Origin of the sequence: Paenibacillus sp. FSL R5-0887 (assembly GCF_038002305.1) — a bacterium.
GTDB classification, from domain to species: domain Bacteria; phylum Bacillota; class Bacilli; order Paenibacillales; family Paenibacillaceae; genus Paenibacillus_AQ; species Paenibacillus_AQ odorifer.
In genome coordinates this window covers 3,401,141-3,458,811 of sequence record NZ_JBBOCE010000001.1, presented here as the reverse complement: position 1 = coordinate 3,458,811, position 57,671 = coordinate 3,401,141, and the positions used below count along the sequence as shown (strand labels likewise).

Here is a 57,671-nt window from a genome sequence, read left to right as displayed (position 1 = left end):
CAAGAGTGATTAAAGATATTGATGAATTAAAGAGAATTTCAGATGTGATTGTCGCAAATAGAATGTCAGATGAATTAGAGGATGTAGAAGAAAAAGTATTTACGAGAGATTTGTTTAATAGGGATTAAAAGAGGAAATAAGATCAACTTTTTGTAAGATTCTGTTAGAACTTAGATTTAAAATGAGGATTTTTTTCGTGATAATGACATGAATGAAGGGGAAATACTGGTCTGATTTTTAAATATATCCAATTTTATTAAAGGGAGAAAGTCTCAGGAGTTAGAGGGGAGTAGAAAAATGGGATTGCAAGTATTAGTTTCTACTATGGGGCAATATGATTATAGCTTAATTGACAAGATGAATATCCAATCAGATGTTGTTGTAATTAATCAAAGTGATGAAAATGCTGAACATATCCTTGAAAAGGATGGAAAAAACATAAAATGGATCAGTTCAACACAGAGGGGACTAAGTCGTAGTAGGAATATGGCATTGGAAAATTCGAAAAGTGAAATATGTCTATTAGCAGATGATGATCTAGAATATTTGATGGATTATGAGAAGACAATTCTTTCTCAGTTTGAATTATATGAAGAGGCAGATATCATTGCTTTTCAAGTAGAAGGTATAGAAGGTTCTTTTAAACAATACTCAAATAAATCTTATAATGTAAATTATTTAACATCAATGAAAATATCGTCTGTAGAGGTTGCATTTAGATTAGATAGTATTAAAAAAAACGGTCTTAATTTCAATGAACTGTTTGGTGCAGGGTCAAAGTACTTTATGGGTGAAGAAAATATTTTTTTAATGAATTGTTTAAAATGTGGTTTGAAGATTAGATATGTACCTATTAAAATAGCAAACTTACATATTGGTCAGTCTACATGGTTTAAAGGATTTAATAAAGAATACTTATTAAATAGAGGAGCTGCATTTACAGCGATGTCACAAAGGTTGTCTTTATTTTTTATTATACAATTTGCGATTAGAAAAATAGACTTATTTGATAATGAGATAACTAAGTGCCAAGCTGTAAAGTATATGTTAGAGGGGAAAAGAGAGTATCTAAAAGATAAAAGGAAGATGCATTCTAATTTCATCCAAACATAATCATTACAAATTAAAGAGAAAATACTAAATGTTTAGTAACTCAATGAATATAAAAGGAGGTTTGAATGGACACTTGGATACTTTAATAATATTTGTCACATTTAACCCGGGTTCGTATATAGATTATTTAAATAAAAATATCAATTTAATTCTAAATAATAGCGAACACACGCAAGTAATAGTTATTGATAATAGTACAGACAGAGCTGGAATTATGGAATTAATTGATAATTATAAGTATTCGAAGAGATTTAATTATATTCTTAATGAAGTGAATAATGGACCCGGAAGTGGCTTTAATCAAGGTATAAGATACGCGATAACAAATCAATATAAGTATTGTTATTTGGTTGATCAAGACTCACTAATCGATGTGGAGTCTTTAGAGTCGTTGATAATATTTGCAAATACATCTAATATTGATTTTTCATTTCTTTCATCAAAAGTATTGTGTGAAAAAAATCTAACTGAGTTATATTATTTTAGAGCAAATTTCAATAAGAATATGTCCATTTTTTTTTCGAAAAAGAAAAATTATAAAGAAAAATATTTTAAAGTAAATGCTGCAGGATATACTGGGTTATTTTTGGATTTAGATACGATAAAAAGGAACAACATATTTATCAATGAAGATTTGTTTATTGCATTCGATGATTATGATTTTACTTATAGGCTTTCCAAGGTAAACGAAGGGTATGTAGTTACTGATAGTTATATAACTCATCCAAATAAAAGACTTAAATACAACTCATATTTTGGACAGTTTATTCTAAATTATTTAAGACAAATTCCCTTTAGTGAAGATTTCAGAAAATTAAAGTCCTCAAGAAATTATATGTATTTAATTGATGAATATGGATCTCAAAAATCGAAGTTTATAAAATTAAACCTAATAATTTATTTATTTAAATATATAGATAGAGATGTTTACAATAGAGCAGATAACTTGAAAAAGACTGTTACATTAATGAGAAGTATTAATATATAGCTTGAAATATTGTCATTTTATTATTGTTGAGATAAATTTGGAATAAATACTATATACTGCGTTAATATATTCGTTTTTACTTTTACTAATAGTTTGATATTAAGGTTTATATTTTTAAACTTCTAAGCTCATATCTGAAGCACAAAAAAGAAATCTCAAATGCTGACATAAACATTATCAAGGTAATAAGAATGATGAGGTTACTATAGTGAATAGCAAAGCAGCAAGTTTTATAAAAAATTTTTCTTACACAATAGCTTCAAATTTGATTTCTCTCGTTGTCTCAACAGTAGTTATTCTAATCGTTCCTAAATTGATAGGTATTGATGATTACGGTTATTGGCAACTTTATTTATTTTATATTTCATATGTTGGTTTTTTACACTTTGGCTGGAACGATGGTATTTATTTAAGATATGGTGGAAAGCAATACAGTGAGCTTAATGAAAAGCTTTTTTTCTCACAGTTTTATATGTTGTTTTTTTTTCAGATATTTGTTGCAATAATCTTATTTACTTCAGCTAGATTTATCATTAAAGATGATAATAAATTGTTTATAATCGAAATGGTTGCTTGTGGGTTAATACTACTTAATACCAGATATATGTTACTTTATATTTTACAAGCTACGAATAGAATTAAGGATTATTCTCAAATTATTATAATGGATAGATTAGTATATATTCTTCTTTTACTATCATTTTTGGCATTTGGTATTCGAGATTATAAGCTAATGATAATAGCAGATTTAATTGGAAAATTAGTTGCTTTAATTTATTCTATTTATTGTTGTAAAAATATTATATTTTTAAAAATTTCCTCATTCTTTTTAAGCTTTAGTGAAACGAAAGAGAATATTAATGTTGGAATAAAGCTAATGTTCTCTAATATGGCTAGTATTTTAATTATTGGCGTGGTTAGATTTGGAATAGAACAAAATTGGGATGTAGAAACTTTTGGAAAGTTAGCTCTCACATTAAGTATATCTAATCTTATGATGCTATTTATTAATGCTGTAGGTATTATATTGTTTCCCATATTAAGAAGAACAGATGTGGGGAAATTGTCAAATATATATTGTGTTATGAGAGATGTTTTAATGGTGATGTTACTAGGCGTATTAATAATTAATTTCCCCCTTAAATTTGTTATGACTGCATGGTTACCGGAATATTCAGATAGTTTGATTTATATGACTTTGGTATTTCCAATGTTTATTTATGAGGGCAAGATGGCACTTTTAATAAATACGTTTTTAAAGACAATGAGAAAAGAAAAGCAAATGTTGAGAATTAATATTATATCCTTGATGTTAAGTATTTTAGTAACTATATTAACTTCACTAGTATTTAAAAATTTAGACTTAGCTATTCTATCTATAGTCATGATCCTAGCTTTTCGATGTGTTCTTGCTGAGATTTTTATATCTAAATTATTGGGTATTTCTTTAACTAAAGATATTTTACTAGAGATAATGTTGACACTGATTTTTGTGCTAGCTGGTTGGTTTATAAATTCATGGATTGCAGTATTAATTTATACATTCGCATATTTAATTTATTTAATTATTAAAAGAAATGACATATCTATCACAATGAAAAATTTTAAACTCCTTATGAAATAATATTTGGATTGCAAGAAAGGATGAACTTGTTTTATGCAGATATTGGTAACTGGCGGTGCGGGTTATATAGGATCACATACTTGTTTTGCATTGCTTGAGGCAGGACACAGAGTTATTGTGTTAGATAATCTATGCAACAGTAAGGTTTCTACTCTTGACAAAATTAAGCTACTAACGAATAAAGAGATAATATTTTATCCTCTAGATGTCACAAATGAATCTAGTGTAGATAGTATATTTTTAAATCACAGAATCGATGCAGTTTTTCACTTTGCTGGACTAAAGTCAGTAAGTGAGTCGGTGAAAAAACCGTTAGAATACTACTATAACAACGTTGTAAGTACATTGATATTAGCTAAAGCGTGTCAGAAATACAATATAAATAAATTTATTTTTAGTTCTTCAGCTACAGTATATGGGAGGAATAAAGTTCCGTTTTTAGAAGATTCAGAGTTGATGTCTGCGACGACTCCCTATGGTGAAACAAAAGTTATAAGTGAACGTATATTAACTGACGTAGCAAAAGCTAATTCTGAATTCTCAGTTTCTCTATTAAGGTATTTTAACCCTGTTGGAGCTCATAAAAGTGGATTGATCGGAGAAGCACCTAATAACATCCCAAACAACTTAATGCCCTATATTACGCAGGTGGCTAAAGGGAAAATGAGGAAATTAAAGATATTTGGTGATGATTATCCAACCGTAGATGGAAGTGGTGTAAGAGATTATATTCATGTTGTGGATTTAGCTCTAGGCCATGTTGCTGCGTTGAATAATCTATTACCTGGTGTAAATGTATATAATCTTGGAACTGGAAAGGGGACAAGTGTATTTCAATTGGTGAAAGCTTTTGAAGAAGTTAATAATGTACATGTTCCTTATGAAATAACAAACCGTAGATCTGGAGACATCGCTGAGTGTTATGCTGATGTAAGTAAAGCAGAAAAAGAACTAAAGTGGAAGGCTAAACTAGGAATTATAGACATATGTAGGGATGCCTGGCGTTTTGAAAAGAAATATGAGGTATAATAAAAAAGGTTAATTCAAAGATTGTTTTAGAATACATCTGTGCATTATCTGAAATAATAGATTATAATCTTATTTTATTCCATGGCATGTTGTAAACAACAATTTATACTTGATAATGAGGATGCTATTGATGTCAATCATGTTCAATCAAGATCTCATGGTACTATCATTATAAGAATTGAAATTACATATAAATTGCATTGGTAGTCGATTCATTACATTAATTTTTGCTTAAGAGGAGGAATTTAATTGAAAGGCATTATCCTAGCAGGTGGCAGCGGTACACGCCTATACCCATTAACAATGGTCACAAGTAAGCAGCTTTTACCTATTTACGACAAACCAATGATCTACTATCCACTATCCACATTAATGCTAGCGGGCATTAAAGAGATTCTTATTATTTCCACTCCAGAGGACACGCCTAGATTTGAAAGCTTATTAGGTGACGGTTCTCAATTTGGAATATCACTACAATATATAGTCCAACCTACTCCTGACGGTTTAGCTCAGGCATTTATACTGGGTGAGGATTTTATAGGTAGTGATTCAGTTGCCATGATCCTTGGAGATAATATCTACTATGGCAATGGAATGCGGAAAATGTTGCAACGTGCTTCTTCTAAACAACAAGGAGCAACGGTATTCGGATATCATGTACAAGATCCAGAGCGCTTCGGCGTGGTAGAGTTTAATGAAGAAGGTAAAGTATTAAGCGTGGAAGAAAAACCAACTCAACCAAAATCTAACTATGCAATTACTGGTCTATATTTTTATGATAACAGAGTTATTGAGATTGCTAAGAACGTTGAGGTCTCTTCACGTGGAGAATTGGAGATTACCTCCATTAATGAAGCTTACTTAAATCTTGGTGAGCTTGATGTGGAACTCCTAGGTCGGGGATTCACCTGGTTAGATACAGGAACTCATCAAAGTCTTGTTGACGCAACTAACTTTGTACGGACTATTGAAGATCATCAAGGAATCAAGATCGCCGCTCCGGAGGAAATTGCATATATTAATGGATGGATTACTAAAGAACACTTGTGGAAATGCGGGGAGAAGTTGAGTAAGACAGGGTATGGTCAGTATTTGATGAAAGTAGCAACAGGTAAAATACAATACTAATAACTGAAAGTGTGGCAGAGATGAAAATTACAGAAACCTTTTTGCAAGGCGTATTAGTCGTTGAACCAGCTGTTTTTGGGGATCACCGCGGTTGGTTTATGGAGACGTATAGCGGAGCTAAGTTTAAAGACCATGGAATAGATATGGAGTTTGTACAAGATAACCAATCCTACTCTGCAACTAAAGGAACATTACGTGGTTTGCATTTTCAATTACATCCCAAGGCACAGACGAAGCTGATTCGGTGTACACGTGGTGCTATTTTTGATGTAGCCGTAGATATCAGAAAAGGTAGTCCTACCTATAGTAAATGGTTCGGCATTGAACTGAATGCTGAGAACAAGAAGCAACTGCTGATCCCAAAAGGATTCGCACATGGATTCATGACACTAACAGAAGACGTAGAGGTTCAGTATAAGTGCGATGAGCTTTATGCCCCGGAATGTGATGGGGGTATTCTGTGGAATGATCCTTCTATTGGCATTGAATGGCCTCTTCATATTACACCTGTATTATCTGCCAAGGATGAGAAGGCGCCTTTATTAAAAGATGCTAATTTGAATTTTTTTTACAATAACTAATAAAGCTAATAGATCGGGAGTGCGTTCATTGAGTAAGCAAAAGATGCTGGTTACGGGTGGTGCCGGATTTATTGGAGGCAACTTCGTACAGTATATGATAGATAAATATCCGCATTATGATATTGTGAATTTGGATTTGCTAACTTATGCGGGTGATCTAACGAAACATAAGGATATTGAGTCCAAATCCAATTATCGGTTTGTTCAAGCTGACATTGCTGACCGAGAGGCAATATTGTCTCTTTTTGAGTTGGAAAAATTCGATTATGTTGTTCATTTCGCTGCGGAGAGTCATGTGGATCGCTCAATTACTGATCCTGCGATATTCGTTCGTACGAATGTTATGGGGACACAGGTACTACTGGATGCAGCTAAAAAATTCGGCATTACTAAATTCCTCCATGTCTCTACGGATGAAGTGTATGGCGAACTCGATTTTGATCCTACTGTATTTTTTACCGAAGAAACACCTTTGCAGCCTAACAGTCCTTATAGTGCTAGTAAAACAGCGTCTGATTTGCTAGTCCGTGCGTATTATGAGACCTTTGGTTTACCAATGAACATAACACGCTGCTCGAATAATTACGGTCCCTATCATTTTCCTGAAAAACTGATTCCACTGACCATCTCAAGAGTATTAAATGAAGAGAAGGTTCCTGTATACGGAGACGGGAAAAATATTCGCGACTGGCTCCATGTCTGGGATCACTGTGCGGCCATTGACCTTGTTGTGCACGAAGGAGTAAGTGGTGAAGTTTATAATGTGGGTGGTCATAATGAGAGAACTAATCTTGAAGTAGTTAAGACGATTATCAGTACCTTGGGGAAATCTGAAGATTTGATTGAATTTGTAACAGATAGATTAGGACATGATAAACGCTACGCCATTGATCCAACGAAACTTGAGAATTTAGGTTGGAAGCCAACTTATACTTTTGAGACCGGAATTGCGCAGACGATCCAATGGTATATTGATAATGCTGAATGGTGGCAACAAATCCTTAGTAACGAATCGCATAAGTGATTTATGCACGACTTAACGGTTAAGAAAAGAAAAGGTAATTTAATGAATAAAAGATTTGTCCTTTTCGTATGCTTGCTATTGTTAATTACTGGTTTATTCAGTGCAGGCCGTTTCTTAGCTCTATCTGAACCTCCCAAGCAAGCCGATGTCATCATCGTCCTAAGCGGAGGCCAAGGCCGTGTGGAAAAGGCAGCTGAGTTATATAAAGCAGGCTATGCTCCTTATGTAATTCTTTCCAATGCAAAAGAGGCAACGAGTAAATCGGGTGACATGGTCCAAACCGCCCTAGCTTTAGGCATACCCCAGGACGTTATCTATACCGAGAACGCGGCGGATAGCACTTATCAGAATGCCGAGTACACTCTTCCTATAATGAAGGAATACGGTTTTAAATCTGCGATTGTTGTTTCCTCTGACTTTCACATGCGGAGGGTGAAATTTCTTTTTGGTCGTGTGTACAAAAAATCGGAGATTGAGCTGACGTTTGTGGGTTCTGCATCAGGATATAACGCTAAACACTGGTGGAGTGACCGAAAGAGTAGAGAAACAACGTTCAACGAGTATGTGAAAATGATCGGCAACACCTTTGGTTACAATGGTCCAGAGGCAAAAAGTACCCTTGATCAGATTAAGAACTGGTTTCGCTAAAGGATTTCATATAAGATTAACATCTTAACCCGGCGATTATATTCGACGGGTATTTCTATATAAGTAGGGTTTATCTCAAGTGGATATTTCTATTTGGATTTTATCTATTCGTTTATTCGAGGAGAAAAATAATGAAATAACTAATAGACTACATTCTCATGAGTATAAGATTGTATTTGTGACAAGAATATATTTTAAATATAAATTTATACAGCGCATAAATAAGATATTTTTCATAAATCGCTATTCATGACATGGCGAATATTGGAGCATACTAAGTTTCAGCAGAGAGTAGATTAGATATATCATTCTAATTGCAATGACTCAATTATCAATGTAAATCAATGTAAATCAATGTAACGTATAAAAGAATTAAATTTTTGTCTCTCATTTTCCTGCAACTTTGTATCTTTGGGATAATTTCTTAGACTGTATTCGATTGTCGGAATAAATAGTTTTTAGTTGGAAATTATTGTGGTATTTTTACGTTACATTTTACTGTTAATGCGTTATGGTCTAACGGAGAAGCAAAAAAAGGACTAAGAATCAGTCCTTTTGAATTCATAATCGTCTTCATTTTTCACATTTAATGCTAATGATGTTAGGAAGAATGTAATTGGTGCATATCGAATGTGTTCCATAATATCTATTAGTAATGCACTCGAAAGTAGAACGACCCAGAACAACAAAACAAAAACTGGGGCAACCTTATTTGCTTGATACTTAATAGTTTTAAATGTCTTTTTTAGTATGGTAAATGTTAGAAAAAGCCAAAGCGCCAGCCCGATAAACCCATATTTATATACAATAAAAACATAGTTATTGTCTGCTACATTTGGCGCTCCAAGTTCACCCTTCATAGGGCCCGAACCTATCAATGGGTGAGACTTAATGTAAACCCCAATGTTTGCCCAGTATAAGGTTCTGCCTTGAAAGCTGCTTTGATAAACCAAATCTCCAGAAAGCACTTTGCTGATTCCACTTACCAAATAGCCAAACTGACCAGAATTATGCTGTCCGTTAATTAGGACGTAGTGGTATGCAGTATATACTACCAGGATACTCATGATCAATATTACAAAGCTTCTAATTTTATGTTTTCGTGCTAATAGTATATTGGCCACCAACACTAGTAGGCATGTGGAAAGACCGATTATCGTGGCTGTTCTTGATTGAGTAATTAACACAGTTCCAAAGCTAATTAGAAACATAAAAATGTTCCTTTTGTTCACAAATAACAATTTGTAAAAGTACCATACAGCACATGATGCCATGAATACAGCTAGGAAGTTTGGATTTCCAAAAGTTCCAATAGCGCGGTTAGAGAACTCGTTAGCGATTGTGGTCATGTCTCGACCTGAGAAAAGCCCCAAGCTAAAACCACCAAAACGCATTTGAATTATGCATAGAAAGAACTGGAATATCACAAAGAATTTGATTGCTTTTTCGAAAAACAAAGGTGAAACACTAAGTAATGAGCCTAGAAAAAACGCTGAGAACATTATTAACGGTTTATACATATCTACTAAATCCTCTAGAACAACTACGCCTCCAAATAATGCATTGTATCCCATAGATATTAGCTGCCACAGAAAAATGGCTGCAATTATAAGAAGTGTTCTACCAGCGGAAAGTGATATTTTAACTTCAAATCTCGTCATGTAAATCAGAAATAATATTGCTCCAATCAAAATGATAGAGCTAAAGTCCATGATTCTTAGGAAGTTCTCGCCCATAAATCCCGGATATGGTTTCATGATCAAATAGGCGAGAATAATGACCATTAATAACTGCTGCGTCCTATTTAACTCTTTAGTTTGCATATAATACCCTCCTGCCGGTAGCTATTATAGCAAGATATTCCAAGAATTGATAGACATAATTATACATTGTTCTACCATTTTCAAAACTTAAGTTATTAGTGTCAGTAGCAACTGTTTAGAACTATTTTATTTGTTGGCTTGGTTCGTTACATATCTCAGCAGTATCTCACCCAAGCTACTAATCACTGAAACTCTTTTGAACCTTAACATCTTTAGATGCAAAACGATGTTTTTTTACTCTCCCAAGATTCAATTCAACTAATCCGTCAAAACTATTCTTTTTAACTTACTTTTTTACCAAAAGCCCCCCAAGTAAACCAAAAGGATACCATTAGTAAAAAGAGTCCGATATTAAAAATCGAATAGATTAGGGTTATGCCTAAAAAGGTAATTTTTTTCAATATGATCGATTATCTATATAGACTCTTCTATAAACTAATAATTAATCAAAAAATAACTCATCCTAACCGTAGCGAACCTACGGTTTTTTATTTATAATAATTATTATCTGGATTTCATAAAGCGTTCAAAAAATCTGTAAAAAGTCTTATTTTCGTGTGATATACTTAACACAGTGTTTTGAGATGTTGTGAAAGTGAACGGTATGTAAGATATTAATTTATATAATTGGATTTCAGCAACTTATAGAGACTAGGATGGTGAACTATCGATGCACATCGTCGTCGTTGGCCTGAATTATCGTACGGCTCCCGTGGAGGTTCGGGAACAGTTTGCTTTTGCGGAAAGTGATCTTCCGGCAGCGCTCCATCAACTGATGAAGACGAAGGGTGTGCTAGAAGGGGTCTTAGTAGCTACCTGCAACCGTACGGAAATTTATGTGGTGATGGACCGCCTTCATATGGCTGGTTATTTCATCCGCGGCTTTATGGAGCAATGGTTTGGTGTGAAAAGCGAGCAATTTGCTCAGCATATGTATATTTATGAAGACGAACAGGCGATTGCGCATTTGTTCCGCGTGACTTGCGGCCTGGATTCCATGGTGATTGGGGAGACGCAGATCCTGGGACAGGTGCGGAGTTCTTTTCTCACAGCTCAGGCAGAGGGTGTAACTGGAACTTGGTTCAATCGGTTGTTCAAGCAAGCGGTGACGCTGGGCAAAAGAGCACATAGTGAAACGTCAATCGGCGAGAGCGCAGTATCGGTCAGTTATGCGGCTGTGGAGCTGGGCAAGCGGATTTTTGGCATGTTCACTGGGAAAAAAGTGCTGATTCTCGGCGCCGGCAAAATGAGCGAGCTTACCGTGAAGCATCTATACAGTAGTGGTGCTGCAGAAGTGATTGTCGCTAACCGTACGCTGTCGCGTGCGATTGAATTGGCGGAGAAGTTCTCGGGTAAGCCAAGCACGATTGAAGATGCGTTAACAACTCTAAATGAAGTAGATATCGTGATCAGCTCAACAGGAGCAGACGGGTATGTGCTTACGGCTGATAAGGTAGCGCATGCTATGAAACGCCGCCCTTCGCGGCCGCTTTTTATGATTGATATTGCTGTACCACGTGATATTGATCCTGCGGCGGCAAGTGTGCCGGATGTTTTTTTGTATGATATTGACGATCTGGAGGGCATTGTGGAGAATAATCTGGAAATGCGCCGAAGTGAAGCTGCGAAGATTGAAGTGATGATCAGCGAAGAAATGGATGAGTTCCAACTGTGGCTCAAGACGCTTGGGGTAAGACCGGTGATCCGGGCGCTCCAGGATAAATCGAATACGATTCATGAAGAAACGATGGAGAGTCTGTTCAACAAGCTGCCCGAGCTGGACGAGCATCAGCGGAAAGTGATCCGCCGTCTGACTAAAAGTATCGTGAACCAGATGATGCATGATCCGATCAATGTAATTAAAGAGCTGTCCGGCGGTAAGCAAGGGAATGAAGCTCTTGATTATTTTTCCAAAATCTTTGCGTTGCAGGAACAGCTCAAATCCGATTCAGATGATGGAGACATTGCCCCGGTGAAGCAGTCTAATTCTGGAGAACGTACGGCTGGCAGCGCTGATTTCTCTGTGCCTAAAACGGCGCTTGCTCCGGCAGGCTTGCTGGGTGGGTGAATAATATGCAACTGCTGAACGGAATATATGATGCCGCTCTGCTGGTCTATGCCCTGAGCCTGCTGTTTGTTTTCTCGGATTGCCTTAAAAGGAGTCCGGGTGGGAAGCGGTTAGGCACGGGGCTTCTTGTTGTTGTGGGTCTTTTGCAAGTTGCAGGACTTGGAATTCGTTTCTCTCAGGAGAAAGGCCTGCCTATTTTTACTCCTTATGATTTCTTGTTTTGGTTTGCGTTTAGTATTGTGCTGACTTCGCTTGCGGTGGCTTTTACACGTGGAGGCGAGTTTACGATTTTGCTGCTCAGTATGGCTGGTTTTAGTGTTTTTCTGCTTAATCGGGTCTGGCTGACGGCGGGTGGGCATACGCTTGAGACTTGGAGTGCGGTGTATGGCTGGCTGACGATGCATGTGATTTTGGCAAATTTGAGTTTTGCAGCACTGACGTTAGGGACGGTTTTTGCAATATTGTACTTGTTCCTGCACACCAGACTCAAAAGCAAGAAATGGAGCGACCGGATCCGTCGTTTGCCGAACCTGGAGACTACAGATAAATACTCTTACACCGCTATTTTGGTGGGCACTCCTTTGCTGGGAATATCGCTGGTGGTGGCGGGTTTGTCTATAGTATCTGAGGGACGGACGCTTTTATTGAAGGATTTAAAAGTATTAACGACTCTTATCGGTCTTGGGATTTACATATTTTATATTATCTTTAAGAAGTCCGGGCGGAAAAGTGGAGTAAGTATGGCTCGCTGGGCGATTTTAGGATATGCTTTTATTATCTTGAACTTTCTGTTGAATTCTTGGTCTGATTTTCACGGTTGGAGCGGGGAGTGAAGGGCATGACGCGTTATTTACCCATAATGCTGGATTGTGAAGGGCAGCACTGTGTGGTTATTGGCGGTGGTGTCGTGGCTGAACGTAAGGTGAGCGGGCTGTTGGAAGCTGGAGCGGCGGTTAAGGTGATTAGTCCTTCTTTGACAGATCCGCTTGATTCTCTAGCTGAAAAAGGTCTTCTGATCTGGATGGACCGTACTTATGCTCCCGGAGATCTCCGTGGGGCCTTTCTCGTATATGCAGCCACTAACGATAGGGCGGTTAATGAAGAGGTTGCGCGGGAGTCTAGACGGCTTGGAATTCATGTGAATGTGGCCAGCCATGCGGAAGCGGGAAACTTTATCACGCCCGGAGTGGTTCGGAGGGGACGTTTGACGGTAGCTGTATCTACTTCAGGTGCTGGCCCGCTTGCGGCAACGAAGATCAAAAATGTGCTTGAAAAAGCGCTGGATGCGGCGTATGAGCCATATTTAGATTTTGTGCATGCCATGCGAACCCGGATTAAGGAAAAAGAACCTTCTGCTGAAGTTCGTGGAAGGCTTTTGCGGAAGCTAGGCGCGCTGGATGTGTTGAACGAGATGAGTAAGGGTACCTTCATAGCGTGGAGCCCGGAGGATATGGACGCTTGGATTGCTGAGCAACGGGTGGAGTAAAAGTGCGCGTGGACACTGTAAAGATTAGAAAATTGGGTTAGATTAAGATATGAAGTGATGAGCGGTTTTGAGTAATTATAATGAATGGCTGAGTTGGCTCGTAGTGGCTGGGATGGCGGAATGTACGGTAAAAATACTGTTGAATCGAGCTTAAGTAGCTTGGATGGCGGAATGTACGGTAACAATGCCCTCTAAATGAGCAATAGTCGTCGAAGGAGCTAAAAGAAAGGCAAAAATGCCTTTAAATTGAGCAATAACCACCATGTTAGTTAAAAGAGAAGCAATAATGCCCTTAAAATAAGCAACAGTCGCCGAATGAGCTAAATAAAAGGCAATAATGCCTTTAAATTGAGCATTAACCACCATGTTAGTTAAAAGAGAAGCAAAAATGCCCTCTAAACGAGCCACAATCGCCGAAGGAGCTTATAAAAGGCAATAATGCCTCAAATTTGGCGGGAATTATCCGAAGTAGCGAATTCAAAGGCAATAATGCCTTTTTTAGAGTGAGAGTAGTTAATTGGTTAGTTTGGGTTTGGATTTCTAGTGCAAGGTTCTGCGGTGAAGAGTAAGAGGCGAACGTTACCAGGAGGAATGGACAAATGCGTAAGGTTATAGTGGGGAGTAGACAAAGCGCGCTTGCGTTGACGCAAACGGGACATGTGATTGCTGATCTGGAGCGACTTAGCGAGGAGCATGGTTTTGGATTTACTTTTGAAGTGAAAAAGATCGTCACCAAAGGTGACCGCATTCTTGACGTTACTTTATCCAAGGTAGGCGGCAAAGGGTTGTTCGTGAAAGAAATCGAGCAAGCGATGCTGGAAAAAGAAATTGACATGGCGGTGCACAGCATGAAAGATATGCCATCTGAGCTACCGGATGGGTTGATCAATGGTGCTGTGCCGAAGCGAGTCGATCCGCGTGATGTTTTGATCTCTAACGGAGGCGTCTCGCTAGACGAGCTGCCTCAGGGTGCACGCGTAGGCACAAGCAGCCTACGCCGATCCAGCCAGCTCGCTGCGCTGCGGCCTGATCTGGTCATTGAGCCCGTGCGCGGCAACATTGACTCGCGGCTGCGCAAGCTGGAGAGCGGCGAATACGACGCAATCCTGCTGGCAGCGGCGGGGCTGTCGCGCATGGGCTGGCAGGATCGCGTGAGCGCCTACCTGCCGCCGGAGGTTTGCCTGCCCGCTGTAGGGCAGGGCGCACTCGGCATCGAGTGCCGCGCAGATGACGCTGACCTGCGGAAGCTGCTGGCATTATACAACGATGCCGATACGGCATTGACGGTAGCGGCGGAGCGCACGTTCCTTGGCGTGCTGAATGGCGGCTGCCAAGTGCCGATTGGTGCTCATGCGGTGCTTGACACAGCCGCCAAAGCTGCTACCGCTGAGCACAAAGTAATCTCGTTAACGGGGATGGTGGGAACACCGGACGGTTCAACGATTTTGAAAGAAACTTGCACGGGGATTGACCCGGTACAGCTCGGCGAAGAAGTCGCTAAAAAGCTGATTGCAAGAGGAGCGGAGAAGATACTGTCAGACGTTAGGGGATGAGTGGATTGACGGGGAAGGTTTATTTGGTAGGTGCAGGTCCCGGGGACGCAAAGCTGATTACTGTGAAAGGCCTCGAGTGTATCCAAAAAAGCGACGTGCTGGTGTATGATCGCTTGGCAAGTCCTAGATTGCTGAAATGCATGAAACCCGGCGGGGAGAAGATCTATGTAGGCAAGCTGCCGGATCGCCACACGATGAAGCAGGAAGAGATTAATCAATTGTTAGTTGATTTGGCTTTACAGGGGAAAACAGTGGTGCGGCTTAAGGGTGGGGACCCTACGATTTTTGGCCGGGTGGGTGAAGAAGCGGAGCTGCTGCGCAAAAATGGGATCTATTACGAAATCGTACCGGGCATCACGTCAGCGATCAGTGTACCTGCCTATGCGGGTATACCTGTTACGCACCGCGATCATGCCTCTTCCCTATCGATTATCACCGGGCATGAGAGTCCGGATAAACTGGATCATTCCATTCATTGGGATAAAGTAACGAACGCCACGGGAACGTTAGTGTTTCTAATGGGCGTAGCTAAAATAGGTTATATCAGCGCTCAGCTGATCAAGCACGGGCGGCCGCCAGAAACACCAGTGGCACTTGTGCGCTGGGGCACCCGCGCGGATCAGGAGACGCTGACGGGAACCCTCGCCGATATTGAGGCGAAGGTGAAGGCGGCGGATTTTCAGCCGCCGGCAGTCATCGTCGTCGGCGACGTGGTGCTGCAGCGTGAGCAGCTGAAGTGGGTCGAGGCGATGCCGTTATTCGGCAAACGCATCGTGGTGACACGGGCTCGCAGCCAAGCAAGCGAGCTGGTGGATAGAATTGAAGAACTCGGCGGGGAACCCTATGAGTTCCCGGTGATCGAGACGATCATGCCGGAAGGGGCAGAGAAGAAGGCGAAGATTGCTGCGGCGTTTGGCGCGCTGGAATCGTACGACTGGGTATTCTTCACTAGCCCGAACGGCGTGGATTTTTTTTGGCGCCACTTGGCGGAGCTGGGGGCGGACATTCGCGGGCTACACCGCGCGCGTATTGCAGCGGTGGGGCCAGGCACAGCCGCCGCGCTGGCGCAGCGCGGGGTGATTGCTGAAGAACTTCCGGCAAAGTTTCAGGCGGAAGGTCTGATTGAGACGTTCGGTCCCCAGCTGCTGCCGGGGCAGAACGTGCTATTGCCGCGCGGCGATCTGGCGCGGGACTGGCTGCCGGACAAGCTGAGAGAGCTTGGCCTTCAGGTGACAGACGTGGATACTTATGAAACGGTTGTCACGGGTGAGGATGACGACGAGCTGCTGAAGCTGCTAGAGGAAGGTCGCGTTCACGCGGTAACCTTCACCAGCTCGTCAACCGTGCGTAATTTCATACACATCCTGAAACGGATGGGGCTTGAAGATCCGCTCCCGCTGCTTGCAAATGTGAAAATCGCCTGCATCGGCCCGTTAACGGAGCAGACTGCGGTAGACGCGGGACTGACACCGGGACTCTTGCCTGAAGAGGCAACCATAGATAGTTTGGTGCAGGAGCTCTGCCGCTGGAATGCGGAGACTCAGCTGCAGTAGCGCTCGGATCGAGGATAGAACGAAGCAATAGTTTACTGGTGAGCTTAACTTACGTAGCTTGCTTTCTGGTGGGAAGGTAAAAGCTGATTACTCCGCGGGGAGAGTAGTAGCTGTTCTACGGAGAAAGGCAGTGCCTGCTTAGAAATATAGCGCTCAGCTTATAATTAGTTACATTACAGGCTAGAGTTTTGTTCGTGGTTACTAAATAGTTCGTAGTTACATGTGAGTTCGTGGTTATTAAATAGTTCGTGGTTACATGTGAGTTTAGAGTTTGTTCGTAGTTACTAAATAGTTCGTGGTTACATGTGAGTTGGTAGTTATTAATGAGTTCGCGGTTACTTTTACTAACTAACATTTGTTGGTTTACTCGCCGTTATATCTACGCTCAAAAGTGCCACATCGCTACCTTCAAGTAACATATAAATTGAACTCCGAACGTAGTGACTTATGGAGTCCGGAGGATAATATTTGGTTGTAAACTAACTGGTATGTAGAGAATATGCAGTAGGTTAATGTGAGCAGATCTGCTTGAGGTTTAGGTTTAGTTGTACTTTATACAATTAAATTTCCTATATATCAGCTAAAGCCGAGTTTAGTTGTAGTATGTGCAATTAAATATCCGCTAAATGAGGAATCTTCGCACTTTTGTAATAAATAACTGTAGAGAATGCAACTAAAGCTTACAATTAGGACAAAACATCGAGATAGTTGCACAAACTACAACTATACGCAGTTAGCTAGTGGTCGGCGGTTTGGTTGTAGCTAATTTAGACTTGGCTGCGGCTAGTTGTAGTTTGCTGCCAGACACATAATTTGGTTTTATATTTTATTTTTCAGGAGGATGAACAAATGAGCTTTCCAATTACACGTCACCGCCGTTTGCGCGGCTCTGCTGGAATTCGTGGCATGGTGCGGGAGACGATACTGAATGTGCTGGATATGGTACAGCCTATTTTTGTGACTTATGGAACAGGTGTGAAGAATGAGATTAGCTCGATGCCGGGTGTGTATCATTTTTCGCTGGATACGTTAAAAGCAGAGGTGGACGAGATTGCCGCACTAGGCATCCCGGCTGTATTGTTGTTCGGGATTCCTGAGACGAAGGATGCTATCGGTTCTTCCGGTTTTGCAGAGGATGGAATTGTGCAAGAGGCTACTCGCTTGATCAAGCAGTGGTACCCAGAGCTGTTGGTCGTTGCAGATACCTGCCTTTGTGAATTTACGGATCACGGACATTGTGGAATGGTGCATACGCATACGGTGAATGGTGTGGTCCATGGCGATGTTATCAACGATGCCTCGCTGGAGCTTTTGACTCGTACGGCGGTATCCCAAGCAAAAGCTGGAGCAGATATTATCGCCCCTTCCAACATGATGGATGGATTCGTTCACGCAATTCGTGCGGGACTTGATGAGAACGGCTTTGAGCATGTGCCGATTATGTCGTATTCGGTCAAATATGCTTCGGCATTTTATGGCCCTTTCCGCGAAGCAGCGGATTCAGCACCACAGTTCGGGAATCGCAAAACATATCAAATGGACCCTGCCAATCTGCGCGAAGCACTCCGTGAAGCAGAATCCGATGTGCTGGAAGGCGCGGATATGTTAATGGTGAAGCCAGCTCTGGCTTACCTAGATGTGATTCGTACGATTCGTGATCAGTTTGATCTTCCTTTGGTGGCTTATAATGTGAGTGGAGAATATTCCATGGTAAAAGCAGCGGCATTGCAAGGCTGGATCGACGAGCAAGCCGTTGTGCTGGAAATGCTGACGGGCATGAAACGTGCTGGTGCGGACATTATTATTACTTATTTTGCAAAAGATGCAGCCCGCTGGCTGCGCGGCTAATCTTCATCACACCGACATCGCGGCAGCTAATATATGTTTGTACAAGCTTGTGTAACCAAGAAGAGAATAGGAGTGAAGATACATGAGTAATGTGCCAATGGCGCGTAAAGAGGAAGCGTCCCGGAAGGCTTTTGATGAAGCAAAACAATATATTCCCGGCGGGGTGAACAGCCCTGTACGGGCGTTTAAATCCGTAGGTCTGACTCCGATTTATGTGGATCATGGGATAGGTTCGCGTATTTTTGATATCGACGGCAACAGCTTTATCGACTATGTGCTCTCATGGGGTCCGCTGATTATGGGTCATGCGCATCCCGAGGTTGTGAAGGCATTGCAGGAGACGGCGGTAAAAGGGACAAGCTTTGGCGCTCCAACGCTACTCGAAACGGAAATGGCAAAAACCGTTGTTGAACGAGTGGCATCTGTAGATATCGTACGCATGGTTAACTCTGGAACGGAAGCTACGATGAGCGCGATTCGTTTGGCACGTGGTTACACTGGACGCAGCAAAATCTTGAAATTTGAAGGCTCCTACCACGGTCACGCGGATAGTCTGCTTATTAAGGCTGGCTCTGGTGTAGCTACATTGGGCTTGCCGGATAGCCCGGGTGTCCCAGAAGGCGTTGCAATGAATACCATTACGGTTCCTTACAATGATTTGGAGTCCACTCAGATTGCTTTCGAACGTTTTGGCAATGAGATTGCCGCAGTGATCGTAGAGCCGATTGCCGGCAACATGGGCGTGGTTCCACCGCTTCCAGGCTTCCTGGAAGGGCTTCGTAAATTAACTTCTGACAATGGTTCGCTGCTTATTTTTGATGAGGTTATGACAGGCTTCCGTGTTAATCGTGGCTGTGCTCAAGGCTTGTTCGGGATTACTCCGGATATTACTTGTTTTGGCAAAGTTATCGGCGGCGGACTTCCAGTGGGTGCTTATGGCGGCAAAAGAGAGATCATGGAGCAAATCGCTCCTACTGGACCGATTTATCAGGCGGGCACACTTAGTGGTAATCCATTGGCGATGGCAGCCGGATATACTACGCTCAAGCTGTTGACCCCGGAAGTATATGATCGTCTGGAACAATTGGGTGCACGTCTGGAAGCGGGTTTGAAAAAGAATTCAATTGAGACTGGCATTCCGCTCACTATCAACCGGGTTGGATCGATGGTTTGCCCATTCTTTACTGAAGGACCTGTAATCAATTTTGAAACGGCTAAGTCCAGTGACACGGATCTTTTCCGTCGTTATTTTGGTCATATGGTAAACCAAGGCATCAGTGTGCCACCTTCACAGTTTGAGGGGATGTTCATATCGGCTGCACATAGTGAGCAAGATATTGATGATACCATTGAGGGCCATTATAATGCCCTGAAGGCCCTTTGAGCATCGGAGCCGGAGAAAGAACCGGTGGTGGCGCTTGGACCCGGCGTGGAGAGTGGCTGGAGGTAACACCCGGCAAAATCATTACTGGAGCCGAGGATACGCAGGCAACGATTGACAAGTGGCTGTTAGAAACTGTAGGCATGCCCGAGAAACTTCATCTGCGGTTACGCCGCGAGGGAGGCATTCAGTGGAAAGGCGACCGGCTTCGGCTGGCGCTTTTTCCCGATCGTGAAGCGGGGCTTGAACCGATATGGGAAGAGCTTGAGGTGCTGTATGAGGATGATTTTTGCCTGGTAGCTCATAAACCAGCTGGGCTGGCGGTACATCCAGATGGCAGTGGAACAGGTGTAACTCTGGATCACCTCGTAGCTGCGCATTATATCACTTCCGGCGAAAATGTGGCTGTGCGCCATATTCACCGCTTGGACAAAGATACAACGGGTCCGGTGATGTATGCGAAAAATGAGTTCGCACAGTTAGTCCTGGACGAGAATATGCGTGAAAAAAGCATCTCGCGGCACTACGCCGCGATCGTTGAAGGCATCGTGCCGCCTGCGCTTAAGGTGATCGATGCCCCGATTGGGCGCGATCGGCATCACGCTGCGCGCAGACGGGTCTCGCCCGGCGGACAATCTGCCGTGACGCGAATCATCGAGCGCGAGGCACTGCATGGCGGAAGCCTGGTGCATGTGCAGCTGGAGACTGGACGGACGCATCAGATTCGCGTTCATCTCAGCCATATGGGTCATCCCTTGTATGGGGATGAACTATATGGCGGTCCGGTTTGGGCTTCCAGCGCTGCCGGCCGCCATGCCCTGCATGGCGAGGCATTGTCCTTCCGCCATCCTTGGAGCGGAGAACAGCTGGAAGTCAGCGATCCGTGGCCGGAGGATATGCTGCAGCTGCGAGAGCTGCTGTCTGAAGCACCCTGACAGATACGTAAGTGGCTAAGGAACAGTAGAATCAGCAAAAGCTGGTTCTGCTGTTCTTTTTCTATTTTTTCAGAAAAAAAACATCTATCCATGTCTTATTAATAAAAGCAGCATATAATACTTTGTTCTTACGAAGTAGTGCATCTATCAGCAGGCTGAAGGTTTGGTGAGCTCTTAAATTCATGAAATTTATTAGCATCCTGTCCGGTTAGTACTACCAAAGTTGTCATGCCTCTCTGTTTGAAGCATATACATGTGGGGAGTAACATTTTGGGCTTATGCTCTGGGCCTGTCTCAGGGTTAGATTATGCCAAGAAGGAGGACATATCCCGTGTTTGATCAGTCCCACGGCTTGCGGTTTGATATTTACGAACGCATTCACCTTTCGGAAGAGCTTCCGGGAATAGCTGAGCTGGAGGAGGTTGAACTACTTCCGGAAATTCAGGTGATTCAGCGGGAGGATCGTGCCGAGTTATATGGTCAGCTGTTGCTTACCGGGCTTTACCGGAGTGAAGATGACCGAACACAACGTCTGGAGCATGCCATTCCCGTGGAAATCACTGTTCCGCTTACACGCGTCAGCTCGATTGAAGATATTGGGGTAGAGATTGAGAATTTTGATATCGATCTGCTCACGATGCGCACTGTGAATATAACAGGCGTATTATCGCTGCGGGGGATCGGTGGTGCGGACCCTCAACCTCAACCAGCCTGGCAGCAAGAGGAGTATACAGTCGCCTATTCTCCTGTGAATGATGACAGGGTAGAAGCTACTGCGGAGCTACAAGAACAGGAAAATGATGCGCTTTATGAAAATTCTCAGTGGACCTTTGGTGAGGATGCCTCACAGGTTGCTGTAGAAGAACATGAGCATGCCGAAGCGAATGAACAGGAAGCAGAAGAATCATTAGTCTCAAGTGGAGCCGCTCATACGTCCCCTGTAGTCAATTTCTCATCCGGTCAGGAGAAGGACAAGGGAGCTAAGGCACGGACACATAGTCTGGAGTCCCAAGTTGAGGATGCTAAAGCGGGTTTATCCGATTACTGGTTTAAAGCCGAGGCCCAGAACAAAGAGGTTGAGGTGTCTCAGCTGAATCAAGCAAGCTATGTGAGCGAAGAGAACCAACAGTCGGCAGAGGAATATTTTACTCCTAGAGAGACCGCTGTTCCAGCCGTTAGTGCAGATGCAATTCAGGATATCCCTGTGTTCGTTTCTGAAAATGAGGCTAATAATGCGCTTCCTAAGCAAGAAGAGAATACTGCGCCGATTAATGAGAATGCGAACGAAGTTTTTGTTTCACAAGAGAGTGTGGCTTCTCATGAGGAGAAACAAGATCTTAAGATCGCCTTGGGCAGTAAAAAAGAAGCAGAAATTCCGGAAAAAGAACATCTCACCTTCTCCTCTTTACTAAGCTCCAGTCGTGTCCGTAAAGAGCAGGAAGCTCTGCAGTCGGATGCAAACACATCTGCAGCAGTGGACGTTCCAGAGGTTGGCAATAATACGGAATGGAAGAGCAGATTCATTGCCAGCGCGGATGGAGCTAACATGTTCCGCAAAGTTCGGCTGTGTATTGTGCAGCGTGAAGAAACACTGGATACCATAGCAGAGAAGTATCAGCTAAGTGCGCGGGAGCTGGTAATGTATAATCGCTTATCCGGGCAGAGTGTAGAGGAAGGTCAAGTGTTGTACATCCCGTAATCGAATCGTGATGCGTACACACATGAATAGGTGAATCCCGATCAGGTATTAGGATCGGGATTTTTGCTGTTTCATTGTTGGAAGGGATGCTTCAGAAGAAATAAGTCGAAATTCAGCCTAAAGTCCCGCTGCAAAGGCGTATCCAGGTTGACTAGGGGGGGCTCAAAATGTATTATGGAGTAAGCAATATCTAAGTAAAGACTGGGAACGGGAAGAGTAGGCGGTCAGCCCTTCAGAGAGCGGAATTGCAAGTGCTGTGACATTCCGTAGGAAACAGCCCCCGAAGTCGCCCCGGAGTCGCCCTTCTGAGCTTATCTTCATACCTGTGAAGGATAAGTTAGGTTGTGGCCGGTAGCAGCCGTTATCTGTACGAGTGTCGCGCTAAGCTTCTGAATCCGTAGGGTAAGAAGTGTAGTTTTATTTTTCATTGGCGCGAAACAAAGGTGGTACCGCGAAAGAATGACCTTTCGTCCTTTGAGACGAGGGGTCTTTTTGTTTTTTTCAGAGACCTGTGTGCTCTATACAGCAACTTATTAACAACTATAAGCAACTACAAGTAAACTAGTGGAGGTATCAGAGAATGGCTGACCAAAACCATCTAACAGCGGCAGATGCTGCTGCTACGAATGAATCTAAAAACGAGATGCCAACAACGTATGATCCGAAGGCAGCAGAACAGAAATGGTATTCCTACTGGACAGAGGGCGGATATTTCCGTGCAGGCCAGCGTCCGGATGCTCAGGCCTATAGCATTGTGATCCCGCCGCCAAACGTAACGGGAATGCTGCACATCGGGCATGCGCTCGATTTCACATTACAGGATATCCTGATTCGTACTAAACGGATGCAGGGCTTCGATACGCTTTGGTTGCCAGGTACGGACCACGCAGGTATTGCAACACAAACGAAGGTAGAGCAGAAGCTGCGCGAGCAGGGGATTTCCAGACATGACCTCGGACGTGAGAAGTTCCTGGAGCAGGTGTGGGATTGGAAAGACAAATACGCGAACACCATTCATGAGCAGTGGGCAAAAATGGGACTTTCCCTTGACTACTCCCGCGAGCGTTTTACCCTCGATGAGGGTTTGTCGAAGGGAGTTCGCGAGGTATTTGTTAAGCTTTATAATAAAGGCTTGATCTATCGCGGTAAACGTATCATCAACTGGGACCCGGCGGCTCGTACGGCGTTGTCGGATATCGAGGTTGAATATAAGGAAGTTAACGGTCATCTGTACCACCTGCGTTACCCCCTTAAAGATGGCAGCGGACATATCACTGTAGCGACCACACGTCCGGAGACGATGTTGGGTGATACGGCAGTTGCTGTTCATCCTGAGGATGATCGTTATAAAGATCTGATTGGTAAAACGCTGATCCTGCCGATTATCGGCCGGGAGATTCCAATTATCGCTGACGAGTATGTAGATAAAGAGTTTGGCAGCGGTGCGGTTAAGATCACGCCAGCTCATGATCCAAATGACTTCGAGGTAGGTCAACGGCACAATTTGCCGCAGATCAACGTAATGGATGAGAGCGGTACGATGAACGAAGAAGCAGGACCTTACCAAGGTCAAGACCGGAGTGAATGCCGTAAGGCCATCACGGCGGATCTGAAGGAGCAAGGCGTTCTGATCTCTATTGAAGATCATGTGCATCAAGTTGGACACAGTGAACGTTCAGGAGCGGTTGTTGAGCCTTACCTGTCCACACAATGGTTCGTGAAGATGCAGCCGCTCGCCGAAGCTGCCATCAATGCACAGAAGGATGGTAATGGGGTTAACTTTGTACCTGAACGGTTCGAGAGAACCTACCTGAACTGGATTGAAAACGTACGCGACTGGTGTATTTCCCGTCAGCTTTGGTGGGGACATCGTATTCCGGCTTGGTATTCTGAATCTACCGGTGAGCTGGTTGTGGCGAATGACGAGGAAGAAGCGCGCCGGATCAGCGGCTTAACCGACCTGAAACAGGACGAGGATGTGCTGGATACTTGGTTTAGCTCCAACCTCTGGCCGTTTGCAACCCTAGGCTGGCCGAATGAAGACAGTGCAGATTTCAAACGTTACTATCCGAACGATGTGCTTGTAACAGGCTACGATATTATTTATTTCTGGGTAGCGCGGATGATCTTCTCGGCACTGGAATTCACCGGAGAGAAACCATTCTCGGACGTATTGATGCATGGTTTGGTACGGGATGCTGAAGGACAAAAAATGTCCAAATCACTCGGCAACGGTGTAGATCCGCTTGAGGTTATCGAGAAGTATGGCGCAGATGCTATGCGTTATATGATTTCTACCGGCAGCACAGCGGGTCAGGATTTACGCTTCCGCTGGGAAAAGGTAGAGCAGGCGCGTAATTTCGCTAATAAGATCTGGAATGCGTCACGCTTCGCCCTCATGAATCTTGAAGGAGTTAGCTTCGAGAATATTGACATTACTGGGGAGCTAACTACGGCTGACCGTTGGATTTTACACCGCCTGAACGAAACTTCTCGTGAAATTACGCGTCTAATTGACTCGTACGAGTTCGGCGAGACCGGCCGCCAGCTGTACAACTTCATTTGGGACGATTTGTGTGACTGGTATATTGAGTTCGCGAAGCTGTCGCTTTACGGAACGGATGCCGCAGCCAAAGCGAAGACACAGTCCGTACTTGCTTATGTACTCGACCGCACGATGCGCTTGATCCATCCGTTTATGCCGTTTATTTCGGAGGAAATCTGGCAGCATCTGCCGCATGAAGGAGAGACAATTACTTTGGCTGCTTGGCCTGAGTATGATGCTGCTCTGGAGAACCCGCAAGCGGTAGCGGAAATGAACCTGCTGATGGATGTAATCCGGGCAGTTCGTAATATCCGTGCTGAAGTAAATGTACCGATGAGCAAAAAGGTTGATTTGATTATTAAAGCGAGCAATGAGGAAACGCTGAGCATCATTACTCGTAACGACAACTACATCGGACGTTTCTGCAATACCTCTTCTTTCGAAGCTGGCCTGAATCCGGAAACGCCAGACAAGGTAATGTCCGCTGTAGTAACGGGAGCGGAACTGCTTCTGCCTTTGTCGGGGCTGATTGATATTGAACAAGAAATCGCTCGTCTGGAAAAAGAAGTGCAGACGCTGAACAGCGAAGTAGAACGCGTAGAGAAAAAATTGAGCAATCAGGGCTTCGTGGCCAAAGCTCCCGCAAAAGTTATCGAAGAGGAGCAGGCGAAGCAGGCGGATTATTCCGCCAAACGTGAGAAAGTACTTGCCCGCATAGCAGAGCTGAGAGGATAAGAGACATGGATGACCTAAATCGGGGCGGGAGCACCGCCCCTCTTGCGACATATACCGAAGCGGTTAACTGGATCAAGGGCCTGATTCCTTTTGGAATCCGGCCAGGTTTAGACAGAATTGAGATGTTGATGGACAAGCTGGGAAACCCGCACCGTCGGCTGAAATTTATTCATGTGGCGGGTACGAACGGCAAAGGCTCCACCTGTGCTTTTTTGACAAGCGCACTTTTGCAAAGCGGCTATTCCGTCGGCACCTTCACGTCTCCGTATATTACGAAGTTCACGAACAGGTTCCAATATAATAATACGGACATTCCTGAAGAAACTCTTCTTGAGCTAGTGAATACCCTTCGTCCTTTGGTAGATGAGATTGCAGAAACGGAATTTGGCTCACCAACGATGTTTGAGGTAACTACAGCTGTGGCCATTCTATTTTTTGCGGGTGTTTCTTGTCCGGATGTTGTCGTATGGGAGACTGGGCTTGGGGGAAGGCTGGATGTAACGAACATCGTTACTCCGATCGTGTCGGTGATTACAAATGTCGGCCATGACCATATGGATATTCTGGGAGATACGCTTGAGAAGGTTGCAATGGAGAAAGCCGGGATTATCAAACCCGGTGTACCAGTTGTTAGCTGCGTAAATCAACCGGAAGTCGTGGCTGTACTCAAGGAGAAAGCGGCGGCTTGCCGCTCTACTCTTTATCTTGCCGGAGAAGATTTTAGCTATGAAGCTACTGGAATCCATGGGGATGTGCAGACCTTTAACTTTAAGGGTCCCTTCCGTTCGCTTGAACTTGGGATTGTGATGAAAGGCGAACACCAGATTAGCAATGCGGCGGGAGCCATGATGGTTCTTGAAGTTTTGCGCCAGTATATGGCGTTCATGCTAGAGGATGAAGATGTTCTGGAAGGATTGCGTCATGCATTTTGGGCTGGAAGGCTGGAAGAGGTAAGTAAATCTCCGAGGATCGTACTGGATGGAGCACATAATCCGGAAGGCGCGGAGAGCCTTGCCAAAAGCCTGCCACAGCTCTATAAATACGGTAAATTAAATTTACTTATGGGAATGATGGCAAATAAGCATCATGAATCCTACTTTAAGCATATACTGCCTATAGTGGATACGCTCATCCTGACCGAACCGGATTTCCAGAACAAAATGGACGCGGAGCATCTGCAGGTTATCGCAGAAAGTCTGCGGGATAAATATGCCAAGGAAAACTTGGTAATCATAGTAGAACATAATTGGGGAAAAGCGCTGCAACAACTGAAGTCGATTACAGCGGAGGATGACCTTGCCGTCGTATCTGGTACGCTGTATTTGATTTCTGACGTGCGCGGTACACTTTTGCAGCAACCCGATACTGAAAAAGGCTGGTGACGACTGTTGGATACTACTGAACGTGTGCATTTTATAGGGATCGGCGGCTACGGTATGAGCGCGATTGCCCGAGTAATGCTAGAAATGGGATATACGGTTACGGGCTCCGATGTGGCTGCCCAAGAATTGACGGATAAATTGATTGCTAAAGGTGCCAAGATTTATATTGGGCATACAGCAGAACAAGTAAAAGGTGCGGATCTGGTCGTGTACTCTACGGCTTTGTCCAGCGATAATGTGGAATGGGTGGAAGCAGAGCGTCTTAAGATTCCAATTCTGCACCGCTCACAAATGTTAGCCCGTTTATTGAACGAACGTAAAGGGGTAGCTGTTGCCGGAGCGCATGGTAAAACAACTACATCCTCTATGATCGCACTTGTAATGGAAGAGTGTGAAGTTGATCCTACGTATATTATCGGCGGAGAGATTATGAACGTCGGTACGAATGCAAAGGCAGGACAAGGCGATTATGTAGTGGCGGAAGCGGATGAGAGTGATGGCTCTTTCTTGCACTATCACCCTTGGCTTGGAATTGTCACGAATGTGGAAGCAGATCACTTGGAGAATTACGGCGGAGATTTTAACCGTCTCAAGGCTGCTTATGTACAGTTTATGAACCAGACCCGTGAAGACGGCACTGCGATTGTGTGTGCAGATGACGAGAACGTGATTTCTTTATTGCCTGAAGTGTCAGGTAAGGTGATTACTTACGGCATCAAGTCGAAGACTGCAGATTATATTGCCACAGACATCGTTCTTGGCGACCGTCAGGTTTCGTATACGATGAACCATAATGGCGTAGTATTGGGACAAATTGAACTATCCGTGCCAGGCCAGTACAATCTGTATAATTCAATGGCTGCGGTTATCGCTTGTTTGAAGTCAGGAATCTCTTTTGAAAAAATCGCTGAAGCGATCGTGAAATTCCATGGTGCGAAGCGCCGTTTTCAAGTGCTCGGAGAAGTCGATGACATTCTGGTCATCGATGATTATGCGCATCACCCAACTGAAATTCAGGCGACAATCAGTGCTGCTAAGGCAACGGGGAAACGGATTATTGCCGTATTCCAGCCTCAGCGGTATACACGTACGTTCTTCCTGCTAGATGCCTTCAGCCGCGCCTTTAGCGAAGCAGATGAGGTGATCATCACCGACATCTACTCTCCGGCAGGTGAGAAGCAGATTGAGGGGGTTACATCTGCGAAGCTGGTTGAGCTTATTGTGCAGAACAGTAACGCTGGTGCAAGACATCTGCCAACCAAAGAAGATGTGCTTGCTGATCTGAAACCTCGTATTGCCCCAGGTGACCTAGTGATTACGATGGGCGCAGGCGATATCTGGAAGGTTGGATACGCATTGGCGGACGGCTTGAAGAAGCGTTAATACAAACACAGGCCTACACGAGAATATTCATATTCTCTTGACCATAGCACTTCCCCCCGAGCTCCGTGCAGGGGGAAGTGCTTTTTTGTATACTTAAGCGGTGTATGTACATTCTAAAAAATGAAATAAATAGGGTATTTGCTGAACCAGCCATTGAGTGCTATAGTGCTGTCAGTAGAGGATCAATTTTTCCGTGTAGGTGGTGACTCATGGACTCCCAGCTTGATATCAAAACGTTAGTGTATTTATTTATTTTTGGAAATCTATTTATATTGCTGCTGATAACCAATTACCGGAGGAGCGCTCCTAAAGACAGGGCATCCACCTTATTCATACGCTCCAAGGCGGTGCAGCTGCTCTTCTGGTGTTCATTATTATTATGGGGTCATATCCCCCGCGCTTTATCCATTCCACTTAGCAACGCTTTGATTCTTTTAGGCTGCTGTCTGGAGATTATTGCTTTATTGCTGATGATGGGAATCCTTGGTCAGCGGATAAAGTTGTATTACATAACGCTTTCCATACTTAGTTCGATTACTTTTAGTATTGTTGCGATCTTCTTTCATCATTCCAGCTGGCGCATAGCCTGTACCTCATTATGGTCAATACTGTTTATTGTCTATCCAGCTTACCACCTCACGGTGAACCCCAAAGGCACCCCTCTTCAGAAGATACTCGGAATATTGTTTTACGCTTTTGCAGGGATTATGCTGCTCCGCGCGATTGTTGCATTGATCTGGGAGCCAGAGATGAACGTGTTCACAACTAATCTTTCGCAGTATTTATATTACCTGGGGATGTATTTATTGTTGATTGTGGGAGCCGCAGGCTTTATTCTACTTTCTAACGAGCATTCCTTTGTAAAACTGAAACGAATCGCTAGCTACGATGATCTGACTGGAATCCTTAACCGTGGAGCATTTCTTGAGGAAGCTGAGGTTCGGCTTGAGAAGGCAGTTGCTGAGCAAGAGTACTTTTCGTTTATGCTGCTGGATTTGGATCATTTCAAAGAAATCAATGATACATACGGCCATGATACCGGCGATGTTGTTCTGGAAGAATTCGCATTGACGATTAAGGACAACCTCGAAAACAGCGATTTATTTGGCAGGCTGGGCGGCGAGGAATTTGCAGTTATCCTTTGCGGGCTGGATGAAGCTAGCTGTGACCGGAAAGCTGAAGTGTTACGAAAGGCAGTAATGAAGACGCCTACACAAAAACTTTTACAAGGCTATACAGTTAGTATAGGTGTAATTACAATCATACCGGATCAGGAGATTTGGATAAATAAGCTGTACAAGCTGAGCGATAAAGCGTTATACCAAGCCAAACAAGAAGGAAGAAACCGAGTGGTCAGATACAATTATATTTATTGAGCTTAGAGAATACAGGGGGTGAAATTCACTAACATGCATCTGGATCTCAAGACACTGCTGGTCTGCCTCTTTATGTGGCAATCCTTTACGGTATTGCTTATTGTCGTCTATCGTTTGCGTTACGCGCAGGAACGGACTTCTACCTTGTTTGTCACGGCAAAATATTTGCAGCTGGCAGCTTTAATTCTCCTTTTGCTGAATGATTTCACAGACTCACGACTTCCCATTCCAATCAGTATGCTGCTTGCTTTAGCTGGAGGTACGCTGGAAAGCTTAGCGCTTCTGATGCTTCTCAGAGTTTTTGGGAGTAGGATTGAACGATATTATACGATCCTGTTCGGAGTATCCATTGTCATCGTAGTGCTACTGCATATAATTATGCCAGATGAGCGGTTGGTTATGGCTGCAACTTGTCTATTTGGGATTATGATCTTAGCGTTGCCAGCTTATATATTAGCTGTGAAGATTAGAGAGACCTCTCTCCAGCGAACCATAGGATTGTTGTACTTTGTTGTAATTTTAGCGCTGGTTAGCAAGGGACTTGAACCGTTTTATTCGATGTTAGGATGGAATGCACAGACCTCTCACTGGCTGCAGATATTTTTTTATCTGGGGATTTATTTGCTTATGTTCTTAGGAACTGCAGGAATCATGCTGCTTTATAGGGAGGATTCCTTTACAGAATTGGAACGGGTGGCCACTTATGATGTGTTGACAGGTATTTTGAATCGCAGATCCTTTGTACAGCGCGCCCGGCCTTTAATAGCTGCCTCAGCAATGAAGAAGCTGCCGTATTCTTTTTTACTGCTGGATGTGGATCACTTTAAACGCATAAACGATACCTACGGCCACAATACCGGCGACCACGTTCTAAAAGATCTGGCTCATAAAATAAAACAGCAGCTTGGCAATGGTGATCTGTTCGGAAGATTCGGTGGTGAGGAGTTCACTGTGCTGCTGCATAGAGCCGATGAACAAAACAGTGATATGATTGCAGAGCGGATGCGCACAGCGGTTACAGGGGCGGTCATTCATGGTGTGCCCTTGCATTACACGATAAGTGTTGGCATCATCACGGTGGATTCAGGTGAACGATACGCATTGAACACTCTTTACAAACTTAGTGACACTGCATTGTATCAGGCTAAGAAAAAGGGCCGGAACTGTGTAGTTAGAAGCTATGACAACTAAAGTGTCTTCCTTTCGACATTAAGCGAGGGAGATGCTTTTTTTGTATGCAAAGAGGCGTAGTACATATTACCTAAAGATTACGATTTCTATCCATAGAGCAATTCATGATTATGTATGGCGTAAAAAAAGGGGTTTTAGTCTATATTTTAGAAAATGTGGCGTTTTATAAGGGTAAATCGTGATAGAATTTTGGAAACTCAGAAAAAAACTTAAAAAATTTTAGACTTCTCCTATAAATCGACAAAACTTTTAATTGAAATGAGTTACTATTGAACTGCATCTAAAGTTTCAGTTAGTAGATGGGGGTTTTTATTACAAAATACAAGGAGCCAGAGTCATGCGAGAAAGAATGCTGTTCCTATCAGCCCAGAATCAAAGCGCAGAGGATCTAGAAGGAGAAATGAGAACAGGGAGTATTCTCGAGATTTTGCTTGGGAAATTTGATATAGATTTGCTGACGTACGGCAGTGCCAACCAAACCGTGTCTATAAATGAGCGGACGGCACTTACGGTTCATAACATTAATGAAGATTATACGACCTGGAGGCCAATGCTGCGCCCCTTACATAAACTGCGGAATTTCTCAAATTTAAGTCATATAGATAAAGATATGAAGAACACTATTTTGGAGCTTTGCCGTTCGAATAATTACAAGCATGTATTTATATCGCATGTCCTATTGGGTAAATGCATTGATATGGTGCGGAACTTGCTTCCAGAAGCCAGTGTGATCACAGATACCTATAGTTTTGCAAACGGAAGCGGAGGATCTGCCGGAGAGGCAGGAAAGTTAAGCAGGAAGAATCCATATAATAAACTCAATGCTGCATGGGATCGTAGGAATAAACGGCGATTAATGAATAAGACGGGACTACTTTTAGCAACCTCGGAATGGGATGCACTAGCGTTCAAATCTCTATCATTTGCCGATGCTCGTAAGGTTCATGTTGTCCCCCATTTCATCAAGATGAATGAGTATGAGACTTTTGCAGAGCCTGTGATTAAAGAAAATTCAATTGTGCTGCACTGGAATATGAATATGAGACTGGGAATAGATGCAGCCCGAGTATTCTTTAAAAAAACCTATCCCATGATTAAAGAACAAGTGCCTGATATCAAAAGTTACATTATCAGCTCAGAGGTTCACCCAGAGGTCATGACTTTGATTAAGGAAGATGAATCGGTCATAGTCACTGGACCAGTAAATTCCTCTACTGAATACATACGACGGTCTAAAGCTGTTCTGGTGCCTATCCTTGAAGGCTGCGAAGTTTCTAGAAATATACTGGAATCCTGGGCGCTAAAAACCCCGGTGGTTACTAGCTCAATCATGTGTGAGAAGCTGAATTGTGAGCATAACCGAAATATTTTGCTGGCTAATACCTCAGTTGAGGTTGTTGGAAGTGTACTGAATTTACTGAAAAATCCTGAGCTTGGCGCCATTATTGCGGATCGTGCGCATGAGACTTTGTTGAAGAATTACGAAATGAATCATGTTAAGAGTAAGATTCTTAGTCTTGTATAGAGGGTTGTCAGACATGATGCTTGCCGCTCTGGACAACAAATAACCCGCGAGGACCCTTAAAAGTCCTACGCGGGTTATTTGTTGACAGGATTTTAGAGTAAGTTGCGGCGCAGTTCTTCTGGTGATTTCGGAGACAACATCCCAAGTGGAATATCGAATACAGTACGCGCTCCGCTTTGACCTTCTTGACTCATACGCTGAGCAGCTCTGGCATAAGCCACAAGCACACTAGCTGTAAATTCAGGATTGCTCTCCAGCTTCAGGCCAAATTCAACAATTTGTTTCGTGCCTTCTCCTGTTACCCCACTGCGAATAACAAACCCGCCGTGCGGAATACCGCTATGCTGAGCTGCCAGTTCTTCTTCAGTGATGAAAGTAACCGTAGTATCATAATCTGCAAAATAGTTCGGCATATTCACAATTTCTTCGCGAATGCGCTCTTGATCTGCACCTGTCTCAGCTACTACAAAACACTCTCTAAGATGTTTTTCACGAGTAGTGAGTTCTGGTGTTTCACCCGCACGGATGGCCTCGATAACCTCTTGTACTGGAACAGTATATTGTACGCCACCTTTAACGCCTTCTACTCTGCGAATGGCATCAGAGTGACCTTGGCTGACGCCTTTACCCCAGAAAGTATATTCTTTACCTTGTGGAAGAATAGCTTCAGCTAGCAGACGGTTCATGGAGAACAGGCCTGGATCCCAGCCCGTAGAAATTACGCTGAGTGTTCCGCCTTGTTTAGCTTCGGCATCAACGGTCGCAAAGAACTCAGGGATTTTGGCATGAGTGTCAAAGCTGTCCACGGTATTAAACATCCGGGCAATAGCTGGTGTCTGTTCTGGCAGATCGGTAGCCGATCCTCCGCACAGAATCATAACATCTACTTTTCCCTTATATTGTTCGACGGCAGAGATATGCTCGAATTTCACACCGGTTTCACCGGCTTCTAGTTGTCCAGGCTCTCTGCGCGTAAAGATCGCAACCAGCTCGATATCTTCACTTTGGTTAATAGCCTTACGTACACCTTTTCCTAAATTACCGTAGCCCACAATTGCTGCTTGAATTTTTTGTTTCAGAAAAAGCCCTCCTAAACTGTAATGAACTAAAATCCTATTTCTAGCTTAACTAGTATAGTGCACACTTTTAGCTCTTTTTATATAGTATATAAAAGTTACATGTAATGTAAACTGAATCCGTATAACTTTCATTATTCATTTGGCTATAAAAATAGCATATCTCTCTATTGTCTATCATATATTTCCATATAGATTAGATGAGGTGAGGTGTTACTGTTGAATAACGGAAGAATGACATTCCGATTTGACGTGAATAAGGACGAGCCTAAGCCAAAACCGCAGGTAGTGGAGCGCTGGTCCAGTGGCGGACTGGGTACAGCTGAAGAATATGCAGAGGAGTTGCGCAAGGAGGTCGGTCCAGCACAGCAGCATACTTGGGTGCAAGAACCTGATCTACGTTCTACGCGTGAGGCACCGCCGGAGGATGCTTACGACTATTACTCAGGAACTGTAGATCCACGCCAGCAAGAATGGGACGAACAGGATAGAGATTTCAGAAATACGCAGCAATCGTATCTGCTCTCAGATTTGGTACTAGATGACAGAGATAAATCAGCAGAGGTTTACACGGGAGGTTATGGGGGCTCATATCATACTCGTCGCCCATCGTATTGGTGGAAATTATCCCTGTCTGTGGTGGGGGCCATCGGCACAGGTCTACTGCTTGGGTATGCGGCGCTTTCCTTTTTTTATGGAGGAAACATGGATAGTAGTTCAGGAACCGGGATAACAGATACATTGGCTACTTCAGGGCAGACTTCCGGAGCTAATGATCCAGCAGGTGTAGGAACCTCGGGATTGCCGGTTACGGGCACAGATGATGCTGGCAAAAACAGTATTCCTGTTCAAGTGGCTGCGCAAAGCTACTACCTGCTGCAGTATGGCGTATTCAGTACGCCGGCAGGCGCGGAACAAGCTAGACAAGAGCTGTTGGACGCTGGCTTGGCTGCGGGCTTGGACCCTGCTGACGGAAATCGTGTATATGCCGGAATGTCCTCTGACCGTGAACAAGCTAAGCTGCTCAGCAGTGGACTGAAGAATCAAGGGATTGAGCTTTATGTAAGAGAGGTGGATCTTCCCGGAGTGGAACGATTAGGATTTGCCGGAAATGCGGAGGCTGTGAATAGTTATTTTGCGGTGAGTGGACAGTTGCTCAGTGAACTAAGCAGTCAATCCGCTTCTTTACTCAGTGGCGGACAAACGGATGCGGCAGCTAATACCTCAGCTGTGAGTGATCTTCATCTCCAATGGAGTGAAGCTGTTAAAGCTCTGGAGCAAGGCATAACGCCTGAAGCCAAAAGCATTTGCGCAGCGCTAGAGAAATCTATGAGCCAAGGAATTTCAGCACTGAGTGAATATAACAAGAACAAGGCGCAAGCCCTGCTTTGGGAAGTGCAGGAATCCATGCTGAGCTTCTTGACCAGCCAAAAACAGCTGCTGTCTGCTATGAATTGAATGCTTGGATTGCGGATTCAAAATAACAACAAGTCTCCGGGGAATTGGGGGCTTGTTGTTTTTTTCGGAGAGGGGTATCGTTCCGCAACTTTTAGGGCAAAAGGTGGTAAACATTACCGTAGGGGATTTTACGTTTGTATTGATCACCGTTTCACCGTATAATAATTAGGGTGTCAAAAAATGGCGAGGGAAGACTGAGATGAAGAAGAAAAATGTAGGAACACTGCTGTTATTTCTAATTCTAGGCTGGCTGGCTGGAGCCTGGATCGCCAAGCTGCTGCAGCCCGTAAAGGCTCTGTCTTTTCTAACAACATCGACTGTGCTCAAATGGTCTCCGCGAGCCGATTTAGACATCATAACCTATGACATCACTATTCATTTGAAATTGTGCATGCTTAGTCTCGCCGGTATTATTACAGCTGTATGGCTGTACCGCAGACTGTAACTCTCGTTACTGAGCAAGAAGGGACGTTTACAACGTGGACAACTCACCACTCATTATTCTAGCCTCAGGTTCACCGCGTCGACGTGAACTGTTATCCTTACTGGGTTTACCCTTTGAGGTCATTACCAGCGAAGCTGATGAGAGCACACCGCCGGATTGGACGCCGGAGAGAATCGTGCGCAGTCTAGCTTTGCGAAAAGCAGAAGCCGTAGTAGCTACAGCCGGAGAGCGTAACGCAGTCATTATAGGAAGCGACACAATTGTTGTACTAGATAATACTGTGCTAGGCAAACCGGTGGACAAGCTGGACAGCAAAGCGATGCTTACCAGACTTCAGGGCCGAACTCATAAGGTATACACGGGTGTAGCCTGCCTCGGACTCCCGAATGGGAAGACTATAGTGGAGCACCGTGTTACTTCCGTAACGATGAGGGCAATGACTGAAGAGGAAATTGCTGCTTATATAGCTACGGGAGAGCCCGCTGATAAGGCTGGCTCTTATGCGATACAAGGGCTTGGGTCCATTTTGGTGGAACGAATTGAAGGCTGTTATTTCAATGTAGTCGGATTGCCTTTGTCGCTTCTTGGCGAAATGCTATCCGAGTTCGGTATAACTGTATTGAGCCGGTAGGAAGCCTGGGGAAAGAGGGATAGGGATGGAGTCGCAACCAATTATGCTGCGGGACCTCCCCCATGAAGAACGACCTAGAGAGCGCATGATGCATTATGGGGCGGAATCATTAAGTCAAGCGGAGTTGTTAGCCATTCTGCTGCGTACGGGAACACGCCGCGAGTCGGCTATTCATATTGCACAGCAGATGCTGGGGAAGATCGGTGGCCTGCGTGGGCTAGTTGACCTTAGCATCGAAGAACTGACCAAAATCAACGGTATCGGTCCTGCCAAGGCCGTACAACTAAAAGCAGGCATCGAACTGGGAAGGCGCCTTGCGAATTCCAGGTTCAATATGCCGGTCATTATCCGCTGTCCTGGGGACGCTGCTGAGATTCTGACTGAGCAATTGCGTTATTTGCAAAAGGAGCATTTTGTCTGTCTGTTTCTGAACACGAAGAATCATGTGATTGGACAAGAAACATTGTCCATGGGCAGCCTGAATGCTTCGATCGTTCATCCTCGTGAGGTATTCAGAGCAGCTATAAAATGCAGTAGCGCCTCTATTATATGCGCGCACAATCATCCTAGTGGTGATCCAACACCTAGTCCAGAAGATATTTCCCTAACTGCTAGATTGCTTCAGGCAGGTGAGATTATCGGAATAGATGTGCTGGACCATCTAATTATCGGAGATAGCAGTTTCGTAAGCTTGAAAGAAAAAGGACATATGTAATATAAATGTAGATTTACTTAGGAAAAGGAGAAATTAGCATGTTGGGTGGTTTCACAAAAGATTTAGGAATTGACTTGGGGACAGCGAATACGCTTGTCTACGTACGCGGTAAGGGCGTTGTTGTAAGAGAGCCTTCCGTTGTAGCCATTAACACTGATACTAAGACGATTGAAGCCGTGGGTGAATCCGCAAAAAAAATGATCGGTCGTACACCTGGAAATATCCGTGCGATCCGTCCGATGAAAGATGGCGTTATCGCTGATTTTGATACAACGGCTACGATGATTAAATATTTTATTCGTCAAGCACAGAAACAGCGTTCTATGTTCCAGCGTCACCCTAATGTAATGGTCTGCGTGCCATCTGGCATTACTGCTGTAGAGCAACGTGCGGTAGAAGATGCTACCAAACAAGCTGGAGCTCGTGAAGCTTACATTATCGAAGAGCCTTTTGCTGCTGCTATCGGCGCGGATCTGCCAGTATGGGAGCCTACAGGTAGTATGGTTGTAGATATCGGTGGAGGTACAACTGAAGTTGCTGTAATCTCGCTCGGCGGTATTGTTACTAGCCGTTCAGTGCGTGTTGCAGGTGATGAAGCGGATGAGTCCATCATTCAATACATCAAACGTCAATACAATCTGATGATCGGTGAACGTACTTCGGAGCAGCTCAAAATGGATGTTGGCTCTGCCCTTCCTCTTGAAAAGGCTGAAACCATGGAAATTCGCGGCCGTGATCTCGTAACAGGTCTGCCAAAAACACTTACAATTACTTCTGATGAAATCTGTGAAGCTTTGTCTGACACAGTGAATGCTATTATTGAAGCTGTTAAAGTAACGTTGGAAAAATGTCCACCGGAGCTTGCAGCAGATATTATGGATCGTGGAATTGTTTTGACAGGTGGGGGAGCCTTGCTTCGCAACTTGGATAAGCTGCTTGCACGTGAGACGGGAATGCCGGTTATTGTTGCTGAGAATCCACTGGACTGTGTAGCTATTGGAACCGGTAAGGCACTTGAGAACATTCATTTGTTCAAGAGCCGCAGCGGATCCAGTCTTCGTTCGAAGAGATAAGATGATGTTCTACCACTTGTGTAAGTCAACCCCTGTTATGGGAGAAATACTGTTGTTAGAGGGTGTTGAAACTGTTTAAACTCTTAAGCAATAAACGTCTGTTTATTCTGTTGATTACACTGGTGCTGTTCATTGTGGTAATGGGCTTCAGCTTGGCAACAAGGAAAGGCTTGTCCTGGCCGGAGAACTTTCTCAGAGATTCGACTGGTTTCGTGCAAAAAATGTTCTACAAGCCCGCTGGATATGTAGCGGGCTTGTTTGAAGATATTGGAAATCTGAGTGATCTTGCTAAAGAAAATGAACAGCTTAAAATTATGGCTGCCCAGTATGCACGTGATAAAGCCCAGTATAATTTCGTCAAGGCGCGGAATGACGAGTTGGAGAAAAATTGGAATTTCACTGAAGAACAGAAGAAATTGTATAAATATGAATATCGTATTGCACAGGTAATTAGCCAGACAACAGAGCCAAGCAATAGTACGATTGTTATCGATTTGGGCTCCAAAGATGGGGTTAGACCTAATATGTCCGTGATTTCAGTGGATGGTCTAGTTGGTGTTATCAGTAAGGTGAGCAATTTCACCTCCACGGTGAAGCTGATGACAATGATGGACACCAATGATCCTAATTCCCAGCCGCCTATTGCGGCAACTGCCTTAAATAAAGAGGGTAAATCCTTTGGGATGATTGAGAGTTATAATCCCGAGACGAACAGACTGCTGATGACTAAGATTCCACCGGGTGATCCTATTGCAGCGAAGGATACTATTCTGTCTTCCGGTATTGGAGGGTTATATCCAAGGGGATTGACAATAGGCACAGTTGAAAGCGTCGATGTTGGTGAATTTGGATTAACCTCCACAGCAGTGATTAAGCCTTCAGCAGAATTTCAGGACTGGAAGCAGTTGATTGTTGTGTTTACGGAGGAGCGTGCTGAATAGTGAATATGCGCAGATCAGTTCTTGTTCTGATACTGTTCCTCTTATTTATTGTGGAGGGAACCATCTTACCTTGGCTGATTCCAGATGTGTGGCAGATGCGAATCATTCCGAATTTGGTTTTTGTAGTGTTATTGTTCGTGACTATATATCATCATCGGCATACAGCACTTATATTGGGATTATGTTTTGGAATGCTGCATGATGTCGTTTTTTACGGCAGAATTCTTGGAGCACACTCTTTTGCGATGGGATTGTCGGCTTATTTAATCGGCCTTTTATTTCAGATTCCACGTGCTCCGCTGCCCCTTATGATGACTGTGGTTCTGCTTGGAAGTCTACTTGAGGATAGTATACTATTTGGTATCTATAGTGTATTTAATCTTAATCAAGAACCTTATAGCTGGGCGATTTTGAATCACATGCTGCCGACGATGCTTTTTCATTTTGCCATCGGGCTACTCTTCTACATACCGGTTCGGCGCCAGCTTGAGCTAATCAAGAAAGAAACGAATAAGGAAGAAGCGGCTTAAAGAGCTTCTATTTTCTTTCTATACAAAGCAGGAATTTAAGGGGCCCGGCACGAATGAATGAGGATAGGGGGCCAGGCATATGACAGTAAAATCCAAGCATGTAAGGATTAAGGGCATCAAGGATGGCCTGATATTCCTGCTAGACGACAAATGTCCCTTTGAAGATCTTCTGAGCGAGCTTCGCTATAAGCTGGAGCACAGCCATCAAAATATTTTAACTGGACCGATTGTACATGTGGACATAAAGCTGGGCAATCGTACCGTAACTGAGGAAGACAAGGAAGCTGTGCTGGAGATTCTTAAGGGACAGGGAAATCTGTTGATTCGATCTATAGAGGCGCTTCCAGCGCCCGGCGGTGAGGATAATGACGCATTGTTTCTGATGAGCGGAATTCTACGTTCCGGTCAGGTGCTGCACCATAACGGAAATCTTCTATATCTGGGGGATGTGAACCCTGGGGGGACCATAACCTGTTCAGGCGATATTTATATACTAGGTTCGCTAAGAGGGATGGCGCATGCTGGAGTAGACGGGAATGAGGAAGCGATTATAGCTGCTTCTTTAATGTCTCCAACGCAGCTGCGAATTGCCGATATTATTAGTCGTCCGCCCGATGAATGGGAAACCCGAGAAAGCAGTATGGAATTTGCATATTTAACAAACGGAGCTATGCAGATCGATAAGATTCATAATTTGGTCAAATTACGTCAGGATTTAAATGTGTTTAAAGGGGTGTAGCCTCCATGGGAGAAGCGATAGTCGTAACCTCGGGCAAAGGCGGAGTTGGCAAAACAACCACAACAGCCAACATTGGAACCGCACTTGCACTGCAGGGCAAAAAAGTATGTCTCGTCGATACCGACATTGGACTGCGTAATCTGGATGTAGTTATGGGGCTTGAGAATCGTATTATTTATGATCTTGTGGATGTAGCGGAAGGACGTTGCCGCCTTAATCAAGCGCTCGTTAAAGACAAGCGCTTTGATGAATTGTATATGCTGCCTGCAGCTCAAACAAAGGATAAAACGGCTGTCTCTCCTGAACAAGTAAGAGATATCATTCTTGAACTAAAGAAGGAATATGAGTATGTTCTGATCGATTGTCCGGCAGGAATCGAGCACGGCTTCCGCAATGCGATTGCCGGTGCGGATAAAGCGATTGTGGTTACCACACCAGAGCATGCCGCTGTGCGGGATGCCGATCGTATTATCGGACTATTAGAACAGTCGAGTGTGGAATCGCCGAAATTGGTGGTAAACCGTATTCGTCCAGGTCTTGTGAAGTCTGGGGATATGCTTGATATTGAGGATATATTACAGGTGCTGAACATTGATCTTATCGGAATTGTTCCGGATGATGAACTAGTCATTAAAGCCGCAAATAACGGAGAACCTACAGTTATGAATCCCGATTCTTCAGCTGCTATTGCCTATCGCAATATTGCACGCCGAATTCTAGGTGATGCTGTACCCCTGATGCAGCTTGACCGCAAACCGGGAGCATTTAAGAAACTTAAGAAATTTTTCGGCATGGCTTAATTTTTACTAAGCAATCCTATGATAAGAAGCATACACGGGTCCCACCAGTAGAGAAATCTATGGTGGGGCTTATTTTTTTTGAATAAATATGAATGTATGGCATTTCCGGGATTTAAATGGTCTGTCTTGGAGGGGCTTGTTCTAAAGAGACTTCCGTGCTTCATAAAATGGAAGTAAAACAAGCCCGTCCGGAGGGATAAATATGGATCAGAAATCAGATATCAAGAATCGCCGCAAGGAGCGTATTCGTAGTTTATTGGAGGAACTCCCGGAAGTCTCAGCAGTCTCAGGAGTTTCGGAAGTCCCGGAACTAGAAATAGCGGAGGCTCCCCCTTTATTTATTATGCCGGATAAGAGTACGAGCTTTAAGGAATGGGGAACAGGATTTAAGAATGCCGATCAATCCTCTGTAGAGCCCGATCCAGAGGTGATGTGGAAAAAGAGTCGTGGAGGCTGGGAGGATAACGGCGGTGGAGGCTCAAATTTTACTGCCGGTTTTATTCGGCGCTTTGTTGCTAGTGTTCTTGTGTTTGGAGCAGTGTGGGGGATTTTTGCGGTACATCAGCCATGGTCCTATAAGATGCAAGCTTTTATTAGTGATGCGTTAAGCAATGACATGGATTTCACGGCTGTGAGAGTCTGGTATGAGGAGAACTTTAACGGAGCTCCAGCGTTCATTCCGATATTTGGGGATAAAGATGAGCCTGCTCAAAAAGTGGCCGCTCATCATCAACTCACTGCCCCGATAGCTGGGAGTATTGTCCAGCCTTTTGCATCTACGCTAAAAGGGGTGGAAATTATGCCTCAAATCGATTCAACCTTAAATGTGACGGTGAAAAGTATAGACATGGGACGTATTCTCTCCATCTCTAAAGAGCTGGAAGGGGGCATTCGAATTGCTGTTCAGCATTCAGGCGGTGTCACTGCAGAATACGGACATTTGAGCGGCACCAAGCTGGAGGTTGATGACTGGGTGCAGAGCGGGGATTCACTCGGTTGGATGATGGAGAAGGATGTATCCTCAGCTTCAACACTATTTTTCGCAGTGATGAAAGACAAGACTTATATTGATCCTACAGAAGTGGTATCGTTTGATTAGGATCTTTGGTATCGAACTGTCACTACATCCACTTTTCGTGATCATTATGTTATTCTCCGTGGTCACGGGACAATTTCTAGAGCTGCTCACCTTATTTACGATTGTCTTCATTCATGAAATGGGACATGTCGTTGCGGCTCTTTTGGCTGGTGTTACAGTTAAGTCGGTTCAGCTTCTTCCGTTTGGCGGAGTGGCTGTTATTGAAGATCATGGGCGGCTTACAGCCAGTCGTGAGATCGGAATAGCCCTTGCCGGTCCACTGCAAAATGGAATTATGATCGTTATTGCTTTTGGACTTCAACAAGCCGGTTATGGCAATCAGGAATTTCTGACCTATTTTATTCATGCCAATGCCATTATTGGGCTTTTTAATCTAGTGCCAGTGCTGCCGCTTGACGGAGGTAAAGTGCTTCAGGCCACTATTAGTTTAGTACTTCCTTATTACTACACTTTGTTATGGACTGGACGGGTGAGTGTAGCCGCAAGTGTCCTTGTGATTATATATGCGCTGCTGCCTCTTGGAGCGGGTGGAGGCCTTAGGCTGAATATGGTCATGATCGGAGCTTTTCTGCTGTATTCGAATTTCACCGACCATCGTAATTTACCGTACCGGTTTGTTGCTTTTTTGATGAATCGGGAGGCTGTTTATGAGTATCATTTGCGAACAGGAAGCGTAGCTCGTCCAATAGTTGCATTATCTGCGAAACCTTTAGATGATATATTGCGTCTATTTAAACGTAATCAATATCATTTTATCTATGTGTTAAACGGTAAAGGAAATGTTGTTGCTGTTGTGCCGGAACAGCGCTTAATATCAACCTACTTCGGAATATAGTGTATTTATGCAGAGAATGTGAAGGAATGAACGAACGAAACCAGAGGTGAAGCCATGAAACAGATGATCGTTCACTGCACGCAGCACATTACCCGAATGGCTCTTCTGGAAAACGGAAGGCTGGTGGAGTACGCGGCTGAACGCGATCAGCAGCAAGGGTTGGTCGGCAGTTATTACAAGGGCCGTGTGATTAACGTACTTCCAGGTATGCAGGCTGCTTTTGTTGATATCGGACAGAAGAAGAATGCTTTTTTATATGTTGATGATGTATTGCATCCTAATTTGGATAAACAGCCTGATGTGAAGCCCTCTATCGAGACGCTTTTGCAGCCGGGACAGGATATTGTTGTTCAAGTGCGGAAAGAGCCGAGCGGCGGAAAAGGCGCGCGTGTAACGACTCATTATACGTTGCCCGGGCGCTGGATGGTGTACATGCCCTTTGCAGAATACGTCGGTGTCTCCAAAAAAATAAGCCGGGATGCAGAGCGCAGTCGTCTCAAAGGAATCGGAGAACGTCTGCGAATGAAAGAAGAAGGGCTTATTATGCGGACGGTTTCTCAGGACGAGCCACATGAAGCTGTGGAGGGTGATCTTTCTTTTTTGCGTGCCCAATGGGAGAATATTACACGTAAGGCACAAACGGTAGAGGCTCCCGCTTTACTACATCGTGATCTTAGTATTGTCCAACGCTTTATAAGAGATGCCTTTAATCCGCAACGGGATCAGTTGATTATTGATTCATCTGCCGCAGCTAGAGAAGCAACAGCCTTTCTGGACGACATGGCTCCTGAAGGGTACAAGCCAGTCTGTCTTTATAATGGAGCGGAGTCTATTTTCGCTGCTTATGGTATTCAGGATCAATTGCTCAAGAGCTTCAGCCGCAAAATCACGCTGGAGGGCGGAGCAACAATGATCTGGGATGAGACAGAGGCGTTAACCGTAATTGATGTCAACACCGCTCAATACATTGGCGGAGCATCGCTTGAAGAAACGGTTACTAATACGAATTTGCTCGCAGCTGAGGAGATCGGTCGTTTGATCCGGTTACGCGATACTGGTGGAATCATTATTGTCGATTTTATTGATATGGAACAAGAGCTTCACCGCAAGATGGTCACAGAGCGATTAGAGAAAGTGATCTGCAAGGATCGCACCAAAACACATATTTTGGGGTGGACAAGACTCGGGCTGCTCGAGATGACCAGAAAGAAGGCAAGGCATGATTCAGCCAGCTTTGCGCCTGTGATTTGCCAGTGCTGCGGGGGAACCGGAAAAGTTGGAGAATGGCTGGAATGAGTTGACGATAAGTCATAAGTATGATACTATCTTCAAGTATGTGTTTGATGCAGTTGATCCTGCACATGCTGTAACCGCTCCGATCGGGTACATAAGCGCAGTTCCTACGGGAATTCTGCCACCTAGACTAGGCGAGTCTGAGACATGAGGAGGTGCAAGTAAAATGTATGCAATTATCGAAACTGGTGGTAAACAATACAAAGTCCAAGAGGGCGACGTTTTGTTCATTGAAAAGTTGGAAGCTGAAGACGGCGCAAGTGTAACTTTTGACCGTGTATTGGCTGTTTCTAACGATGGTGGTCTGACTGCAGGAACTCCGCTAGTAAGCGGCGCGTCTGTAACAGCTAAAGTCGAGAAACATGGTAAAGGCGCTAAGGTTGTAGTTTACAAATACAAACCTAAGAAGAACTACCACAAGAAACAAGGTCATCGTCAACCGTACACGAAAGTAACTATCGAGAAGATTCAAGCGTAAGAAGGTGCGTTAATGATTAGCGTGCGGATTACACGATTATCGGATCTAGGAACTATCGTTGGCTTTGAGGTTAAGGGGCATGCGGGTTATGCGAAGCGTGGCGAAGATATCGTATGTGCCGGGGTATCCGCTGTAACAGTTGGAACCGTCAATTCGATTGAGACCTTGACCGGAATCTCCATGGATACATCCATGAAGAACGGATTCTTAAGTGGAACATTAAGTTCTGTTGAAGATTTCGATACTTCCGCGAAGGTACAATTGCTGCTTGAATCCATGGTCGTAATGCTGAATGATATCGCAGAATCATACGGGAAGTATATTCAAATACAGCAAGTAAATATTTAAAGAAGGAGGTTGACAACATGTTGAAATTGAATCTTCAATTGTTCGCATCGAAAAAAGGTGTAGGTTCCACAAAAAACGGACGGGATTCCCATTCCAAACGTCTTGGCGTGAAACGTGCTGACGGTCAAGCAGTAACCGGCGGTAACATCTTGGTTCGTCAACGCGGAACAAAAATTCACCCAGGAACTAACGTAGGCATCGGTAAAGATGATACTTTGTTCGCAATGGTGGATGGCGTAGTGAAGTTCGAACGTTGGGGCCGCGATCGCAAAAAAGTGAGCGTGTACCCAGTTGATGTCGCTCCGGTAGCAGCGGCACTGGAAGCGTAAGCTTACGGACCATATGAGCAAGTAGAAGCCTCCGGCATGAGTGCCGGAGGCTTTTTTGTAGAATATTCATAATTATTTGTGATGCAAAGTTGGAATGGTTAGATAGATGTGAAATTCTCGTTATTATCTCTGGTGAACTACAGTGAACGCGTGTGTTATACTAGGAAATGGTAAATGATACTAACAAAACAAATTATCTAAACGAAGTCATGAATTTTGCGAACTGAGGGACGGGGAGAAAGAATGAAATCCTGGAAAAGTGCAATCTGGGCAGTCATGTTATCCGTAATGCTTCCTTTAGGTCTTTTGTATTGGCATACTTCTCTTCTGACGTGTCTATTACTCGGAGTCTGGGTAGTGGCAATCGTTGCTTTCAGTTTTATCTGGAGCCAGCGTCATTATGAACGGGAGCTGCGTATACAAGAGAACACTCTGCAACAGGCGGCGATTCGGACACTGAATCATCATCGACATGATTGGATGAACGATTTGCAGATTCTATACGGATATATTCAGCTTGGAAAGCCTAATAAATCCGTGGAGTGTGTGGAAAGAATAAAGGAACGCATAGCACTTGATAGTCGTATCGCTAAGTTGGGCATTCCTTCATTGGTTTTCTATATCCAATCCTTCCGAACTAACAGGTCTAGTCTGGAATTGGAAGTTCAGGTGGAGGAAGGGTTGCAGCTAGAGGACAAGCTAAATCCAGAAGCAGGAGATGAGCTGACTTCAGTGATTATGCAGACCATACGGGCTTATCAGTACAACGGGCTGGCTCCTCAGGGGGAGACGCGCAAGCTGCGCCTTGGCTTTTTTCAGGATGGAGGAGACATTCTTATCTCCTTCGAAGGCGAGGGGGAGCATGGCAATCCCGAGCTGCTCAAAGGGCAAATTTATAATATAGTACAAGGAAAAATCATGAAAGCAGAGCAGTTTAAGCCTAGCAGGGCTTATGTCGAGCTGCGATTACCGCTTGAAATGTGAGGAAGGTGAACATTTATGTTCGTAGATAAAGCTAAGATTTATGTTAAAGGCGGTGACGGCGGGGATGGTCTCGTTGCGTTTCGCCGGGAGAAATATGTACCGGAGGGTGGTCCTGCCGGTGGTGACGGAGGCCGTGGAGGCGACGTTATTTTCCGTGTAGATGAGGGACTGCGCACGTTGATGGATTTCCGTTATCAGCGCCACTTCAAAGCTGACAAAGGGATTAAAGGACGGAACAAAAGCCAACATGGAGCGAATGCGGATCATATGATCGTTCGTATTCCGCCAGGAACCATTCTGATTGACGATGATACGCAAGAGATCATTGCCGATATGACGCGTCATGGACAACAGGTTGTAGTTGCACGTGGAGGCCGTGGAGGCCGGGGTAACACCCGTTTTGCCACAGCTAATAATACTGCACCAGAGCTTGCGGAGAACGGTGAAGAAGGCCAAGAGCGTTATGTTGTTATGGAACTTAAGGTAATGGCTGATGTAGGGCTTGTAGGCTTCCCGAGTGTGGGTAAATCTACGTTGCTGTCGGTTGTGTCCGCAGCTCAGCCCAAAATCGGAGCTTACCATTTCACAACAATTACACCGAATTTAGGGGTAGTGGATGTTGGGGATGGCCGAAGCTTTGTGATGGCGGATCTGCCTGGATTAATCGAGGGAGCTAGTGAAGGCATAGGTCTGGGTCACGAATTCCTGCGTCACGTTGAACGCACGCGTATCATCATTCATGTAGTTGATATGTCTGGCTCTGAGGGCCGTGATCCCTTCGAGGATTGGGTTCTAATTAATGATGAGCTGAAGCAGTACAATGCTAGTCTAATCGATCGTCCGCAGATTGTGGCGGCGAATAAGATGGATATGCCTGAATCAGAAGAGAATCTTATTTCTTTCCGCGAACGCGTAGCTGAGGTGCGGCCGGATTTAGAAATCATGCCAATTTCATCCCTTACCCGTCAGGGTGTCCAGGAGCTCCTATATCGTGCAACGGATATTCTCGACAGCATTCCGGTTGCGCCGGTGGTTGAGGAAGTTGCTGAAACTACTGAACGTAAGGTGTATAAGCTGGAAGCAGAAGAGGATAATTCGTTTACTATTACACGTGATAACGAGGCGTTTGTGGTCACAAGCCCACGTATCGAACGTATGCTGAAGCGCATGCAGCTTAGCACACATGATGCGATTCTCAAGCTGGCACGGACTTTGCGTCATATGGGTGTAGATGCAGAGCTTCGTAAACGCGGTGCTGTAGAAGGAACGATTGTCCGTATCGCTGATTTCGAATTCGAATTCGTTGAGAACAGCAGCTACTATTAATATTTAGCTGACTATGAAGCGCCAACTATAGTTTTCCTGTAAAGGGATAGCATAGTTGGCGCTTTTTTTGTGAGGAGATCAGTAATTTTTTTCAATAAAAGAACCCAAAACACGATATATATCGTATACAATAAATATCGAAATACACTAATTCCCATTTGGGAGCGTACACGTTATTTATATATAAGATAATGAAAGAAGGAATAGCAGATGGCAATTATAGAAGTGGTGAAGTATGACGGTCCTCCAGGTATATTTGCATGGAAATATCCTAACCAGGAGCTGGGGACATGGACACAACTAATCGTTAATGAATCCCAGGAAGCGATTCTATTCAAGGGCGGACAAGCGCTTGATTCTTTTACAGCTGGGCGGCACACGCTAAGCACCGCTAATATACCTATTTTATCCAATATCGTTAATCTTCCTTTTGGTGGAAAATCACCATTTACGGCTGAAGTATGGTATGTGAATAAGACGAATTCGATGAATGTCAAATGGGGAACGAGCTCACCTTTACAGCTTCAGGATCCCAAATACAAAATTATGATTTCTGTTCGTTCTTTTGGGCAGTTTGGTGTAAAAATCGATGATCCGCGAAAATTCTTGCTGAAGCTCGTAGGGACGCTCCCGCAGTTTGATCATGAAACGCTTATCAGTTATTTCCGCGGACTGCTGATGTCGAATATAAATGAACTTATTTCTTCTTACCTTGTGCACAAGCAAATCAGCATACTGGAGATTAATGCTTATGTTGCAGAGATCTCCAAACATATTCAGGGCCGACTAGCCTCGGCTTTCTTGGATAATGGCATTGAGCTGAATAATTTTTATATTGATTCGATCAATATTCCAGAGGATGATCCGGCAACGATTCGTTTGAAGGAAGCTTTGGCTAAAAAAGCGGAAATGGATATCATGGGCTTCACCTATCAGCAGGAGCGTGGTTTTGACACGATGGAAGAAGCGGCAGGTAATCCCGGCAATCTTGGAGTGGGCATGATGAACACCGGGATGGGGCTTGGACTTGGAATGGGATTTGCTGGACCCGCTATGGATATGGTGAACCGTATGACTAGAGGGATGAACTTGGATTCAGGGACTACAGTTATACGTCAAGAGCAGCGTTCCTGCTCTAAGTGTGGAGTTATGAATCCAGTAGAGGGACGGTTCTGCAGCGGTTGTGGGCAGGCGCTTGGAGGCAACCCGCAAGGTTCTCCCTCTGCGAACAAGATCAAATGTTTTGAATGCGGGCATGAACTAAATGCAGGAGCTAAGTTCTGTCCAGGTTGCGGGAATCCTTATCGTCCTTGCCCATCCTGTAAAGCAGATAATCCTGAGGGAGCGGCTTCTTGTGTCTCCTGTGGAAAAGAAATGCCTAAAGCTTGCGGTAAATGTGGGACTATGGTAGCGCCAGGGGTGAAATTCTGTCCTCATTGTGGAGACAGCATGGTGATTAAATGCAGCGGCTGTGGACATGAGCTGAAAGCTGGACAAAAATTCTGTGCAGAGTGCGGAACAAAAGCAGGCTAAGGAGGACCTAATGAACAAAAGCAGGAGATATATATACATTATTACCATCATTTATGCGGTAGCTATAGTACTGACAGTGTTCTCGTTTATTGGATTAAGTTTCTCCGACTCACTGTTTCGGTTCATAATTTCTTTATCCGCGGTTCTGTTAGCAGAAAGTGTAATCTATGGCTATTGTATTTTTTGGCTCCGAACTGCAAGTAGCATTCAGCAGACTCCGCCTGTTCTTATCAGCGGCGCAATCATTACGGGAATCTATGCAGCCCTCGTATTTGTATCGGCCTTACTCTTCGATTGGCTGCTGGAGTTACCCGCCTTGTGGTACGCAGCCGAACAATTGCTGATTCTTGTGTTAGGAGCGATCACTTTGGCCGCGATAGGGCTTTACGGGTGGAATGCTGGGGCAGGGGAACAGCAAGCCAAAAGGTCTTTACAAAAGTTTCGGCGGTATCAGAACGAATTAACTGAAATGAGTGAGCTGGCTAGTAGCTGGAAGAATTCCGAATCCGAGCAGCTAGTGAACGTGTTAGATATGTTGGAGGAAAAAATTAAGTACAGTGATCCGATATCAGAACCGTCTTTATATGCTACAGAGGATATTCTGCAGCAGCAGATTTCTCTGTTACATGATCACGTGAAGCTACTGCTGGCGACCCAAGAGCCACATGAGGGCTGGCAGGTAGAAGTAAATGAGATGTCAGAGAGTATAAAGTCTACACTTCAGCGGCGTAACCGTGAATTAGCGGCACTTAAATAGGAGGAGTTTACTACATGAACAGTTTGAACCTACAAGAGCCGTCACCGCTCCCGGGAGGAAATGCAGTCGTTCCCCGGCTTAAATACGAACGTACCGGGTTTGATTATGTTATTCTCGCGGCTGCTTATCTACTGATGCCAGTTGGACTTGTGCTTGCCTTGTTACGTTTGATGACAACGCATTACAAAAATTACCGCAGACCGACTAACCTCAATCTGCTGATGCATGTATTTATTGGTGGGTTTGTTGAACTTTCTATTGCCATGTTTTCTAGTGCGCTCAATGGGGAATTTGGAACTTCTGAATTAGTATCAACGCTTATTTTAATTGCAATCATGTTTTTGACTCCAGCTTTTATACTGGCCAGTGTGACAGCGAAAGCTAAATATACCCTTTCTAAGCTTAACACTTCTTATATAGAGCTGATTCAAAATAAGAATATCCGGCATATTGGCAGTATATCTGAACGAATAGGCCAAAGTGAAAGTGATGTACGGAGAGATGTCCAGTATCTGAAGGATAAAGGACTGCTTGATATTGATGTCGCATTATCCGAAGGGCGCCAGACGCCAGAACCATCAGCAGCTAATCAAGGTTACCCTGAAAGTACTTCGGGCTTTGGAGGAACGGGGAGAACCCAAGCATCGGGGCAGCAAATACCTGCGCAGCCTCAGTCTCCGCCGCAACTGCCTAAGTCTATCCGTTGTCCGGGGTGCGGAGCCCAGAATACTGTGCTCCCAAGCCAATCTAAAAGCTGTGATTACTGTGGAACGAAGATCCCGTACAATTAATGCCGTCAACCAACAGATTAGCTGCATCGCATATAGGATTACATAAATAAGGGGATTAAAGACAAAATGAGTGGATTGGATATACGCAGACAGCCGCCGACATCGGGAAAACCTGTGTACAAGCATGAATATGAGCGGACGGCGTTTGATTATACGACTATTGTGTTTGCGTATGTATTTGCTCCGGTTGGCTTTATATTGGCTGCCATTCGGTTATTATCTACACATTCCAAGAGACAGCGCAAAGCAAGCAATATTAACCTGTTTTATCATGCGTGTATGGGTGCCTTTGTAGAATTGGCGATCTATTTCATTATTAGCAAGCTACTCGGTCAAATCGATTATGTCGCACTCTTGATCAGGCTGGTGATTATCTACGCATTGTTTAGGATTCCCGCCATCAAATTATCCGTTAGGGCCGTAGGATGGAGAGAGGGATTCACCTATCTTTGCAATGACTATATCGCATTGGTTCTTGTGGACGGCATAAGGCATATCGGCAGCCTATCCGATATCCGCGGATTCAGTGAAGAGAATGTCCGCGAGGTTTTGGAATATTTAAAAGATCAGGGAGTGCTTTCTCCAGATATTGTTTATTATGAAGGACGTGTAGACAATCCATTTGTGAAATTGCCGCCGAAGCTTATTTATTCCAAACGGGCACAAGCACTGGTGCGTGCGCCTGAGAATAACCTTCGCTACCGTAACAAACGAGACCAGACAGTGTTTGATCGAATCATCATGGCGATTGCCTATTTGTTTGCTCCGCTTGGGTTTGTACTTGCGATGCTTCGTTTTGTAAGCACTCATTATAAGAATGAGCGGAAATCATTTAACTACAAATTGCTCTATCATGTATGTATGGGAGCTTTTATGGAACTTGCTGTCCTCTTCGCCGTGGGGACCTACAAAGGGGATTTTAAGTGGTACACTTTATTGATCATTCTGGTGGTTCTCTACGTGATCTTTATAATTCCGGCGGACAGCTTTGCAGGGAGGGCTACCTTCGCAACAGAAAACTTTGATTTTCTGTGCAAGAAGTATCTCATGCTGATCGTAGTGGATGATGTTAGGCATATTGGTAATTTAGCTGATATCACGAAACAAAGTGAAGATGATGTACGTAGAGACCTACGGTATTTGGTGAGATGGGGGTTACTTGCTTCTGATCTTGTCTATTATGAAGGACGTGTTAAGCTCTTAGATAAACAACCGCCCAATCTTGTGCATCCTGACCGGGCACAGCCCTCCGCGGCATCAGAGAACCAGCCATCATCTGGGCGGCAGTCATTGCCGGAGAATAGGCCTAATCCACCTGTCCAACTGCCGAAATCCATCGTTTGTCCGAGTTGCGGTGCTAAGAGTAGAGTACTTCCAGGGCAGGATAAAATCTGTGACTATTGCGGGACGACGATTCCATACAGCTAGTGTACATACGATTGCCTTCTGCCCCCGGGAATCCGGGGGTTTTACTACACTTAACTACCCGGCCTTGGAGCATCCAGATAAAGTTATTGCATTTTACAAGCCTTTTCCGATATAATGTCCACTAAGAAAACACAAAAGTCTTTGAGGTGAGGACGTTCGTGAGAGAACGCTATTATTTGGTCCGGGAGGACATATTGCCTGATGCTGTACTTAAGACTATGCAGGTTAAACAATTGCTTGAGGCCGGGGATGCGAAGACCGTAAATGAAGGTGTAGAGCAGGTGGGATTAAGCCGAAGCGCTTTTTATAAATACAAGGATGGAATTCACTTGATCCATCAGCTCGAACGAGAGCGGATCGTTACGATTTCCATGGATTTGGAGCACGAATCTGGAATGCTTTCCAAGGTACTAGGCTCTGTAGCAGGACATGGGGCTAATGTGTTGACGATTCACCAGAGTATTCCGCTGCAAGGCCGGGCAAATGTGGTGATCTCCGTAGAAATTTCACACTTAAATGAGGAGCTCGGAGAGATGCTGGATAGTCTGAAAGAGATTCCAGGAGTGAAGCGTGCTTTAATCGTTGGACAGGGATAGGAACTATATTCGTAAACTTTTAGGAGGAGACAGATGAAGCCGGTTAAAGTGGGGTTGCTGGGCCTGGGAACAGTAGGCACAGGTGTAGTTCGTATCGTGGAAGGGAATCAAGAGGATTTAAGCAGCCAGGTAGGCTCTTCAATTGTCATTGAACGTATAGCTGTGAATAATTCTAATAAACCACGCGAAATCGAGGTTGATCCTGCTAAAATAACGACAGATCCATGGGATGTGATTCGTGATCCTGAAATTGATGTCATCGTTGAAGTTATGGGGGGAATCGCGGGAACCAAAGAATATATTCTTGAAGCTTTGGAACGCGGTAAACATGTCGTAACTGCGAACAAGGATTTGATGGCGCTGCACGGCTCGGAGATTCTTGCTAAGGCGCAGGAGAAGCAATGTGATGTCTTTTATGAGGCTAGCGTAGCAGGAGGCATTCCGATTATCCGCACACTTATCGAGGGCTTTTCTTCAGATAAGATTATGAAGATTATAGGTATCGTGAATGGAACGACTAATTACATACTAACCAAAATGAGCCAAGAAGGCGCATCCTATAATGATGTGTTAAAAGAAGCGCAGGATCTGGGATACGCAGAGTCTGATCCAACCTCGGATGTGGAAGGCCTGGACGCTGCCCGCAAAATGGCGATTCTCGGAACCTTAGGTTTCCGTACTAATGTGGAGCTGCATGATGTAAGTGTGAGTGGGATTTCTCAGGTGAGTAAGGCGGATATCGCCTTTGCGAAACGTCTCGGATATGAAATTAAGCTGTTAGGCATCGCTGAACGTCAGGATGAAGAATTCAGCATCAGTGTTCAGCCAACCTTGATTCGGGCTAGTCATCCCTTGGCTTCCGTCAATGGCGTGTTCAACGCAGTTTACGTATACGGGGAAGCAGTGGGAGAGACCATGTTCTACGGTGCGGGTGCGGGCGCAATGCCAACTGCAACCTCAGTGGTAGCTGATTTGGTAGCTGTCATTAAGAACCTTAAACTAGGTGTAAATGGATTGAAGCAAAAAGTACCTTACAAGCAGAAAAAGCTTAAGAGTGATGAAGCTATTTTTTATAAAAACTTTTTGCTTCTGCATGTTGATGATAAAGCAGGGGTATTGGCTAAGATTACTCAAGTGTTTGCCGAATATGATGTAAGTTTGGATTCAGTAGTTCAGCAAGCCAATCCCAATAATCCTGATGCGGAGATCATTATTGTCACTCATAACGCTAGTAAAGCAAGCATGAACAAAGTGCTGCGCCATTTCGAGGAGCTGAAAGTCATCCGCCGGATTAAGAGCCATTATCGTGTGGAAGGTTAACCAAGCCAATGAACTAATACTTTCATATTTCAAAACATAGTAAGGAGATTGTACCTGTTATGAGTATTTACGGAAGAGCTAGGGTTAAAGTGCCTGCTAGTACTGCCAATCTTGGTCCGGGCTTCGATACTCTGGGTATGGCATTGCCGCTATATGCCTGGATTGAGATGGAGGAAGCAGAGGAGACTGTTTTTCATCTATATGGTGATGAGATGAATGGAGTGGCTCAGGATAAGAGCAATTTACTCTATAAGGTCGCTCAAATGGTATTTGCAGAAGCAGGCGTTACGGTGCCTGAATTATCGATATCCATGTACTCGGAAATTCCGCTTACGCGTGGACTCGGCAGCAGTGCCTCAGCTATTATTGGCGGAATGGCCGCAGCGAACACAATGATTGGCTCTCCGCTGGATAATGCTAAGCTGTTTGATATGGCTACCCAGCTTGAGAAACATCCCGATAATGTGGGTGCCTCCTTGTTTGGCGGCATTATTACTGCCGTGTGGGATGGTGAACATGCGGATTATGTTCGGCTAGAACCACCACAAAATCTTGAGGTGCTGGTGGTTATTCCTGAATTTGAACTGGAAACCACAAAAGCGCGGGGATTGCTTCCAACAGAAATCTCAGTTAGTGATGCTGTGTACAACATCAGCAGAACCTCTCTATTGACGGCTTCGCTGGCATCAGGCCGGCTTGACCTGCTTAGCAGAGCGATGCAGGATCGCCTGCATCAGCCGTATCGTGCACCGCTTATACCGGGCATGGAGAAGCTGCTCGCAGAAGCTCCTGAACACGGTGCTTTAGGGATCGCACTTAGCGGTGCTGGACCGACTCTGCTATGTTTAGTGGATCGCCAAGAGACCCGTAAGAGTGAGCTTGAGGCCTTCTTGAAGAATACGATGCAGGAACATGGCATTTCCGCTCGGACCTGCTGGTTAACACCTTGTGCTTCTGGAGTTACTACAGAGCTGCTTGAAATAAACGAGATGCAAAACGTATCATTTTTGGATATGATAAAAGGAGTACGGTCATGAAATCAATAGCGGTATTGCCGCAGGGCTCGGTATCCCACGAAGCGCTGCTGCATTTGTTTAACGGTGAACCTGTAAAGCTTGTGCATCACAAGTTAATTTCCGATGTATTTCTCTCTACGGCGAATGGTACCACCGATTACAGCGTGATTCCGATTGAAAATACCATTGAAGGCTCAGTTAGTCTTCACATCGATTGGCTCATCAATGAAGTGGATCTGCCAATGCAGACGGAATGGATTTTTCCATCGATACAGAATCTTATCGGTAACCCAAGGGAATTCACAGATACAGACGGCAACAAGGATTTCACCAAGATGGTAAAAATCCTTTCGCACCCCGTAGCAATGGCGCAATGTATGCAATTTGTTCGTAAGCATGCCCCTTGGGCTGAACTGGAGTCGGTCGGAAGTACCTCTGAAGCTGTGGAAATCGTCAAAAACAATCCCGGCAAGGGCTGGGCTGCTATCGGTACCGCTCTTGGCGCCGCTACTCATGGGCTGGAGATTGTAGATCGGCAAATTACAGATCACAACAACAACTACACACGGTTTGTCCTGGTTGGTCCACAGAAGATAGATCTTCCGCGGAGCAGCACAGGAGTAAAGACGAGTGTTCTAGTAACGCTGCCAGAGGATTTTCCAGGTGCCTTGCATCAGGTGCTTGCTGCTTTTTCCTGGCGGAAACTGAATTTATCGCGTATTGAATCACGACCAACGAAGAAGAAGCTGGGTACTTATTATTTTTATATTGATGTGCTGGAACCGATAGAATCTGTTCTGCTGCCAGGGGCTATTGAAGAAATTAGTGCTTTAGGCTGTCAGGTAAGGATTCTGGGCTCGTATCCCACATACACCTATGAGGAAGAGAAAGCGGAGGTGCAGTAAATTCATGGCTGAGCAATGGATCTATTTGGATGGACAACACGTAACGAAGGAAAATGCAAAGGTATCCGTTTTTGATCACGGTTTTTTGTATGGAGACGGTATTTTTGAAGGTATCCGTATCTATAACGGCAATATTTTTAAATGTAAAGAGCATTTGGACAGACTGTATGATTCGGCAAAATCGATCATGCTGGACATTCCGCTAACGTATGATGAGATGCTGGAGGCTATGGCTGAAACGATTCGTCTTAATGACATGCGGAACGGTTATATTCGACTGATCGTCTCCCGGGGACCAGGGAACTTAGGTCTTGATCCACGCCGTTGTCCAAAAGCTAGTGTAATTATTATCGTTGAACAACTGGCTATTTACCCAGAACAAGCGTATTTGAACGGACTTCGTGCAGTTTCTGTGTCCCAACGCCGTAATATTCCGGATGCACTCAATCCAAAGATCAAATCGCTTAATTACCTAAACAATATCCTAGTAAAAATCCAATCCAACTTGGCAGAAGCCGACGAAGCCATCATGATGAACGCTCAAGGTTATGTTACTGAGGGTTCGGGCGATAACATTTTCATCATCAAAAATGGTGTAGTTTTCACTCCTCCATGTTACTTGGGAGCCCTTGAAGGAATTACCCGTCTGGCGATCATTGAGCTCTGCGAGAAATTAGGTATTAAACTGAAAGAAGAACCGTTCACAATGCATGATGTTTATATAGCGGACGAGGTGTTCTTCACTGGCACAGCTGCTGAGGTTATTGCTGCACGTGAAATTGACGGCCGGATCATTGGTGAAGGACAAGCGGGTCCAATCACTTTGAAGCTGCTCGAAGAGTTCCGTAATGTGGTTGATAAAGATGGCTATAAGGTTTGGGAATAAAGACTAATCATACAACGTAAATAGCATTGAATACGCATCAGAAGTCCTTTTATGCATACATGCAGAAGAAAACGGGAGTCTCCGGTTAATCTTTTCATGGATCATGAAAGGATTTTTTTTATTTCGGGGATGTCATTCGCCCATGGGCTGCATAAGATGTAGTAACGAAGGAGGCGGCTGTACCGCAGATAACTTTGTAAGAGAGCAATGTTCCATGAAAAGGGTGTTTGCTTTCGAAGTCAGTTTTGCTGTGTAGCTGTAAAGAAAGCAATACTCCACAAAACTTTTAGGAGGTTAATGCTACGTGAAAATACACATTGTCAAACAAGGCGATAGTTTGTATGCCTTATCGCAAAAGTACGGAGTGCCGTTACAAAAAATTATTGAAGCAAACCCGCAGATCAGTAATCCGAATGTGTTAGCGGTTGGAGACAAAGTAAAAATACCTACGGCCCCTGTATCCGTACCGGAGAACAGTGAAGTTTACTACAAGCACACCGTTAAACAAGGAGATACCTTGTGGAAATTATCTAAAGCCTGGGGAATTCCTTTGAAGGATATGGTTGAGGCCAATCCCCAACTAAAGAATCCAAATGTACTTTTGTTAGGGGAAGTAGTTAATATTCCTAAAAAAGTATCCAATACCTCACCGACACAGCCTGGGTATACACCGTCTAACGCGTCAGAGAAAACGCAGGTGGGTGGCAAGGAATATACAGGT

At 44.2% G+C, this 57,671-nt stretch carries 55 protein-coding genes and 1 other annotated feature (2 of these 56 running past the window's edge); of the genes, 52 read left to right on the top strand and 3 right to left on the bottom strand.

What is annotated here, in order from left to right:
• The 9 genes from MKY14_RS15440 to MKY14_RS15400 form a co-directional block, all read left to right on the top strand.
• Positions 1-128: the end of a nucleotide sugar dehydrogenase gene (locus MKY14_RS15440; RefSeq protein WP_340976787.1), read on the top strand. Its footprint begins 1,039 nt before the window's first position; 128 of the gene's 1,167 nt are visible here — the last part of the coding sequence; its start codon lies off the left edge, out of view; its stop codon occupies positions 126-128.
• Positions 129-297: 169 nt separating this feature from the next.
• A complete protein-coding gene (locus MKY14_RS15435) occupies positions 298-1,113 on the top strand; it encodes a glycosyltransferase (protein WP_340976785.1) in 816 nt (271 codons plus the stop codon).
• Positions 1,114-1,186: 73 nt separating this feature from the next.
• Positions 1,187-2,101, top strand: coding sequence for a glycosyltransferase (locus MKY14_RS15430; protein WP_340976783.1), 915 nt, complete (start codon positions 1,187-1,189; stop codon positions 2,099-2,101).
• A 208-nt stretch (positions 2,102-2,309) separates the two neighbouring features.
• On the top strand, positions 2,310-3,725 hold the full coding sequence (locus MKY14_RS15425; protein ID WP_340976782.1) for a hypothetical protein: 1,416 nt from the start codon (positions 2,310-2,312) through the stop codon (positions 3,723-3,725).
• A 33-nt stretch (positions 3,726-3,758) separates the two neighbouring features.
• On the top strand, positions 3,759-4,754 hold the full coding sequence (gene galE, locus MKY14_RS15420; RefSeq protein ID WP_340976781.1) for a UDP-glucose 4-epimerase GalE: 996 nt from the start codon (positions 3,759-3,761) through the stop codon (positions 4,752-4,754).
• A 249-nt stretch (positions 4,755-5,003) separates the two neighbouring features.
• Entirely contained in the window at positions 5,004-5,882 is an 879-nt protein-coding gene (rfbA, locus tag MKY14_RS15415; RefSeq protein WP_340976780.1) for a glucose-1-phosphate thymidylyltransferase RfbA, read from the top strand.
• 20 nt (positions 5,883-5,902) lie between these two features.
• The gene (gene rfbC / locus MKY14_RS15410; RefSeq protein WP_340976777.1) at positions 5,903-6,463 is read left to right on the top strand and encodes a dTDP-4-dehydrorhamnose 3,5-epimerase; all 561 of its coding nucleotides are present in this window, start codon (positions 5,903-5,905) and stop codon (positions 6,461-6,463) included.
• A 28-nt stretch (positions 6,464-6,491) separates the two neighbouring features.
• On the top strand, positions 6,492-7,487 hold the full coding sequence (rfbB, locus tag MKY14_RS15405; protein WP_340976776.1) for a dTDP-glucose 4,6-dehydratase: 996 nt from the start codon (positions 6,492-6,494) through the stop codon (positions 7,485-7,487).
• Between the two features lie 42 nt (positions 7,488-7,529).
• The gene (locus tag MKY14_RS15400) at positions 7,530-8,135 is read left to right on the top strand and encodes a YdcF family protein (RefSeq protein ID WP_340976774.1); all 606 of its coding nucleotides are present in this window, start codon (positions 7,530-7,532) and stop codon (positions 8,133-8,135) included.
• Positions 8,136-8,674: 539 nt separating this feature from the next.
• Here MKY14_RS15400 and MKY14_RS15395 read toward each other — a convergent pair.
• A complete protein-coding gene (locus tag MKY14_RS15395; RefSeq protein WP_340976772.1) occupies positions 8,675-9,958 on the bottom strand; it encodes an O-antigen ligase family protein in 1,284 nt (427 codons plus the stop codon).
• Between the two features lie 670 nt (positions 9,959-10,628).
• Between MKY14_RS15395 and hemA the strand changes: the two genes are divergently transcribed.
• Genes hemA through MKY14_RS15380 form a run of 3 tightly spaced genes read left to right on the top strand, consistent with a single transcriptional unit; the run spans position 10,629 to position 13,512 of the window.
• Positions 10,629-12,026: a glutamyl-tRNA reductase gene (gene hemA / locus MKY14_RS15390; RefSeq protein ID WP_076306845.1), complete on the top strand. Its 1,398-nt coding sequence runs from the start codon at positions 10,629-10,631 to the stop codon at positions 12,024-12,026.
• 5 nt (positions 12,027-12,031) lie between these two features.
• Positions 12,032-12,859, top strand: a complete 828-nt coding sequence (gene ccsA, locus MKY14_RS15385; protein ID WP_076129405.1) for a cytochrome c biogenesis protein CcsA — start codon at positions 12,032-12,034, stop codon at positions 12,857-12,859.
• 5 nt (positions 12,860-12,864) lie between these two features.
• Positions 12,865-13,512, top strand: a complete 648-nt coding sequence (locus MKY14_RS15380) for a precorrin-2 dehydrogenase/sirohydrochlorin ferrochelatase family protein (protein WP_339281344.1) — start codon at positions 12,865-12,867, stop codon at positions 13,510-13,512.
• Between the two features lie 150 nt (positions 13,513-13,662).
• Here the strand turns inward: MKY14_RS15380 and MKY14_RS15375 are convergent, their stop codons facing one another.
• Entirely contained in the window at positions 13,663-13,920 is a 258-nt protein-coding gene (locus MKY14_RS15375) for a hypothetical protein (RefSeq protein ID WP_340976769.1), read from the bottom strand.
• A 191-nt stretch (positions 13,921-14,111) separates the two neighbouring features.
• Between MKY14_RS15375 and hemC the strand changes: the two genes are divergently transcribed.
• The 12 genes from hemC to MKY14_RS15315 all read left to right on the top strand — a co-directional run bounded on the left by hemC (position 14,112) and on the right by MKY14_RS15315 (position 32,618).
• On the top strand, positions 14,112-15,065 hold the full coding sequence (gene hemC / locus MKY14_RS15370) for a hydroxymethylbilane synthase (protein WP_076129403.1): 954 nt from the start codon (positions 14,112-14,114) through the stop codon (positions 15,063-15,065).
• Positions 15,066-15,070: 5 nt separating this feature from the next.
• Entirely contained in the window at positions 15,071-16,618 is a 1,548-nt protein-coding gene (cobA, locus tag MKY14_RS15365) for a uroporphyrinogen-III C-methyltransferase (protein WP_340011125.1), read from the top strand.
• Between the two features lie 849 nt (positions 16,619-17,467).
• The gene (hemB, locus tag MKY14_RS15360) at positions 17,468-18,466 is read left to right on the top strand and encodes a porphobilinogen synthase (protein WP_076129402.1); all 999 of its coding nucleotides are present in this window, start codon (positions 17,468-17,470) and stop codon (positions 18,464-18,466) included.
• A gap of 82 nt (positions 18,467-18,548) precedes the next feature.
• Positions 18,549-19,850: a glutamate-1-semialdehyde 2,1-aminomutase gene (gene hemL / locus MKY14_RS15355; RefSeq protein WP_370511266.1), complete on the top strand. Its 1,302-nt coding sequence runs from the start codon at positions 18,549-18,551 to the stop codon at positions 19,848-19,850.
• Positions 19,847-20,782 (top strand): RluA family pseudouridine synthase, encoded by a 936-nt coding sequence (locus MKY14_RS15350; protein WP_256717565.1) that lies wholly within the window; start codon positions 19,847-19,849, stop codon positions 20,780-20,782. Before hemL ends, MKY14_RS15350 begins: the two co-directional genes overlap by 4 nt.
• Positions 20,783-21,113: 331 nt before the next feature.
• Positions 21,114-22,481, top strand: coding sequence for a LysM peptidoglycan-binding domain-containing protein (locus MKY14_RS15345; RefSeq protein ID WP_340976768.1), 1,368 nt, complete (start codon positions 21,114-21,116; stop codon positions 22,479-22,481).
• Positions 22,482-23,061: 580 nt separating this feature from the next.
• Positions 23,062-25,761, top strand: coding sequence for a valine--tRNA ligase (locus MKY14_RS15340; protein WP_076297113.1), 2,700 nt, complete (start codon positions 23,062-23,064; stop codon positions 25,759-25,761).
• 5 nt (positions 25,762-25,766) lie between these two features.
• Complete coding sequence (locus MKY14_RS15335; RefSeq protein WP_076129399.1) at positions 25,767-27,143, top strand: bifunctional folylpolyglutamate synthase/dihydrofolate synthase; 1,377 nt, start codon at positions 25,767-25,769, stop codon at positions 27,141-27,143.
• Between the two features lie 6 nt (positions 27,144-27,149).
• Positions 27,150-28,526, top strand: a complete 1,377-nt coding sequence (murC, locus tag MKY14_RS15330) for a UDP-N-acetylmuramate--L-alanine ligase (protein WP_036685137.1) — start codon at positions 27,150-27,152, stop codon at positions 28,524-28,526.
• A gap of 209 nt (positions 28,527-28,735) precedes the next feature.
• A complete protein-coding gene (locus MKY14_RS15325; RefSeq protein WP_076129397.1) occupies positions 28,736-29,902 on the top strand; it encodes a GGDEF domain-containing protein in 1,167 nt (388 codons plus the stop codon).
• 33 nt (positions 29,903-29,935) lie between these two features.
• Positions 29,936-31,093, top strand: coding sequence for a GGDEF domain-containing protein (locus tag MKY14_RS15320; RefSeq protein ID WP_076280013.1), 1,158 nt, complete (start codon positions 29,936-29,938; stop codon positions 31,091-31,093).
• A gap of 337 nt (positions 31,094-31,430) precedes the next feature.
• Positions 31,431-32,618: a glycosyltransferase gene (locus MKY14_RS15315; RefSeq protein ID WP_340392681.1), complete on the top strand. Its 1,188-nt coding sequence runs from the start codon at positions 31,431-31,433 to the stop codon at positions 32,616-32,618.
• 92 nt (positions 32,619-32,710) lie between these two features.
• On the opposite strand, the gene MKY14_RS15310 is transcribed toward MKY14_RS15315, so the two are convergent.
• Complete coding sequence (locus tag MKY14_RS15310) at positions 32,711-33,697, bottom strand: diaminopimelate dehydrogenase (protein ID WP_340977056.1); 987 nt, start codon at positions 33,695-33,697, stop codon at positions 32,711-32,713.
• Between the two features lie 216 nt (positions 33,698-33,913).
• Here MKY14_RS15310 and MKY14_RS15305 point away from each other — a divergent pair, with 216 nt between their 5' ends.
• From MKY14_RS15305 to MKY14_RS15170, 28 genes are all read left to right on the top strand, one after another.
• The gene (locus MKY14_RS15305; RefSeq protein ID WP_076194477.1) at positions 33,914-35,152 is read left to right on the top strand and encodes an SPOR domain-containing protein; all 1,239 of its coding nucleotides are present in this window, start codon (positions 33,914-33,916) and stop codon (positions 35,150-35,152) included.
• 199 nt (positions 35,153-35,351) lie between these two features.
• The gene (locus MKY14_RS15300; RefSeq protein WP_036685144.1) at positions 35,352-35,597 is read left to right on the top strand and encodes a DUF4321 domain-containing protein; all 246 of its coding nucleotides are present in this window, start codon (positions 35,352-35,354) and stop codon (positions 35,595-35,597) included.
• A gap of 34 nt (positions 35,598-35,631) precedes the next feature.
• Positions 35,632-36,228 (top strand): Maf family protein, encoded by a 597-nt coding sequence (locus tag MKY14_RS15295; RefSeq protein ID WP_076186081.1) that lies wholly within the window; start codon positions 35,632-35,634, stop codon positions 36,226-36,228.
• A 25-nt stretch (positions 36,229-36,253) separates the two neighbouring features.
• Complete coding sequence (gene radC, locus MKY14_RS15290) at positions 36,254-36,943, top strand: RadC family protein (RefSeq protein WP_036685147.1); 690 nt, start codon at positions 36,254-36,256, stop codon at positions 36,941-36,943.
• A 38-nt stretch (positions 36,944-36,981) separates the two neighbouring features.
• On the top strand, positions 36,982-38,016 hold the full coding sequence (locus MKY14_RS15285) for a rod shape-determining protein (RefSeq protein ID WP_036685150.1): 1,035 nt from the start codon (positions 36,982-36,984) through the stop codon (positions 38,014-38,016).
• A 62-nt stretch (positions 38,017-38,078) separates the two neighbouring features.
• Positions 38,079-38,957: a rod shape-determining protein MreC gene (gene mreC / locus MKY14_RS15280; protein WP_076186079.1), complete on the top strand. Its 879-nt coding sequence runs from the start codon at positions 38,079-38,081 to the stop codon at positions 38,955-38,957.
• Positions 38,957-39,487 carry a rod shape-determining protein MreD gene (gene mreD, locus MKY14_RS15275; RefSeq protein ID WP_081387283.1) on the top strand — a complete coding sequence of 177 codons (531 nt, stop codon included), beginning with the start codon at positions 38,957-38,959 and terminating at the stop codon, positions 39,485-39,487. The genes mreC and mreD overlap by 1 nt, the downstream gene beginning before the upstream one ends.
• Positions 39,488-39,566: 79 nt before the next feature.
• Positions 39,567-40,226: a septum site-determining protein MinC gene (minC, locus tag MKY14_RS15270; RefSeq protein WP_076280016.1), complete on the top strand. Its 660-nt coding sequence runs from the start codon at positions 39,567-39,569 to the stop codon at positions 40,224-40,226.
• A 5-nt stretch (positions 40,227-40,231) separates the two neighbouring features.
• Entirely contained in the window at positions 40,232-41,026 is a 795-nt protein-coding gene (gene minD / locus MKY14_RS15265) for a septum site-determining protein MinD (RefSeq protein ID WP_036685156.1), read from the top strand.
• Between the two features lie 202 nt (positions 41,027-41,228).
• Positions 41,229-42,125 (top strand): M23 family metallopeptidase, encoded by an 897-nt coding sequence (locus MKY14_RS15260; RefSeq protein ID WP_076218574.1) that lies wholly within the window; start codon positions 41,229-41,231, stop codon positions 42,123-42,125.
• Positions 42,118-42,960, top strand: coding sequence for a M50 family metallopeptidase (locus MKY14_RS15255; protein ID WP_036685160.1), 843 nt, complete (start codon positions 42,118-42,120; stop codon positions 42,958-42,960). The genes MKY14_RS15260 and MKY14_RS15255 overlap by 8 nt, the downstream gene beginning before the upstream one ends.
• A gap of 54 nt (positions 42,961-43,014) precedes the next feature.
• A complete protein-coding gene (locus MKY14_RS15250) occupies positions 43,015-44,256 on the top strand; it encodes an Rne/Rng family ribonuclease (protein WP_076129388.1) in 1,242 nt (413 codons plus the stop codon).
• Complete coding sequence (locus MKY14_RS15245; protein ID WP_155288184.1) at positions 44,237-44,404, top strand: hypothetical protein; 168 nt, start codon at positions 44,237-44,239, stop codon at positions 44,402-44,404. The genes MKY14_RS15250 and MKY14_RS15245 overlap by 20 nt, the downstream gene beginning before the upstream one ends.
• Positions 44,319-44,405: a sequence feature (ribosomal protein L21 leader region), on the top strand. (Overlaps the previous gene by 86 nt.)
• A 14-nt stretch (positions 44,406-44,419) precedes the next feature.
• Complete coding sequence (rplU, locus tag MKY14_RS15240) at positions 44,420-44,731, top strand: 50S ribosomal protein L21 (protein ID WP_036685166.1); 312 nt, start codon at positions 44,420-44,422, stop codon at positions 44,729-44,731.
• A gap of 12 nt (positions 44,732-44,743) precedes the next feature.
• Positions 44,744-45,079: a ribosomal-processing cysteine protease Prp gene (locus tag MKY14_RS15235; RefSeq protein WP_036685168.1), complete on the top strand. Its 336-nt coding sequence runs from the start codon at positions 44,744-44,746 to the stop codon at positions 45,077-45,079.
• 17 nt (positions 45,080-45,096) lie between these two features.
• On the top strand, positions 45,097-45,408 hold the full coding sequence (rpmA, locus tag MKY14_RS15230) for a 50S ribosomal protein L27 (RefSeq protein WP_036685171.1): 312 nt from the start codon (positions 45,097-45,099) through the stop codon (positions 45,406-45,408).
• Positions 45,409-45,651: 243 nt separating this feature from the next.
• Positions 45,652-46,392 (top strand): Spo0B domain-containing protein, encoded by a 741-nt coding sequence (locus MKY14_RS15225; protein ID WP_076105522.1) that lies wholly within the window; start codon positions 45,652-45,654, stop codon positions 46,390-46,392.
• A 15-nt stretch (positions 46,393-46,407) separates the two neighbouring features.
• A complete protein-coding gene (gene obgE, locus MKY14_RS15220; protein WP_036685174.1) occupies positions 46,408-47,718 on the top strand; it encodes a GTPase ObgE in 1,311 nt (436 codons plus the stop codon).
• 210 nt (positions 47,719-47,928) lie between these two features.
• The gene (locus MKY14_RS15215; RefSeq protein WP_038573034.1) at positions 47,929-49,251 is read left to right on the top strand and encodes an SPFH domain-containing protein; all 1,323 of its coding nucleotides are present in this window, start codon (positions 47,929-47,931) and stop codon (positions 49,249-49,251) included.
• 10 nt (positions 49,252-49,261) lie between these two features.
• Positions 49,262-50,008: a hypothetical protein gene (locus tag MKY14_RS15210; RefSeq protein WP_340976764.1), complete on the top strand. Its 747-nt coding sequence runs from the start codon at positions 49,262-49,264 to the stop codon at positions 50,006-50,008.
• Positions 50,009-50,022: 14 nt separating this feature from the next.
• Positions 50,023-50,799 (top strand): hypothetical protein, encoded by a 777-nt coding sequence (locus MKY14_RS15205; RefSeq protein WP_076280020.1) that lies wholly within the window; start codon positions 50,023-50,025, stop codon positions 50,797-50,799.
• 66 nt (positions 50,800-50,865) lie between these two features.
• Positions 50,866-52,227 (top strand): hypothetical protein, encoded by a 1,362-nt coding sequence (locus MKY14_RS15200; RefSeq protein ID WP_340976763.1) that lies wholly within the window; start codon positions 50,866-50,868, stop codon positions 52,225-52,227.
• A 158-nt stretch (positions 52,228-52,385) separates the two neighbouring features.
• Entirely contained in the window at positions 52,386-52,823 is a 438-nt protein-coding gene (locus MKY14_RS15195; protein WP_038573029.1) for an ACT domain-containing protein, read from the top strand.
• Between the two features lie 33 nt (positions 52,824-52,856).
• Positions 52,857-54,143: a homoserine dehydrogenase gene (locus MKY14_RS15190; protein ID WP_036685184.1), complete on the top strand. Its 1,287-nt coding sequence runs from the start codon at positions 52,857-52,859 to the stop codon at positions 54,141-54,143.
• Between the two features lie 59 nt (positions 54,144-54,202).
• Entirely contained in the window at positions 54,203-55,180 is a 978-nt protein-coding gene (gene thrB / locus MKY14_RS15185; protein ID WP_038573028.1) for a homoserine kinase, read from the top strand.
• On the top strand, positions 55,177-56,064 hold the full coding sequence (pheA, locus tag MKY14_RS15180) for a prephenate dehydratase (RefSeq protein WP_036685188.1): 888 nt from the start codon (positions 55,177-55,179) through the stop codon (positions 56,062-56,064). The genes thrB and pheA overlap by 4 nt, the downstream gene beginning before the upstream one ends.
• Before the next feature lie 4 nt (positions 56,065-56,068).
• On the top strand, positions 56,069-56,950 hold the full coding sequence (gene ilvE / locus MKY14_RS15175) for a branched-chain-amino-acid transaminase (protein WP_036685189.1): 882 nt from the start codon (positions 56,069-56,071) through the stop codon (positions 56,948-56,950).
• Between the two features lie 304 nt (positions 56,951-57,254).
• On the top strand, positions 57,255-57,671 hold the beginning of the coding sequence (locus MKY14_RS15170; protein WP_340976762.1) for a LysM peptidoglycan-binding domain-containing protein. 1,281 nt of this gene lie beyond the right edge of the window; the window shows 417 of its 1,698 coding nt (coding positions 1-417); the start codon lies at positions 57,255-57,257; the stop codon falls past the right edge of the window.

Excerpts from the sequence above, each read along its gene's own strand:
- MKY14_RS15435 (WP_340976785.1), top strand. The coding sequence starts at position 298 with ATGGGATTGCAAGTATTAGTTTCTACTATGGGGCAATATGATTATAGC.
- galE (WP_340976781.1), top strand. The coding sequence starts at position 3,759 with ATGCAGATATTGGTAACTGGCGGTGCGGGTTATATAGGATCACATACT.
- rfbC (WP_340976777.1), top strand. The coding sequence starts at position 5,903 with ATGAAAATTACAGAAACCTTTTTGCAAGGCGTATTAGTCGTTGAACCA.
- MKY14_RS15400 (WP_340976774.1), top strand. The coding sequence starts at position 7,530 with ATGAATAAAAGATTTGTCCTTTTCGTATGCTTGCTATTGTTAATTACT.
- MKY14_RS15395 (WP_340976772.1), bottom strand. The coding sequence starts at position 9,958 with ATGCAAACTAAAGAGTTAAATAGGACGCAGCAGTTATTAATGGTCATT.
- hemA (WP_076306845.1), top strand. The coding sequence starts at position 10,629 with ATGCACATCGTCGTCGTTGGCCTGAATTATCGTACGGCTCCCGTGGAG.
- ccsA (WP_076129405.1), top strand. The coding sequence starts at position 12,032 with ATGCAACTGCTGAACGGAATATATGATGCCGCTCTGCTGGTCTATGCC.
- MKY14_RS15380 (WP_339281344.1), top strand. The coding sequence starts at position 12,865 with ATGACGCGTTATTTACCCATAATGCTGGATTGTGAAGGGCAGCACTGT.
- hemC (WP_076129403.1), top strand. The coding sequence starts at position 14,112 with ATGCGTAAGGTTATAGTGGGGAGTAGACAAAGCGCGCTTGCGTTGACG.
- hemB (WP_076129402.1), top strand. The coding sequence starts at position 17,468 with ATGAGCTTTCCAATTACACGTCACCGCCGTTTGCGCGGCTCTGCTGGA.
- hemL (WP_370511266.1), top strand. The coding sequence starts at position 18,549 with ATGAGTAATGTGCCAATGGCGCGTAAAGAGGAAGCGTCCCGGAAGGCT.
- MKY14_RS15340 (WP_076297113.1), top strand. The coding sequence starts at position 23,062 with ATGGCTGACCAAAACCATCTAACAGCGGCAGATGCTGCTGCTACGAAT.
- MKY14_RS15335 (WP_076129399.1), top strand. The coding sequence starts at position 25,767 with ATGGATGACCTAAATCGGGGCGGGAGCACCGCCCCTCTTGCGACATAT.
- MKY14_RS15325 (WP_076129397.1), top strand. The coding sequence starts at position 28,736 with ATGGACTCCCAGCTTGATATCAAAACGTTAGTGTATTTATTTATTTTT.
- MKY14_RS15320 (WP_076280013.1), top strand. The coding sequence starts at position 29,936 with ATGCATCTGGATCTCAAGACACTGCTGGTCTGCCTCTTTATGTGGCAA.
- MKY14_RS15315 (WP_340392681.1), top strand. The coding sequence starts at position 31,431 with ATGCGAGAAAGAATGCTGTTCCTATCAGCCCAGAATCAAAGCGCAGAG.
- MKY14_RS15300 (WP_036685144.1), top strand. The coding sequence starts at position 35,352 with ATGAAGAAGAAAAATGTAGGAACACTGCTGTTATTTCTAATTCTAGGC.
- radC (WP_036685147.1), top strand. The coding sequence starts at position 36,254 with ATGGAGTCGCAACCAATTATGCTGCGGGACCTCCCCCATGAAGAACGA.
- MKY14_RS15285 (WP_036685150.1), top strand. The coding sequence starts at position 36,982 with ATGTTGGGTGGTTTCACAAAAGATTTAGGAATTGACTTGGGGACAGCG.
- minC (WP_076280016.1), top strand. The coding sequence starts at position 39,567 with ATGACAGTAAAATCCAAGCATGTAAGGATTAAGGGCATCAAGGATGGC.
- minD (WP_036685156.1), top strand. The coding sequence starts at position 40,232 with ATGGGAGAAGCGATAGTCGTAACCTCGGGCAAAGGCGGAGTTGGCAAA.
- MKY14_RS15260 (WP_076218574.1), top strand. The coding sequence starts at position 41,229 with ATGGATCAGAAATCAGATATCAAGAATCGCCGCAAGGAGCGTATTCGT.
- MKY14_RS15250 (WP_076129388.1), top strand. The coding sequence starts at position 43,015 with ATGAAACAGATGATCGTTCACTGCACGCAGCACATTACCCGAATGGCT.
- rplU (WP_036685166.1), top strand. The coding sequence starts at position 44,420 with ATGTATGCAATTATCGAAACTGGTGGTAAACAATACAAAGTCCAAGAG.
- MKY14_RS15235 (WP_036685168.1), top strand. The coding sequence starts at position 44,744 with ATGATTAGCGTGCGGATTACACGATTATCGGATCTAGGAACTATCGTT.
- rpmA (WP_036685171.1), top strand. The coding sequence starts at position 45,097 with ATGTTGAAATTGAATCTTCAATTGTTCGCATCGAAAAAAGGTGTAGGT.
- MKY14_RS15225 (WP_076105522.1), top strand. The coding sequence starts at position 45,652 with ATGAAATCCTGGAAAAGTGCAATCTGGGCAGTCATGTTATCCGTAATG.
- obgE (WP_036685174.1), top strand. The coding sequence starts at position 46,408 with ATGTTCGTAGATAAAGCTAAGATTTATGTTAAAGGCGGTGACGGCGGG.
- MKY14_RS15215 (WP_038573034.1), top strand. The coding sequence starts at position 47,929 with ATGGCAATTATAGAAGTGGTGAAGTATGACGGTCCTCCAGGTATATTT.
- MKY14_RS15210 (WP_340976764.1), top strand. The coding sequence starts at position 49,262 with ATGAACAAAAGCAGGAGATATATATACATTATTACCATCATTTATGCG.
- MKY14_RS15205 (WP_076280020.1), top strand. The coding sequence starts at position 50,023 with ATGAACAGTTTGAACCTACAAGAGCCGTCACCGCTCCCGGGAGGAAAT.
- MKY14_RS15200 (WP_340976763.1), top strand. The coding sequence starts at position 50,866 with ATGAGTGGATTGGATATACGCAGACAGCCGCCGACATCGGGAAAACCT.
- MKY14_RS15190 (WP_036685184.1), top strand. The coding sequence starts at position 52,857 with ATGAAGCCGGTTAAAGTGGGGTTGCTGGGCCTGGGAACAGTAGGCACA.
- thrB (WP_038573028.1), top strand. The coding sequence starts at position 54,203 with ATGAGTATTTACGGAAGAGCTAGGGTTAAAGTGCCTGCTAGTACTGCC.
- pheA (WP_036685188.1), top strand. The coding sequence starts at position 55,177 with ATGAAATCAATAGCGGTATTGCCGCAGGGCTCGGTATCCCACGAAGCG.
- ilvE (WP_036685189.1), top strand. The coding sequence starts at position 56,069 with ATGGCTGAGCAATGGATCTATTTGGATGGACAACACGTAACGAAGGAA.